Genomic DNA, 45,018 nt, shown 5'->3' on the forward strand with positions numbered 1-45,018 from the left:
AGACTGTTTCGCTGAAACTGCCAGCGATCGTCACCACCGACCTGCGTTTGAACGAGCCGCGCTACGCGTCTCTGCCAAACATCATGAAAGCCAAGAAGAAGCCTCTCGAAGTGCTGACTCCAGACGCTTTGGGCGTTTCCACCGCCTCCACCAACAAAACCCTGAAAGTCGAAGCGCCGGCTGCACGCAGCGCAGGTATCAAGGTCAAGTCGGTGGCTGAACTGGTTGAGAAACTGAAAAACGAAGCGAAGGTAATCTGATCATGACTATCTTGGTAATCGCTGAACACGACAACAAGGTGCTGGCTCCGGCCACACTGAACACCGTGGCTGCTGCTGCCAAAATCGGCGGCGACATCCACGTTCTGGTTGCAGGTCTTGGCGCTGGTGCCGTGGCTGAAGCTGCTGCGAAAATCGCTGGTGTGAGCAAAGTCCTGAACGCTGACAATGCCGCTTACGCGCATCAGTTGCCGGAAAACGTTGCTCCTCTGGTTGCTGAGTTGGGCAAGGGCTACAGCCACATCCTGGCTGCCGCGACCTCTAACGGCAAAAACATCCTGCCGCGCGTTGCCGCTGCGCTGGACGTTGACCAGATCTCGGAGATCATCTCGGTCGAAAGCGCTGACACCTTCAAGCGCCCGATCTACGCCGGTAACGCCATTGCTACCGTGCAATCGACCGCTGCGATCAAAGTGATCACCGTACGTGCCACCGGTTTCGACCCGGTTGCCGCTGAAGGTGGTTCGGCTGCTGTTGAAGCCGTTGGCGCTGCGCACGACGCTGGTATCTCCAGCTTCGTCGGCGAAGAACTGGCCAAGTCCGATCGTCCGGAACTGACCGCTGCCAAGATCGTCGTTTCCGGCGGCCGCGGCATGCAGAACGGCGACAACTTCAAACACCTGTACGCTCTGGCCGACAAGCTGGGCGCTGCCGTGGGTGCTTCGCGCGCCGCGGTCGACGCAGGTTTCGTACCGAACGACATGCAGGTCGGTCAGACCGGCAAGATCGTTGCGCCACAGCTGTACCGCGCCGTCCGGATCGCCGGCGCGATCCAGCACCGGGCCGGCATGAAAGACTCCACAGTGATCGTTGCGATCAACAAGGACGAAGAAGCGCCGATCTTCCAGGTGGCCGATTACGGTCTCGTGGCTGATCTGTTCGAAGCGGTACCTGAGCTGGAGAAGCTGGTCTAATCCAGCGGCTTCACTTATAAAGAGCCCGACCTTTTGGTCGGGCTTTTTTTTGACTCGGATTTGAGCGGGAGCGTTTTGCCATGGATCTGCGCCGCAGGTTGTTATTAGGATTGATCCTCTTGCCGGGGATGGCTGCGGCTGCCGGCAAGTGCGAGCGCCTCGTCGTCACCGGCAGCCCGGACGCGCCGCCGTACCTGTGGCAGGATCCGCAGAACCCCAAACAACTGATCGGTGCGAGCGCCGACCTGTTGCAACAAGTCGCCAAAGACCTCGGCATAAAGGTCGAGTTGCTTTACGCCGGCAAACGCTCGCAAGCCCTCGACGAAGTGCGCAGCGGGCGCATGGACATGCTGGCTGATGCGCCGCTGGCCTTCACCGAGCTGGAAAATCTCGACTACATCCATCCGCCACTGCTGGAAAACGACTATCTGGTATGGACCCGCAAGGGCTCGACGCTGGCTTACAGTGAAGCCCGCGACCTGCACGGTCATACGGGTGGCTTGTCGGAAAAGTCTCGTATGACCCAGGCATTCGGCACTTTCGCCGAGCAGAATCTGACCCTGACCCGGACAGCAAACCTCACTCAGGCCTTTCAGAAATTGCTGTTGGGTGAAGTGGAATATGTACTCGCTGGCCGCTACTCCGGCATGGCCGCCGCGCAGGCGCTGGGTATGGCCAATGACCTGCTGGCGTTTGAGCAACCCATCGATCGGCCGGGGCTGTTCCTCGCGGTTTCCCATAACTCGGCGTGCAACGATCCGTGGTTGCGCGGACAGTTGGCCAAAAAGATGACAGAATTGCCCGCGTCCGGACTGACGGAAGCCGCGCTGCAACGCAATATCGAGCGCTGGAAGGCGCAGCAGCAACAGCCGCAACAACCTGTCAGTGCCCCAAAACAGTAGGGATTCTTAGTGAGTATTCGACCTCTTTTCGCGGCTGTGGCCGTTCTGGCCCTGGCCGGTTGCGCGACCGATCCGGCACCCGTTGAACAAATGCGCCTGACCGAACAGACCATTGCCCAGGCCAAGGCCGTAGGCGCCACCGCTGATGACGTGCCGGAAATGAAACTGGCCGAAACCAAATACAACCGCGCCAAAGGCAACATGGCTGACGAGTCCTACCGCAATGCGCGCATGCGCGCGGAACAGGCCGAACTGGATGCGCGTCTGGCCGAAGCCAAAGTGCTGACCCAAAAGAGCGAAGAACAGGTGAATGTGCTCAACACTCGCATCGCCCGTTTGCGCAAACAGTTGGGAGACGCCCAATGAGCCTCAAGCCCAGAGTTCTCGGTGGTCTGATCCTCGCCGGTTGCGCCAGCCTTTACGGCTGCGCCGGGCAACACAGCGAATCCGCTTTGCAAGAAGCCGGCGCCGATTTCCAGAAGGTCAAGGAAGACTCCAACGTGCTGCGTATTGCGCCGAAAGACGTGATTCGCGCCGGTGAGTCCCTGGCCCGTGCCGATCGCCTGTCCACTTACTGGGGCAGTGGTTCGGACGTGGTGCATTACGCCTACCTGAGCCAGCGCTACAGCGAAATCGCCCGCGAGCATACCAATCAGGTGCTCAACGAGGAGCGCGCTGCCAAGCTCGAGCTGGAGCGTCAGCGCCTGCAGTTGGCCCTGCGTGAATCGAAACTGCTCAGCGTGCAGCAGCAGGGCAAATGGCTCGAAGAGCAAATCGTCGCGCTGGCCACCACGCAGACCGATCGTGGTCTGGTGATGACCCTCGGTGATGTGTTGTTCGACACGGGTGAGGCGGAGCTGAAAAACTCGGCCAATCGTGTCGTCCTGAAGATCGTGCAGTTCCTGCAGTTGAACCCGAAGCGTGTGGTACGCATCGAGGGCTATACCGACAGCACCGGCGGAAAACAGGAAAACCTCAAACTGTCCCGCGACCGCGCGCAATCGGTGGCCGATGTGCTGATGGATCTGGGCATCGACGACAAACGCATTCAGGTTGAGGGTTACGGCGACGAATACCCGGTGGACGCCAACGCTTCCGAGCGTGGACGCGCACAGAACCGTCGCGTTGAAATTGTTTTCTCCGACGAAAAAGGCCAGCTCGGCGCCGCCCGCTAAGGGTTGCGTCTCTGGAAAGCCCGGGCTGTCATGCAGTACCGGGCTTTTTTACGTCTGTCGAATAGCTCGCAAATCGATACAGTTGTGGCAGACACTGCACTGTATGGTCGACTAGAGTGACAACTGTCCCAGTACACTTCTAAACTGTTCCGGTATTGTTTCACACAAGAATAAAATGCCCGTGAAATCGAGTGCTGCGTCGTGACCAATCTCTTGCTCTACCAACGTATTGCTCAGCAACTGGCCGAAGACATTCGCCGTGGTGTCTATCAACCGGGGGAGCGCGTGCCTTCGGTGCGCAAGATGAGTTCGCAGCTCAACGTCAGCCATGCGACGGTGTTGCAGGCATACGCCAACCTCGAGGATCAGGGGCTTATTCGTGCGCGGCCGCAATCAGGTTATTACGTGCACCAGACGCCTGCGCTGACGGCACCGACGCCGGATATCGCCCGGGTCGAGCGCCCCGGGCTGGTTACGCGCAGCAGCATCATTCAACAGGTGCTGGTCGAGTCGCGCCGCGAAGGTGTATTCCCGTTGGGCGCCGCCGTACCGAGTGTTGATTACTTGCCGGTGCGGGCATTGCATCAGCAATTGGCCAAAGTCACGCGCTTCCACAGTCCGCGCGCGTTCAGCTACATGTTCAGCCCGGGTTTCGAACCGCTACGTCGACAAGTGGCGATCCGCATGCGCGACGCCGGAGTGGTGGTTGATCCCTCGGAGGTGGTGATCACCCACGGCTGTGTCGATGCCTTGCAGATGTCGTTGCGGGTGTTGACCCGTCCGGGCGATCTGATCGCCGCCGAATCACCGACCTATTACGGTCTGCTGCAACTGGCCGACCTGTTGGGCCTGAAAGTCATCGAAATCCCCAGCGATCCTGCCACCGGTATGAGCCTCGAAGCCCTGCAACTGGCGGCCAATCAATGGTCGATCAAAGCGCTGGTGCTCACCACGCGCCTGAGCAATCCGCTGGGCGGCACCATGCCCGAAGAGCGTCAGAAACAACTGCTGCGCCTGGCCTCGGATTTCGATATCCAGATCGTCGAGGACGACATCTATGGTGAGTTGATGTTCGAACAGGGGCGCACCAAAGCGCTCAAGGCCTACGACCGGCTGGACCGGGTGATCTACTGCTCGAGCTTCTCGAAAACCCTGTCGCCCGGTGTGCGCATCGGCTGGATGATTGCCGGCAAGTATCAGCAGGAAATTCAGCGTTTGCAGACCTTCAGCACGCATTCGGCGTGTAGCGTTACGCAGATGGCGATTGCCGCCTATCTGGAAAACGGTGGTTATGACCGGCATTTACGGTACATCCGCCAGGAATACCGGAAAAACCTCAGTGCCTTCCAGTTGGCGGTGCAGCAGTACTTCCCCGAAGGTACGCAAATGACCCGGCCCACGGGCGGTTTCATTCTTTGGGTGAGTCTGCCGGGGCGAGTCAATACGCAAGAATTGCATGTCCGCGCATTACAGCAGGGCATCAGCATCGCACCGGGACTGATTTTCAGTAACACCGAGCAATTCAACCACTGTATCCGCCTGAACTGCGGCATTCCGTGGAACCGTGAGGCGGAGCGGGCGTTGATGACGCTGGGCCTGCTGGCGACCCAACTGTGTCAGGAAACGGCCGGCGGATTCTGAACGAGCGGTCGGACATGCTTGTCTTGTGGCGTCCAACAAGCGAGCATATGGCCCTCTGCCGTTAGTGTCGTTGGGTCCATGAAAGCGATTTTTTCTGCCGCTGGGGTTTTGTTCTGTTTGCTGATGATCAGTCATGCGCCTGGTGTCATGGCGGCTGCGGCTCAGGAAAAACCGGCAGCGACGACCACAGCAAAAAAATCGGCGGCAGTTGAAAAGGCTGGGCCTGCGAAGAAGTCGCAGCAAAAAGCCGTTAAAAAACGCACCCCGATTGCCTCCAAGTCGAAACCTGCCAGCGAAGTGGTGAAAACCAAATTGCCGCCAGCCAAACTGGACTTGAGCCTGCCCAAGGACATGGTCCAGGAGCTGAAACCGCCTGGTACCGTCGTCCTGCCCAAACGCGAGCCGATCCTGCCGCAGTTTTTTGGCGAGAAAAACAGTGGGTTCCAGCTCAACGGCCGTTTGCTCAGCAACGAAATGCAGTTGCAACTGCGCAACGAAGAGCGCCGGGAAGTGGAAGGTGCGGCGCTGGATTTTGAATTCAAGCAGTAAATGCCATGCATCTGTGACCCGCGAACCAGACGCTTTGTCGGAGACTGGTCAGTCACATTCACTTATCCGTAAAAACCCCGGTTCAGGGAATTTTAAACAACCGTTTTAGCGGTTACTCTGTTCCGCGTGCCTTTTACACATCGCCCGTCGCGAGGAATTGTTCGTCATGAAATGCCGTGAAGGCTGTGGCGCTTGCTGCATTGCCCCTTCCATCAGCTCGCCGATTCCCGGCATGCCTGATGGCAAACCTGCCGGCGAACGTTGCGTGCAACTCTCGGTCGAAAACCTGTGCAGCATTTTCGGCCGCCCGGAGCGCCCGGCAGTCTGTTCCGGCTTCGCTGCTGATGTCGAAGTCTGTGGCAGCAGTTCGGAAGAAGCGATCAGATTGATCGGCTGGTGGGAGCAAATGACGGCGGCGTGATGTGTCAAACGAACGGAACTTCAACAATAAGGAATAAGACTATGGGTTCGCTGCATCGTATCGCTGTGTTGTGTGGTTTGACTGCTGTGCTGGCGACGTCCGTCGCTCAGGCTGAGGACTGGAAGGTCGCCAAGGAGCAGGATGGCATCAAGGTCTCGCTGGCCGAAGTGCCGGGTTCTGATTACAAGTCCTACCAGGGTGTAACCCTGATGAAGACCACCATTGCCAAACTGCGCGCCTTGCAGGAAGACGTCTCCGGCGCCTGCGCCTGGATCTACGAATGCAAGTCGCAGAAGCTGCTCAAGCACGAAGGCGATCAAAGCTGGACCTACACTCAGTTCAACACGCCGTGGCCAGTGACCTCGCGTGATTCGGTGCTGCACATCACCACGGTTGAAGGTGCTGATGGCAGTCTCACTCGTAACCTCGAAGGTCTGCCGAAGTACATTCCGGAAGAGAAAGGTTTTGTCCGTGTCACTCAGGTCAAAGGCTTCTGGAAGTTCGTACCGAAAGGCGATCAGGTCGAAGTGACCTATCAAGTGCACACCGAGCCAGGCGGCAGTGTCCCGGCGATGGTCGCCAACAAGTTTGTGGTTGATGCGCCGTTCAACACACTGAAAGCCCTGAAAGAACGCGCGGAAAAGTAATCGTCGCGCAGACAGCAAAACGCCCCGATCAAGTCGGGGCGTTTTGCTTTGTATCTATATTGTGTTTCCAGATATGCGTTGCACGAAATTTTCACAACCTGTTCAAGACAATTCGCCCGCGCTGTTTGCACGCTGTTCCGGTCTGCCGCCGCTTTAAATGAAAGTGTCGTATGGCGGGGCAGTAATCAATGGCAATGGTGCGAGTGATCGTGCAACATTTGCGCACCGCGCACGCCCCGGGGTCTGGAATGACCAACAGAGGGCATGGCGCCGCTGTATTTTTGCAACTTCAACTTCCAATGGGTCCTAAAACGACATGGCAAACCCGGACGCCCTGAATCAGCAGCGATCTTCTGCTCGCCTGCTGCAACCGACCGTCAAATCGCATCTGGCCTACACGCTGCTGTGTGCATTGGTCATGATGGTGATGTTTTCCGTGCTGCGCCTCGCGCTGCTGGTCTACAACCGCGAGATGATCCTCGACACCCCGGCCTCGACCTTCCTCGAAGCTTTCGCCAATGGCCTGCGTTTCGACCTGCGCCTGGTGGTCTACGTCTGCATTCCGCTGGTGTTGGCACTGTTCAGTGCCAGGGCGATGGCTGCACGTGGTTTCTTCCGTCTGTGGCTGACGATCGCCTCGAGCATCGCGCTGTTCCTCGGCCTGATGGAGATGGACTTCTATCGCGAGTTCCACCAGCGCCTCAACGGCTTGGTGTTCCAGTACGTGAAAGAAGACCCGAAAACCGTGATGAGCATGCTCTGGTACGGTTTTCCGGTGGTTCGCTATCTGCTGGCCTGGGTGATCGGCACTGTCATTCTGACCCTGGCATTCAAAGGCGCCGACCGTGCCACGCGTCCACGCGGGCCCTTCAGTGGCGGTAGCGTCGGCACCCGTCAGGTGGCGCCGTGGTACACACGCCTTGCGGTATTCGTGGTCTGCCTGCTGATCTGCGTGGTCGCGGCCCGTGGCACTCTGCGCCAAGGCCCGCCAATGCGCTGGGGCGACGTCTACACCACCGACTCGAACTTCGCCAACCAGCTCGGCCTCAACGGTACGCTGTCGCTGATCGCCGCCGCCAAGGACCGCATGGGCGAAGATCGCGACAACATCTGGAAAGCCACGCTGCCGCAAGAACAAGCGCAGAAAGTCGTGCGCGACATGCTACTGATGCCGGACGACAAACTGGTCGATGCCGACATCGCCGCCGTGCGCCGCGAGTACACGCCGCCGGCCGACAAGACCCTGCCGATCAAGAACGTCGTGGTGATCCTGATGGAAAGCATGGCCGGTCATTCGGTCGGCGCATTGGGGGCACCGGGCAACATCACGCCGTATCTGGACAAGTTGTCGAAGGAAGGCCTGCTGTTCGACCGCTTCTTCTCCAACGGTACGCACACCCACCAGGGTATGTTCGCGACCATGGCCTGCTTCCCCAACCTGCCAGGTTTCGAATACCTGATGCAGACCCCGGAAGGCAGCCACAAACTGTCCGGTCTGCCGCAGTTGCTCAGTGCCCGTGACTACGACGACGTGTACGTCTACAACGGTGACTTCGCCTGGGACAACCAGTCGGGTTTCTTCAGCAACCAGGGCATGACCAACTTCGTTGGCCGTAACGACTTCGTCAACCCGGTGTTCTCCGACCCGACGTGGGGCGTGTCCGACCAGGACATGTTCGACCGTGGTCTGGTCGAGCTCAAGGCGCGGGAAAACGGCAAGCCTTTCTACGCATTGCTGCAAACCCTGTCCAACCACACGCCATATGCGCTGCCGACGCCATTGCCGGTCGAGCGCGTGACTGATCGCGGTTCGCTCAACGAACACTTGACCGCCATGCGTTACGCCGACTGGGCACTGGGTCAGTTCTTCGAGAAGGCGCGCAAAGAGCCGTACTTCAAGGAAACCCTGTTCGTCATCGTCGGCGACCACGGTTTTGGCAACGAACGCCAGATCACCGAAATGGACCTGGGCCGCTTCAACGTGCCGATGCTGATGATTGCCCCGGGCATTCAGGAGAAGTTCGGTACGCGTGACCACACCGTTGGTACGCAGATCGACATCGTGCCGACCATCATGGGTCGTCTGGGTGGCGAAGTGCGTCATCAGTGCTGGGGCCGTGACCTGCTCAACCTGCCGGAAGGCGACACCGGTTTCGGTGTGATCAAGCCGTCGGGCAGTGAGCAGACCACCGCCATCGTCACCGCTGACCAGATCCTCGTGCTGCCGAAAGACAAGGAAATGGGGCCGAAGATGTGGCAGTACCAGATGGGTGCCAATCCACACGCCGAGATCGTGCCGAATGCACCGCGCACCGAAGAGTTGAAACTCAAGCTGGAGTCGTTCCTGCAAACGGCGACCAAGAGCCTGATGGACAACACCGCCGGTGTGATTAACGGCAAGCCGGACTGATTGCTCGTTAGCGCAAAATCCGCGCAATAAAAAAGAGGCCCTGAACAGGGCCTCTTTTTTTATGCCTGAATCTTTATATCCTGCCGAGTAACAACAGTACCAACAGCACGACCAACACCACGCCGATAATGCCCGAAGGACCGTAACCCCAACTTCTGGAGTGCGGGAAGACCGGCAGACCACCGATCAGCAACAGGATCAGGATAATGATAAGAATTGTGCCCATGTCGATTTCCTTGTTGATTGTGTTCGAGAAGTCTTGCTGTTCAAGGGGCGACTGGAGACTAAGTAATTCCAGACGGCTTATAAATTCCGACCGGTGCGGATGAAAGAAAATTCAATGTTTTTTTAAGGTATTTGGATTACTCGCTTATTTCCTTTACAGCGAATGATCAAAAGATCGCAGCCTGCGGCAGCTCCTGCAGGAATTGGTTTAGGAGCTGACGCAGGCTGCGATCTTTTGATCCTCCATTCAGCAACTTGATGGAGCGTGGGCCCACACAGTTCCTTCGCTACACTCGGCGCATCTTTCCCGGAACAACAAGGCTGTCCGCTATGCAAAATCGCATGATGATCACTGGTGCAGGCTCGGGCCTGGGTCGCGAAATCGCGCTGCGCTGGGCGCATGAAGGCTGGCGACTGGCCTTGTCCGACGTCAGCGAACCCGGTCTGCAGGAAACCCTGAAAATGGTCCGCGAGGCTGGCGGCGACGGTTTTATCCAGCGCTGCGATGTGCGTGATTACAGCCAGCTCACCGCGTTCGCTCAGGCCTGCGAAGAGAAACTCGGCGGCATCGACATCATCGTCAATAACGCCGGTGTCGCCTCGGGCGGGTTCTTCAGCGAGCTGTCGCTGGAAGACTGGGACTGGCAGATCGCGATCAACCTGATGGGCGTGGTCAAGGGCTGCAAAGCGTTCCTGCCGCTGCTTGAACAAAGCAAAGGCAAGATCATCAACATCGCCTCCATGGCCGCGCTGATGCAAGGCCCGGCGATGAGCAACTACAACGTGGCCAAGGCTGGCGTGGTGGCGTTGTCGGAAAGTCTGTTGATCGAACTGGCGCAACAGGAAGTCGGTGTGCATGTGGTTTGCCCGTCGTTCTTCCAGACCAATCTGCTCGATTCTTTCCGTGGCCCGACCCCGGCCATGAAAGCTCAGGTCGGCAAGTTGCTGGAAAGTTCGCCGATTACTGCTGCGGACATCGCCGACTACATCTATCAGCAAGTGGCGGCCGGCGAGTTCATGATTTTGCCTCACGAGCAGGGCCGCATGGCCTGGGCGATCAAACAGAAGAATCCGCAACTGCTCTACAACGAAATGACCGCCATGGCCGAAAAGATGCGTGCCAAGGCCAAGCAGAACAACGGCTAAACTTGCCCCTGGCTTGACGCGTCGATAGGGTGGCCGCAATGGTCACCCTGTCTGGACGTGCAAATGCTCAACTACCTGTGGTTCTTCCTCGCGGCGCTGTTTGAAATTGCCGGTTGTTTCGCCTTCTTCATGTGGCTGCGTCAGGGCAAAAGCGCCTTGTGGGTGATTCCTGCGCTGCTCAGTTTGACCCTGTTCGCGCTGTTGTTGACGCGCGTCGAGGCGGCCTATGCCGGTCGCGCCTACGCCGCTTATGGCGGGATCTACATCGTGGCTTCGATTGGCTGGCTGGCGGTGGTCGAGCGGGTTCGGCCGCTGGGCTCAGACTGGATCGGCGTGGCGTTGTGCGTGATCGGTGCCAGCGTGATTCTATTTGGTCCGCGCTTTTCCGCCGCGTGAGAAGACGCCTGTTTAACGATTTGCAGGAAATGTCTGAAGGGCGGCCGCGCTGCACGGCGTAGGGCATTACTGATTTGCTCGCCACGCATTGTAGAGCCGCCGCAAGCCGCGCATCTTCAGGGCTCGTTAACCCTGAAGGACGAATCTCATGCTTGTGCTCAGCCGTGTCGTTGGTGAGTTGATTTCAATCGGTGATGACATCACCTTGCGCGTTCTGTCCGTGAACGGTTCCAGTGTGCGCTTTGGCGTCGAAGCGCCACAGAAGGTCAATGTGCATCGCTCGGAGGTCTATGAGCGGATCCAGCGCAAACAAGCCACGGAAAAGCTTCGCTGAGGCTTTCAGTCGAACAGGTGCTTGGGCACGTCGTGTTTGAGCATCAGTTGGCACTGCTCGCTTTCCGGATCGAAGACGATCAGTGCCTGGCCTTTGGTCAGCGCCTGGCGCACGCGCAATACGCGGGTTTCCAACGGGGTGTCGTCGCCGTTGTCGGTGCCGTCGCGGGTGACGAAATCCTCGATCAGGCGGGTGAGGGTGTCGACTTCAAGGGCGTCGTAAGGAATGAGCATGGGCACCTCGGCTAAATCAATGGCGGGATGCTACGGCGATTGATGTTGGGCTGCCAGTTTTTGTGTTGCCTGTGCCGGCCTCATCGCTGGCAAGCCAGCTCCCACAGTATTTGTGAGGTACACAAATACTGTGTTCCAGCCTGAACCTGTGGGAGCCAGCTCCCACAGTATTTGAGGGGTACACAAATACTGTGTTCCACCCTGAACCTGTGGGAGCCAGCTCCCACAGTATTTGAGGGGTACACAAATACTGTGTTCCACCCTGAACCTGTTGGAGCCAGCTCCCACAGTATTTGTGGGGTACACACATACTGTGTTCCACCCTGAACCTGTGGGAGCTGGCTTGCCAGCGATGGGGCCGGTCCTGTCACCGCAGAAAATGGATTAACTCTCCGAACGCTGCCCCACCAGACTGTCCACCGACGGCACGCGCGTATCGCTTTCCATCTGCGTGTCATGCTCGATCTGATGACTGAAGCGGTCGAGTGACGCATTGGCTGGCGCCGCATCGCTGGCGAATACCGGCGGACTCAGAATGTAGGCCCCGAGCAAGCGACTGAGCGCCGCGAGGCTGTCGATGTGCGTGCGCTCGTAACCGTGAGTCGCGTCGCAACCGAAGGCGAGCAGGGCGGTGCGGATGTCGTGGCCGGCGGTCACCGCCGAGTGTGCATCGCTGAAGTAGTAGCGGAACAGGTCGCGGCGCACCGGTAGCTCGTTTTCACCGGCCAGACGCAGCAAGTGCCGCGACAGGTGATAGTCGTAGGGCCCGCCGGAATCCTGCATGGCCACGCTCACCGCGTGTTCGCTGGAGTGCTGCCCCGGCGCGACCGGTGCAATGTCGATGCCGACGAACTCGCTGACGTCCCACGGCAATGCCGCCGCCGCGCCGCTGCCGGTTTCCTCGGTGATGGTGAACAGCGGATGACAGTCGATCATCAGTTCCTGGCCGCTGTCGACGATGGCTTTGAGCGATGCCAGCAGCGCGGCAACGCCGGCCTTGTCGTCGAGATGGCGGGCGCTGATGTGGCCGCTTTCGGTGAACTCCGGCAGCGGATCGAACGCCACCACATCGCCGACGCTGATGCCCAGCGAATCGCAATCGGCCTTGGTCGCGCAGTACGCGTCCAGACGCAGTTCGACGTGATCCCAACTGATCGGCATCTCATCCACGGCGGTGTTGAAGGCATGCCCGGAGGCCATCAGCGGCAACACGCTGCCGCGAATCACGCCGTTGTCGGTAAACAGGCTGACGCGACTGCCCTCGGCAAAGCGGCTCGACCAGCAGCCGACCGGGGCTAGGGTCAGGCGACCGTTGTCTTTGACTGCGCGCACAGCGGCGCCGATGGTGTCCAGATGCGCGGAGACGGCGCGGTCGGGGCTGTTTTTCTTGCCCTTGAGCGTGGCGCGAATGGTCCCGCGGCGGGTCATTTCGAAGGGAATGCCGAGCTCTTCAAGACGTTCTGCGACATAGCGCACGATGGTGTCGGTGAACCCGGTGGGGCTGGGAATGGCGAGCATTTCCAGCAGGACTTTTTGCAGGTAGTTGAGATCTGGTTCAGGGATTTGTGTGGTCATGGAAACTCCTGATGGGTTGAGCACTGATCGTTCCCACGCTCTGCGTGGGAATGCAGCCCGGGACGCTCTGCGTCCCAAGAGTGGACGCAGCGCGTCCGGTGAGGCGTTCCCACGCCGAGCGTGGGAACGATCAGGAAATGTTCAGACAACCGGCTGACTGTGCGGAAACAACAGATCGACAAAGCGCTCCGCCGTCGGCTGCGGCTCATGGTTGGCCAGCCCTGCGCGTTCATTGGCCTCAATAAACACGTACTCCGGCTGATCCGCCACCGGCACCATCAGATCGAGGCCGACCATCGGAATATCCAGCGCCCGCGCCGCCCGCACGGCCGCATCGACCAGGGTCGGATGCAGAATCGCCGTGACATCTTCCAAGGTGCCGCCGGTGTGCAGATTCGCCGTGCGCCGTACGAACAGATGCTCACCGGCCGGCAGAATGCTGCTGTAGTCGTAACCGGCCGCATGCAAAGTGCGCTGGGTTTCATGATCCAGCGGGATTTTGCTTTCGCCGCCCGTAGCGGCTTGCCGACGGCGGCTCTGGGCTTCGATCAGCGCACCAATCGAATGCTGACCATCGCCAATCACTTCCGCCGGACGACGAATCGCTGCCGCCACCACTTCAAAGCCGATCACCAGAATTCGCAGATCGAGGCCTTCGTGAAAGCTCTCCAGCAGCACCCGACTGTCAAACTGCTTCGCCGTTTCGATGGCCTGCTGCACCTCTTCGATGCTTTGCAAATCCACCGCCACGCCTTGGCCCTGTTCACCGTCGAGCGGTTTCACCACCACGCGCTGATGCTCATCGAGAAACGCTAGATTGTCGTCAGCGTTGCCGGCCAATTGTTGCGAGGGCAATTTCAGCCCTGCGGCTTTCAGCGCTTTGTGGGTCAGGCTTTTGTCCTGACACAGGCTCATGCTGATCGCACTGGTCAAATCGCTCAGCGATTCACGGCAACGCACGCGGCGCCCGCCATGGCTGAGGGTGAACAATCCGGCCTCGGCATCATCGACTTGCACGTCGATCCCGCGCCGGTGAGCCTCCTCGACGATGATCCGTGCATAGGGATTGAAATTGGCTTCCGGGCCCGGACCGAGAAACAGCGTCTGATTGATACCGTTCTTGCGCTTGATCGCGAAGGTCGAGAGATTGCGGAAACCGAGCTTGGCGTAGAGGTTTTTCGCCTGACGGTTGTTGTGCAGCACGGACAGATCCAGATAGCTCAGACCGCGACTCATGAAGTGTTCGATCAGGTGGCGCACCAGCACTTCGCCGACACCGGGACGCGAGCACTGCGGATCAACCGCGAGGCACCACAGGCTGCTGCCGTTTTCCGGATCATTGAAGGCCTTGTGATGATTCAGGCCCATGACGCTGCCAATCACCGCGCCGCTGTCGTCATCCTCGGCGAGCCAGTACACCGGGCCGCCCTGATGATGCGGGGTGAGCAGCGTGGCATCGATCGGCAGCATGCCGCGCGCCTGATACAGCTGATTGATCGCCTGCCAGTCCGCCTCGCTTTGCGCACGTCGAATGCGGAAGCCGCGAAACACGCGGGTGGCCTGACGGTAATCGCTGAACCACAGGCGCAGCGTGTCGGACGGATCGAGGAACAATTGCGTCGGTTCAAGACCGAGAATCTGCTGGGGCGCGGCAACGTACAGGGCGATATCACGCTCGCCCGGCTGCTCGTTAAGCAGTTCCTGAGCGAGGGACGCCGGGTCGGGAAAGGTGTGGCCGATCAGCAACCGGCCCCAGCCGCAATGCACGGCAATCGGGGCGGTCGCAAGTTCGTTGCCGTCTTCGGCCAGACGCGCCTGCAAACGTTCATACGACGGCGTCTGGCCGCGAATCAGGCGTTGGTTGATGGCCGTGGCGTGGGGTTTCATCAATCAGATTCCTTGTTCACTGAGCCACAGGTTCAGGGCTGCCAGTTGCCACAGCTTCGAGCCGCGCAACGGCGTCAGTTGGCCTTGCGGATCAGTCAGCAGTTTGTCGAGCATGGCCGGGTTGAACAGGCCGCGATCCTGACTCGGATCGAGCAGCAGTTCGCGCACCCAGTTGAGGGTGTCGCCCTGCAAATGCTTGAGGCCGGGCACCGGGAAATAGCCTTTCTTGCGGTCGATCACTTCACTCGGAATGACCCGGCGTGCCGCCTCTTTCAGCACTTGCTTGCCGCCGTCCGGGAGTTTGAAATTGCCCGGCACTCGCGCCGACAGTTCAACCAAGCGATAGTCGAGAAACGGTGTGCGCGCTTCCAGGCCCCAGGCCATGGTCATGTTGTCGACGCGTTTGACCGGGTCGTCCACCAGCATCACCGTGCTGTCCAGACGCAAGGCTTTGTCGACTGCCGCCTCGGCGCCGGGTTGTGCGAAATGTTCCTTCACGAAGTCGCCGGCAGCGTCATTGGCGGTCAGCCATTTCGGTTGCACGGTGGCGGCATAGTCGTCGTAACTGCGGTCGAAAAACGCCTGGCGATATGCCGCGTAAGGATCGGCCGCGCCGTCCACTTGCGGGTACCAGTGATAGCCGGCGAACAACTCGTCGGCGCCCTGGCCGCTCTGCACCACTTTGCAGTGCTTGGCCACCTCGCGAGACAGCAGATAGAACGCGATGCAGTCATGACTGACCATCGGCTCGCTCATCGCGCGGAACGCGGCGGGCAGTTGCTCGATGATCTCTTTCTCGTCGATGCGCAGTTGGTGGTGCTGGGTGCCGTAGTGCTTGGCGATCAGGTCGGAATACTGAAACTCGTCGCCGCGCTCGCCGCCGGCATCCTGAAAACCGATGGAAAAAGTCGACAGGTCTTGCACGCCGACTTCACGCAACAGCCCTACCAGCATGCTCGAATCGACACCGCCGGACAGCAACACGCCGACATCCACGGCAGCCCGTTGGCGAATCGCCACGGCTTCGCGGGTGCTGTCGAGTACGCGGTCGACCCAGTCTTCGAGGGTCAGATTTTTCTCGTCGTCGTGTGGGCCGTAGGGCAGGGTCCACCAGGTTTTCTGCTCGGTGGTGCCATCGGCTTCAATGCGCATCCAGCTCGCGGGTGGCAGCTTTTCAATACCGGCCAGCAAGGTGCGCGGCGCAGGCACCACGGCGTGAAAGTTCAGGTAATGGTTGAGCGCCACCGGATCGAGGATCGGGTTGATATCGCCACCCTTGAGCAGCGCCGGCAAAGCCGAGGCAAAACGCAAACGCTGGCCGGTGCGCGACAGGTACAACGGCTTCACGCCGAGACGGTCGCGGGCGATGAATAGGCGCTGGGCGTCGCGTTCCCAAATGGCGAAGGCAAACATGCCGTTGAGTTTCGGCAGCAGCGCTTCACCCCAGGCGTGGTAGCCCTTGAGCAGCACTTCGGTGTCGCCACCGGAATAGAACGCGTAACCGAGCGCTTCGAGCTCGGCGCGCAGTTCCGGGAAGTTGTAGATCGCACCGTTGAAGGCCAGTGACAGGCCCAACTGACTGTCGATCATCGGCTGCGCCGAGCCGTCCGACAGGTCCATGATTTTCAGGCGACGATGGCCCAGGGCAATCGGTCCTTGGGCATGGAAGCCCCAGGCGTCCGGGCCGCGAGGGGCCAGGTGATGGGTAATTCGTTCAACGGCTGCAAGGTCTGCAGGTTGATGATCAAAACGTAACTCGCCAGCTAATCCGCACATAAAGTCCTTACCGGTTTTTCCGTTGGGGAGGGGTCAAACACTACCTCGCCACAAGGGCGGGTACTCAGAAACTGACCCGCCTCGGTAAGTGGAGTTTTAGAACGATAAGTTATAAGACCGCTGGCAGTGTCGCTGCAGGGAATGAGCTGACCGGTTCTGCTGCCACTTGGGTTTCAGCCTTTTTTGCTGCTCCGGTGACGGAGCGTTTGTGCTGCAAGTTCCAGCCGCTGCCAGGGGAATAGACCACCGGCGGGCGGTAGGCCGCTTCATTCAGTGGATGACGAATGCGCCAGGCCAAGGGGTTTGGCTCGACTTCATAGACACTGCCAGCAACCCGGATGAAGTGCCGTCCGCTGTAGTTGCGCACTCGCTGATCATCGTCATCGGGATACGCCTGATCCATGATCCGGTTGGCGGCGTGGGCTTTTTGTTCGTATCCGGACAGAGCCCGTTTCCACAGCAAAGCGTTTTTTTGCGGATTGGAATGGTCTTGCAGCTCAAACTTTTTGAAGAAAACAGCTGCCAACTCGCTGGACGAATCGGGGCTTTGGGCATGGGCGCTTTGACTATTGGCCTGCGCAGGGGAGAGTTTTTCCTTCAGGTCCAACAGGGCGTTGAGTCCCTGCAGCTTTTCGCTGAACGTCCAGTCTTCGACACCGATAAACACTTCGCTCAGCAGAGTATCTGGCGTACCGGCGCGGATACGTCTGCTGAAATCGTAGATCAAGGTTTCGGAGAGTGACGGGCGTTGCTGCAATGCGCGATTTTCACGTCGTTTGTCATGCATCGACTGGTTGACCTCGGCGACGGGTACAGCCAGTTGCTTGACGTCGGAGGCGAATTTATCCAGTTGCCGTTTAAACAGGTATTCGAATAGTCCATGACTCAACGGGACGAAATTTATGTCTTTTGAAAATGACACGACGGACAGTTTTTCATTGAGGAAATCCTCCTGATCGCTGCTGTTCAGTTGAGAGGCGAATACGTTCCGCAGCGGCGATTGGCCAAGCAGACTGGCGGCCAGACGGATCCGACAGTTGTCTTCATTGTCGTCCTGGTAAAAGCCGCTGCCTTTGTCGTCAGGCACATAAAGGATGTAACGATCCTGAGTGGATTCATGAGTCAGGCGACAGATAATCAGCACAGCATTTACCAGATACTTGCCAAAGAGTTGCACTGAACAAAGTTGGATCGGCGCGTTATTGAAGCACTCACCATTGAATATATCGTCATTGCCCTCGGTAAATTGAGTCAGCATGAATAACTGCGATAGGTGAATGTCTTTACTGAAGTACCGGTTGTAAGCGGCCAGCCTCATATTGAGTTTGCCAAGCCGCATGGCTTGCAACTGGACATCTGGCCCTGTAAATGTTCGCGCGATCAGTTTCTGGTATTGATCACCGAGATCGAGTTTACGACTCAACGCTGCGAACGCCTGCGCGGTAAGTCTTGAATCTGCGGCGCCTTCGGCGGGTGCATCCTGAGCATCGGATAGCGTTGCGCTATCGGCGGAAAAGTAATCAGCAGCGGCCTCGGTCTCGGTGAAATTGAGCATTGCTGCCCGCAGCAAGGTACAGGCGTGCCTGTCCTTTTCCGAACCTGCCTTGGGTACGAGCTTGATGAGGTCCTGGACCCTGAACCGGGGGCCGTAGGTGGTACGCAACTCGTCTCGAAGTATCCGTCCGCAAAACTTGTTGGGGCTATCCAGTGTGGGCAGCAACGTTTCAAAAAAGGTCTGGAGCGGCAGTGCCTTTTTCAGTTCGGATCGATAGTCGGCAATTCTCGTTTTGTCGGCGTTCGGCAGCTTGTCGGTGAGGAATTTTTCGACAATTTTTGCTTTGTCCCAGTCATTGATCTCATTGAAGACCTGAGTCAGTAAGTTGTCGTTTCTTGGTGGGGCAGGTTGTTGCTCCAATGGCAAAGTCATACAAACACTCTCATCGCGGAAGGAACCCTGATGTTAGGCGCAGTGGCTGCGAAAAAATAACGACATTAATGAATGGTTTGGTGCGTGAGTTCAGCGAGATTTTGAACGTTTGATATACGTATATACCGCACGCTTATTGGCCGAATATGTCTATTGCATCTGCATTGAAAACTATCGGTTTTTGTATTTCCTGTTTTTGTTTTAAATCGATAAGGTCAATGGCACATACCTGCAATAAAGGACTATTGCGATGACAACCATCCAGAACAAAACCGAGCTGCGGGCGCCGACGCAGACCGAGATACTCGGCACCTTGCTCGAAGCCACTGGCGATCTGGACAGTGCCGAAGCACTGCAAAAGAGCCTGCCCGAGATACTCCTGAAAAGCTCGATTGCCACACTGGCCGCGCTGGATCAGATCGCGCGTGACCTGCATGCCATTCAGCTCAAGGTTGAAAAGGATCTGCTCCCGCTCACACCCTTGAACACCTTCTGTATCACCGAATTGACCCTTGCGTTGAAGGGCAAGTGGTCAGCGGTGTTTGATGTTGAACAGGATCTTCTGAGTCTGCCGGGGCCCGATTGCGGTTGTGCGCCGACATCGACCGACGACAAGGGCATTGAAACCGTCCCGCATGCCACCCAGTCTCTGCTGCAAGCCGCCATGCAGAATTTCAGTGAAGACGAGGCGGCCGACGGTTTCCCCGAGGGCAGTCTGGTGCGGGTGAATAGTGCACCGTCTGGTGTTGAGGGATTGACCCCGGCCGCGTTCGCCAAATTCTGTCGTGAACTGGATCTGGGCAAGCGGTATCAGGAACACCTTCAAAAGGTGTTCAGCATCGTCGAAAGCGACGGCAGGATTACGGCCAGCAGCGGCATGACCCGCGACATCGCCACGATGAAAAAATACCTGCTGCAACTGGATATGCATCTGGCCGGGCTCAGGTCTCACATCACGCCGGAAGGCGTGCGCATGCTGCGACAATTGGCGGCCGCTGACGGCAAGCCCTCCGCACAAACCCTGCGATACGGGCAAAGCCCCATGATCATGCAAGGCATCGAAATCCTCGACAGTTGCATCTGGGGCGTCGTGGTGTTTTCCGCACGGTCGGTCGAGTCGTACCCGGACGAATGGTGCCTGGTGTACATGGCCGGCGAGCCCGAACGGCCGCTGTACGAATACCCCAGTTTTACCGCGTTCAAACAGTACCTCACGCAGAAGCTGAGCGTGAAAAGCTACAAGGACTACTTCACCAACAGTCTCGATGAAGATGACAAGGCAGACTTCTTCAAAACCTTCGCCAGCACCTCCGATATAGGGCACATCCGGCAATTACCGATCAGCGTGCCGTTGTTCGAATTCATGCTGCAGAGTCATGTCGGCAAGCTGCAGATCGACGCGCGCAAACTGGCCGTGCCGACCGCCGATATCGATGAAGAGGTGCGAGACAAACGCCTGCTCGATTTCCTTGAGCTGGGTGTGACGATTGCGACGGTGGCGGGTTTTTTCGTGCCGGTCGTCGGGCAGTTGATGATGGGCGTCGCGGCCGGGCAACTGCTCGCCGAAGTGTACGAAGGTGTCGAGGATTGGCGCCGGGGCGATCATCAGGAGGCACTCTCGCATCTGTTCAGTGTCGCGGAAAACATCGCCTTGATGGGGCTGTTGGCCGGTGGGCAGAAAGCGGTGGGGTTGCTGGGCAGCAAACTGCTCAGTGCTCATCCGGAGTTCTTTGGGCAGTTCACTGCTATTACCAATCCGGCCGGACATCCACGGCTGTGGAAGCCTGACTTCGCGATGTATGAGCATCGACTGCCGGAGGGTTTCACGGTGGCCGCCGATTCCGAAGAGATGTACGAGATCAGGGGCAAGATGGTCGGTCGCGTCGACCATCGGATCGTCTCCGGCTTCGTCGATGCGCAGACCCGGCGCTGGCGCCTCGACCATCCGCAGCGCCCGCAAGCCTATGCCCCTGAGCTGGAGCGCCATGTCGAGGGCGGCTGGCGATTGGCGAGCGAACATCCCGAGCTGGGGACCAGCACGCCCTATACCCTCAAGCGCATGGACCCGCATCTGAGCGAGTTCGTCGACAGCGATCTGGACATGATGCGCCGACTCAGCGGCGTTACCGAGGATGAGTTGCAGCGTGCCTTTATCGACAACCTCGCGTTGCCTGTTCGGTTGCGCGATACCGTGGAACGAGTGCGCATCGAGCGGCAGTTGCGCCAGCTCATCCGCGAGCTGGGCTTGGGTGAAATCCACTCGGATCAGCCAGTGCAGGAACAACTGCACGGTTTACCGAAGTTGTCAGGTTGGCCGACGGACCGTTACATCGAAGTCCAAGATAGCGAAGGAGCCGTCAGTGCCAGGTATCCCGCGCCCAGCTCCCCTGACGACACACTCAGTGTGGTGGTCAGCGAGGATGAGCTGGATTCCGGGCAATTGCTGCAAACGGTGATCGACGGCCTGTATCAGAAGGAGGTCGATACGTTGCTGGGCAGCAAGGTGAATGGCGAAGGCGAAAGTCAAGCACTGGCGAAGAAGCTGGGTGCGGCACTCAAGGCTGATCGTCGTGCGGTGTTCGAGCGCATGTATCAGCGCTATGACCAGAGTGAGGTCGACGAGGTGAAGAAGTTGCGCAGCGTGTTTGCCGACATTCCTGCGCGTTACGCTCAGCAGTTGATCGAACAGGCGTCGAGCGTCGAGCGTATGCATTTGCGCGCAACCGGGCGGGTGCCCCTGGGGCTGGCGCAGAAAGTCTGTGATGCCAGCGCCGCTGTGCGCCTGGATCGGGCGTTGAGCGGGTTTCACCTGCCGCGGATTGCCAATGCGGATAACGAAAAACTCGCCATCCAGTTGCTGCCCCGTTTGAGTGGTTGGGATCCGGCTCTGCGTCTAACCGTGCGGGAGAAGTCACTGACCGGGCCAGTACTGGAAGCCATCGGCGAGACGACGGCGACCCCCTCGAATACCTGCACGCTGGTCAAATCCAGTGACGGTTATGAGGTATTCGCCGGCGACGAAAAATCCCTCGGACGCGTGGCGGCGGGCCCGGACAGCCTCTACACCGCGATCCTCAAGGCTCTGTCGCCGCGCCAGCGTCTGGCCGCCGGTTTTCCCGATCCTGTTGACGCCGACAGTGCACGGCTGCGCAGCAAGCTATTCGATGTGGCACTGGATGAGCGTGAAGCCAGTGCGCGGATCCTGACCGATGGCAAGCTTGAACCACTGGTCGCTGAGCCTGCCTGCCTTCAGGCCGATCAAGCGCCGGCAGCGACGAGCCATCCCCGGACGTTACTGCGCAAGGTCAAAAAGCTCTATCCACGGTTTTCCGAGACGCAGGCCAGTGAGTTTATTGACGGCCTGGGAACTGACTCGCTGACCCGCGCAACCCAGGTCAGAACGTTGCGCCGCGACCTTGAGCACTTGCGCGAGGTGCTGGATAAATGGAGCGAGGACAAGGACGCCATCAAAGCGGTGGGCGGCGATTCGGCTGAAGTGCAGCACAGTCGCAAATGGGCCGCCGAGCAGATAGAGAACAGCTTTCGACGGATTCTGCTGACTACCGATGAGAGTGGAAAATCAGTCTGCACCTTGAATCTGGACGGCATGCGGGTCGGCAAACTGCCAACGTTACCCTCCGGATTGAATTTCGATCACATACAACAGTTGTCGCTGAAGAATATGGCGCAGGACGACGACCTCGTGTATTTCCTCAAGGCCTTCAAGCAGGTCGAATACCTTGAACTCGACAGCAATACTCTGACCCGGCTCCCTGAAGTGCTGTCGCACATGCCCAAGCTTGCCCGGTTGAGCCTGGCCGGCAACCAGATCAAGCTGACCGAACACACCCTGGCCAAACTGAGCCAATTGCGGACACTGCGCCGCCTGAACCTGAGCGGTAATCCGCTGGGCGCGACCCCGGACGTGAGCAATCTGTTTGACTTGCGTGCCTTGGCCCTGAACGACACCCGCGCCACCGAATTGCCCAAAGGCCTTGCACGCCTGCCGTATCTGGATTGGGTCGATTTGCGCGGTAACGAGATCAAGGACCTGCCGGCGTGGCTGTTCAAGGCTCCGAAACATTTCACTCAGGCACTCAATCTGCGTGGCAATCCGTTGTCGCTGAGCAGCCGCACCCACTTGGCCGACTATCGAAAAAACATCGGCATCGGCATGGGCTATCTGGAAGACGACATCGCCCGCCTCGATGAGCAGCAGGCGCGCTCGTTGTGGTTCAAGGATGGGGCTGGCGCGGATTGGGGGCGGCGTAACCGGATCTGGACGGCCTTCAAGGATGATCCGAGGGCCGAGGGCTTGTTTCATCTGCTCGCGGAACTGGGTAATACGGCCGACTCTGAAAAAGTGAGTGAAGACATGCATCGACGAGTCTGGTCGGTGCTTGAAACGGCCGCACCCGATGTGATCCTGAGTGAGCAGGTGCTGAACCTGGCCGCCAACCCGATCAACTGCACCGACAGTGCAGCCATGAACTTCAGTCATCTCGAAGTCGCGGTGGAAGTCAACAGAGTGACGCGAATTGCGAGCGGTCAAAGCAGCAGCGCGAAACCGCTGCTCATGCTTGGCCGAGGTCTGTTTCGGCTGGATCAGCTTGATCGGATTGCGCTTAAGCATGCCAGCCAAAATCCGGCGACCGATCCGCTGGAAGTCAACCTCGCTTATCGCATCGGCTTGGCCGATGCGCTCAATCTGCCGGGGCAGCCACGGCATATGAAGTTTGCCGTGTTGGGCGGAGTGAGCGCGGCGGATCTGGAAACGGCTACAAACACGGTCAAAGCGGCGGAGCTGTCTTCCGAATGGCTGACGTTCATGCAGCGTCAACCATTCTGGGGTGACTACCTCAAGCGTACGTTTGCACGAAAATTCACCGCCATTGATGAGAAATTCGCGCCGCAGATGAACACGGTTTTCGAACAGGCAACCCAGCTGACCACGGCGGATTATCTGAGCCAGATGGACGCCATCCAGTCAAAGCGAGAGAAGGCGGTACAAGCCGAACTCTCACGCCTGACCGACGATGCGATACGCCTCGTCGATCTGGGCATCTGTGCGGTGCCCGATGCGTGAAATCTACTTGCCGCGAATCAGCTGGCGCAGCGCGAAACGGTTCGGATGACAGGCCTCCGCCACGCTTCTTGGCAGCGGCAACGGCTCGTTGTCCAGCCAGGCGGCGAGCAGTTCGCCGGACAATGGCGCGGTAATCAGGCCGCGCGAGCCATGGCCACTGTTGACGTATAAACCGTCGAGCCATGGGCAGGCGATGTCCGGCACTTGCCGGGCATCCTTGCTCAGCGCGGCATAGGCTTGAATGAACGCTTCGCGGTCGGCAAGGGGGCCGACGATCGGCAGGTAGTCCGGGCTGGTGCAACGGAAGGCCGCTCGGCCCTGGAGGTCTTCAGGCGCCTGTTGATCGATTTGCAGACGCGCCACCAGATCGCTGGAAATCTCCTCGAGCATGGCCAGATTGCCCAAGTGTTCGGCGATGGTCGGAGTCAGGTCGTTGCTGTTGAAATCGAAGCTGGCGCCCAGGGTGTGTTCGCCCAAGCGTGCGGGTGCGACGTAACCTTCGGCGCACACCACCGTGGCCAGTGTCTGGCTGTGTGCAGTCTGCGCCAACCGGGTGATCTGTCCGCGAATGCGCTTGAGTGGCAGCTCGGCGCTTTGCGCAAAACGCTTGATCTCGGCAGCGCCGGCCAATACCACGACCGGCGCGCTGGCGAGCAGGTGGTCGCCGTCGAAGGCCTGCCACTGGTCATCGACCTTGCGCAGATCAAGCACTTCGCGATGGCTGAGCAGTTCGACATTCGCTTGCGCGGCTTGCGCCTGACACAACGCGGGTGGATGCACCCAACCGCCTTCGGGATAGTACAAACCGCCGTGGGCCACACCGACCCCGGCGCGGGCCTGTGCCTCGGGCTGGTCGAGCCACTGCAGCAGGTCTGGCGGGAACGCTTCTGCCAATTGCGCGTGGCGCTCGGCTTCCTTGGCGTTGAACGCCAGCTGCAGCACGCCGCAATCGTCCCAGTCGCTGCCGCGTTGCAGGGTTTCCAGCAGGCGTCGGGTGTAGCCGAAGCCGCTGACAATCAGTTGCGACAACGCCGTGCCATGGGCCGACAGTTTCAGGTACAGCACGCCTTGCGGGTTGCCGGACGCTTCTTGCGCAACGGCTGCGTGGCGCTCCAGCAAACTCACTTGCCAGCCGCGTGACGCGAGGCTGGCGGCCGTGGCGCAGCCAGCCAGACCGGCGCCGATCACCAGCGCCCGTCGGTCACCGTTGAGCGGGGCAGGGCGCGCGAACCAGGGTTTTTCCGCTGGCGGCGGGGCGACGTCCTCGGGCCAGCCGAGGAATTCGCCACGGAGAATTTCCCATTTGTGGCCGATGCCCGGCGTGCGTTTCATCTTGAACCCGGCGGCGTTGAGCAAACGCCGCACCCAGCCGGTGCTGGTAAAGGTGCTGATGGTCGAGCCGGGTGCCGCCAGACGGGCCAGTTCGACGAACAGTTCGGCGGTCCACATATCGGGGTTCTTCGCCGGGGCGAAACCGTCGAGGAACCACGCGTCGATTTGCGCGTCCAGTTGCGGCAACTGCTCCAGGGCATCACCGATCAACAGCGTCAGCGTCACTCGACCGTTGGCCAGGGTGATGCGCTGGAAGCCTTGATGGATGGCCACGTAATGCTTGAGCAATTGATCGGCGAGCGGTTTCAGCGCCGGCCATAACGCCAGTGCGCGTTGCAGGTCGGCAGGGCTCAACGGGTACTTTTCGACACTGACAAAATGCAGCCGCGCACTGGCCGAGGCGTGCTCTTCGAACAGTTGCCAGGCACAGAGAAAATTCAACCCGGTGCCGAATCCTGTTTCACCGATGACCAGTCGCCCGCCCGCCGGCAATGCCGCAAAGCGCTCGGCCAGACGGTTCTGTTCAAGGAACACATAACGGGTTTCCTCCAGCCCCGACTGGTCGGAAAAATACACGTCATCGAACACTCGCGAACGCGGGCGTCCCTGGTCATCCCAGTCGAGTTGGGCATGGGGCATTACAGGTTTCATGGCAGGCTCGGCAGCAACAAGGCCGCCATTCTAGCCGATCGCGCAGGGGCTGCTTGATCCATGGCAAGGCTTGGGTTGGCAAGCTCAAGGACAATGGGTGATTCAAGACCTGAACCGATAACCCTGTGGCGAGGGGATTTATCCCCGATGGGCAGCGAAGCGGCCCCAAAACCATTCAACCCTGCTGCCTCAGTCAAACCGCGTCTAATGGCTTTACGACTGCTGCGCAGCCGGTCGGGGATAAATCCCCTCGCCACAAGGGTTTCCATGCACGTCAGGTTTGCCACGCAATTCAAGGGTTGCCATTGCACACAGAATCAGGGGAATTTCTCCTCCTTGCCCGTGCCCAATCCGCTAGTCTTGCTGAACCCTGGAAGGAGCCGTCCCATGTTTGAATCCGCTGAAATCGGTCACGCCATCGACAAAGACACTTATGAGGCTGCCGTCCCGGCACTGCGTGAAGCACTGCTGGAAGCGCAGTTCGAGTTGCAGCAGCAGAAGCGCTTCCCGGTGATCATTTTGATCAACGGTATCGAGGGCGCGGGCAAGGGCGAGACGGTCAAATTGCTCAACGAGTGGATGGACCCGCGCCTGATCGAGGTGCGCACCTTCGATCAGCAGACCGACGAAGAACTGGCGCGGCCACCGGCCTGGCGCTACTGGCGGATGCTGCCGGCCAAGGGGCGGATGGGGATTTTCTTCGGCAACTGGTACAGCCAGATGCTCCAGGGCCGGGTGCACGGATTGTTCAAGGACCCGCGCCTGGATCAAGCGATCAATGCGGCCGAGCGCCTGGAAAAAATGCTCTGCGATGAAGGCGCGCTGATCTTCAAGTTCTGGTTCCACCTGTCCAAGAAACAGATGAAGGCGCGGCTCAAGGCCCTCGCTGACGACCCGTTGCACAGCTGGCGCATCAGCCCGCTGGACTGGCAGCAATCGGAGACTTACGACAAGTTCGTCAAATTCGGCGAGCGCGTGCTGCGCCGGACCAGTCGCGACTACGCGCCGTGGCACATTATCGAAGGCGTGGATGCGCATTACCGCAGTCTGGCGGTCGGCAAGATTCTGCTTGAGGGTTTGCAGAACGCCCTGAAGCGTCCGGACGTGCATCCCCACGATGTCAGTGCTGCGCCATTGGGCACGGCGGTTGATCAGTTGAACCTGCTCGACAGCCTTGATCTGACCCAGCGCCTGGACAAGAAAGACTACGAAGAGCAACTGATCACCGAGCAGGCGCGGCTGTCCGGGCTGATGCGTGACAAACGCATGCGCCGCCACGCCTTGGTCGCTGTCTTCGAAGGTAATGATGCGGCAGGCAAGGGTGGGGCGATTCGCCGGGTGGCGGCGGCGCTCGATCCGCGTCAGTACAGCATCGTGCCGATTGCCGCGCCGACCGAAGAGGAGCGCGCGCAACCGTACCTGTGGCGGTTCTGGCGGCATATTCCGGCGCGGGGCAAGTTCACCGTGTTCGACCGTTCCTGGTATGGCCGGGTGTTGGTGGAACGGGTCGAAGGCTTTTGCAGCACCGCCGACTGGATGCGCGCCTACGGCGAGATCAATGACTTCGAGGAGCAGGTCGCCGACGCTGGGGTGATCGTGGTCAAGTTCTGGCTGGCCATCGACAAGGACACGCAAATGGAGCGTTTCCAGGAGCGCGAGGAAATCCCGTTCAAGCGCTTCAAGATCACCGAAGACGACTGGCGTAACCGCGACAAGTGGGACGATTACCGCGCCGCCGTTGGCGACATGGTCGACCGCACCAGCACCGAGATCTCGCCATGGACGCTGATTGAGGCCAACGACAAGCGCTGGGCCCGGGTCAAGGTCTTGCGCACGATCAACGGGGCTCTGGAAGAGGCGTTCGAAAAGTCCGACAAGAAGGCCAAAAAGCACAAGGACTGAGCCGATGAACACGCATACGCGGGGTGAATGATTGTCGCGGTCGGTAATCGGGTGGACTTATGCTCAGGTCCACTCTCAACCGACAACAACAATGAGGTATGCCATGCGTGAAGTGGTGATCGTCGACAGCGTCCGGACGGGCCTGGCCAAGTCCTTTCGCGGCAAGTTCAACCAGACCCGCCCTGACGACATGGCGGCGCACTGCGTCAACGCGCTGCTGTCGCGCAATGACATCGACCCGGCGAGCGTCGAAGATTGCATCGTCGGCGCCGGCTCCAACGAAGGCGCTCAGGGCTACAACATCGGTCGTAACGTCGCGGTGCTCTCGCAACTGGGCACGGGCGTGGCCGGCATGACCCTCAATCGATTCTGTTCGTCGGGTTTGCAGGCGATCGCGATTGCTGCCAATCAGATCGCCTCGGGCTGCAGCGACATCATCGTCGCCGGCGGCGTCGAGTCGATCAGCCTGACCCTGAAAAGCGTCAACACCGATCACCTGATCAACCCGCTGCTCAAACAGCAGGCACCGGGCATCTATTACACGATGGGGCAGACCGCCGAAGTGGTGGCGCGGCGTTATGGCGTCAGCCGTGAGGCGCAGGATCGCTACTCCCTGCAAAGCCAGATGCGTACCGCACAGGCGCAGGCCGCCGGCTTGTTCAACGATGAAATCGTGCCGATGGCGGTGAAGTATCGCGTCGAGGACAAGAACAGCGGAGCCGTGCAGATTCTCGAAGGCATCGTTGATCGTGACGATTGCAACCGCCCGGACACCACTTACGAAAGCCTCGCCGGGTTGAAACCAGTGTTTGCCGAAGACGGTTCGGTGACGGCGGGCAACTCGTCGCAATTGTCCGATGGCGCTTCGATGACGCTGGTGATGAGCCTGGAGAAAGCGTTGCAACTGGGCCTCAAGCCGAAAGCGTTTTTCCGTGGTTTCACCGTCGCCGGTTGCGAGCCGGATGAAATGGGCATCGGTCCGGTGTTTTCTGTGCCGAAACTGCTCAAGGCCAAGGGCTTGCAGGTGGCGGATATCGATTTGTGGGAACTGAACGAGGCGTTCGCCTCGCAGTGCCTGTACAGCCGTGACCGGCTGGAGATCGACAACGAGAAGTACAACGTCAATGGCGGCTCGATCTCCATCGGACACCCGTTCGGCATGACCGGGTCGCGTCAGGTCGGCCATCTGGTGCGGGAGTTGCAGCGGCGCAATCTGCGTTACGGCATCGTCACCATGTGTGTTGGTGGGGGGATGGGCGCGACGGGGTTGTTTGAGGCGGTGCGTTAAATAGGCAGGATTTGTGTTGTCTGATCTGGCCTCTTCGCGGGCAAGCCCGCTCCCACAGGTTTTGTGGTGTTCGCCACTGATCCTGTGGGAGCTGGCTTGCCAGCGATTGAATCACCCTTGATTACCGGTTTGAATCCAGAAGCTGCATCCGCGCGATATAGGCTTTTATCTCCAGCTCAGCTTTCTCGGGACTGTCAAACGGCCCCTCAAGGGTATTTTCCCGCGTGCTGAAAAACAGTTCGCCATTGACCCGACACACCCGGTCGCTGCGAAAGTGCGTGGCGGGGGCGGGGTCCTGGCGGCGCATGCCTAACATGGTCGGTCTCCTTTTTATGATGCGCTGAAACGGATCCAATGAGCTTATGCCTGAAGCACTTACCCTGCTTGCTCTGCCGATCAACGGCGGCGCGTCAATTTAATGCTGCGACCTGCACAGTTTCATTCGCGGCGTGTCCTGAACTGTCCCTGTGTTGCGTCCGTTGCCAAGCCTAGAATGAGCGCACTTGTCGGCAGGCTTCGGGGTTCGCATGCACATTTCATCGGGTCGCTGGGTGTACGGCTTGTTCCTGGCGCTGCTGACGGCGTTTTTGTGGGGCATCCTGCCGATCAAGCTCAAACAGGTCTTGCTGGTGATGGACCCGATTACGGTGACCTGGTTTCGCCTGACGGTGTCCGGCGGCTGTCTGTTCATTTACCTGGCGGCGGTCAAACGCCTTCCGAGCCGCAAAGTGCTTGGCCCCAAGGGCGGCTGGCTGGTGTTGATGGCCGTGCTCGGGCTCGTCGGTAACTACGTTTTGTACCTGATGGGCCTGAACCTGCTGAGTCCCGGCACTGCGCAACTGGTGGTGCAGATGGGGCCGATCATGTTGCTGATCGCCAGTCTGTTTGTGTTCAAGGAGCGCTTCAGCATTGGCCAGGGCATTGGCCTGGCGGTGTTGCTGATCGGGTTTGTGCTGTTTTTCAATCAGCGTCTGGCGGAGTTGCTGACCTCGCTGTCGGATTACACCGCCGGGGTGTTGCTGGTGCTGCTGGCGTCGACGGTCTGGACCTTTTATGCGCTGGGTCAGAAGCAATTGCTGACGGTGTGGAATTCGCTGCAAGTGATGATGGTGATCTACCTGTTCTGCGCCTTGTTGCTGACGCCTTGGGTGCATCCGCTCGAAGCGCTTGAGTTGAGCCCGTTGCAGGGCTGGCTGCTGTTGGCGTGCTGCATGAACACGTTGATTGCCTATGGCGCGTTTGCCGAAGCGTTGGCGCATTGGGAGGCATCGCGGGTCAGTGCGACGTTGGCGATCACGCCGTTGGTGACGTTCGGGGCGGTGGCGATTGCGGCCGGGGTCTGGCCGGAATATGTGCATGCCGAGCAGATCAATGCGCTCGGTTATGGCGGCGCAGTGCTGGTGGTGCTGGGGTCGGCGTTGGTGGCGTTGGGGCCTTCGTTGATTGCCGGATTGAAGGCGCGGCGGCTGAAGGTGGCAGCGAGTTGAACCGCGTCATCGTTCATCGCGGGCAAGCCATGCTCCCACAGGTATGCACATAACCCTGTGGGAGCGGGCTTGCCCGCGATGGCGGACGTTCAGGTGCTGAAGGACTTAGCCCTTGGCGCCAGCCTCGATCATGTTTTCCGGCCGCACCCACGCATCAAACTGTTCATCGGTCAGATAACCCAGTTCCAGCGCGGCCTCACGCAAGGTCAGCCCTTCGCTGTACGCCTTCTTGGCGATTTCCGCCGACTTGTCGTAACCGATGTGCGGGTTCAACGCCGTCACCAGCATCAACCCACGTTCCAGATGTTTTGCCATGACTTCGGCGTCCGGCTCAAGACCGGCGATGCAGTGCTGCTGGAAGTTGCTGCAGCCATCGCCGAGCAGGCGGATCGATTGCAGCAGGTTGTGGATGATCACCGGTTTGAACACGTTCAACTGCAAGTGACCCTGGCTCGCGGCAATCCCGATCGCCACGTCATTGCCCAGCACCTGGCAGGCGAGCATCGACAGCGCTTCGCACTGGGTCGGGTTGACCTTGCCGGGCATGATCGAACTGCCCGGCTCGTTGGCCGGCAAGCGTACTTCGGCAAAACCTGCGCGTGGGCCGGAGCCGAGCAGGCGCAGGTCGTTGGCGATTTTCATCAGCGCCACGGCGAGGGTTTTCAGCGCGCCGGACAGGCTGGTCAGCGGTTCGTGGCCGGCCAGTGCGGCGAACTTGTTCGGTGCAGTAACAAACGGCAGACCAGACAGCGCGGCCAGTTCCGCCGCAATCGCCTCGCCGAAACCGTGCGGCGAGTTCAGCCCGGTACCGACCGCGGTGCCGCCCTGCGCCAGTTCACACACCGCCGGCAGCGCGGCGCGGATCGCCCGTTCGGCGTAATCCAGCTGCGCGATGAAACCGGACAATTCCTGACCGAAGGTGATCGGCGTCGCATCCATCATGTGCGTGCGACCGGTTTTCACCAGTTTCATGTGCCGGGCGGCCAATTCGGCGAGGCCACCGGACAGTTCGGCAATCGCCGGCAGCAGTTGCTCCTGCACGGCTTTGACGGTGGCGATGCTCATGGCGGTGGGGAAGCAGTCATTGGAGCTTTGCGAGCGGTTGACGTGATCGTTCGGGTGCACCGGCGTCTTGCCGCCGCGCGGGTTGCCGGCCAGTTCGTTGGCGCGACCGGCGATCACTTCGTTGACGTTCATGTTGCTCTGCGTGCCGCTGCCGGTCTGCCAGACCACCAGTGGAAACTGGTCGTCATGCTGGCCGTCGAGGACTTCGTCGGCGGCTTGTTCGATCAGGCGGGCGATGTCGGCGGGCAGGTCGCCGTTGCGGTCGTTGACCCGTGCGGCGGCTTTCTTGATCAGGGCCAGGGCATGCAATACCGGCAGCGGCATGCGTTCCTGACCAATGGCGAAGTTGATCAGCGAGCGTTGCGTCTGAGCACCCCAGTAGGCGTCGTCCGGGACATCGATCTGGCCCAGGCTGTCGGTTTCGATACGGCTCATCGTGCACACTCCTGTTGGTCTGTTTGCGCAGTTTAGGCCGGTGTCGGCCCAGGTGGTTCCCTCGATCCGATTGTTGACCGGCAAATCCCCGTCAATCAAGCGCGGCAAGGCCCGGGGGTTGAGCCGCAGCGATTTTTAGGCGCAGAATGGTCGCCCTTGGGGTTTTACCTCGCTTTGCTTAAAAGGAAACTCGATGACTCGTCTTCGTGCCATCTGTACCGCGGTTGCACTGGTTTGCGCCAGCGGCCAGGTGCTTGCCGATACCGCCAGCCACAACGCCAGTGCCGAAGCTTTCCTGACCCTGGCGCACGCTGACAAACTGGGTACCCCGGTGTACATGCAAGTGCAGCAAATGTTCGCCCAGCGTTTTGAACAGACCAAAGCCCCGGAATCCAAGAAAGCTACCCTGGAAACCTATCAGGCCAAGGCCAACGCCGCTCTGGACCAGGCCATTGGCTGGAACAAGCTGAAGCCGGACATGGTCAAGCTCTACACCAGCAACTTCAGCGAATCCGAGCTCAAGGACCTGGTTGCGTTCTACCAGTCGCCACTGGGCAAGAAAGTCCTGGAAAAAATGCCGCAGCTGACCCAGCAATCGGCCCAGATGACCCAGGCCAAGCTGGAAAGCGCAGTACCGGTGGTCAACAAGCTGCTGGAAGACATGACCAACGAGCTGGCCCCGAAAGGCGCTGCTCCGGCCAAGAAAAAGCCGTAAGCGGAGTTCGTGATGACCATGCAACAACGCATCGAATCGACGCTGGGTCTGCTTCAGCCCGAGCATCTGCAAGTGCTGGATGAAAGCCACATGCACAGTCGCGGGTTACAGACCCACTTCAAGGCTGTGGTGGTCAGCGCGCAGTTCGAGGGCCTGAACCGGGTCAAGCGCCACCAGAAGGTCTACGGCACGCTCGGCGAGCTGATGGGTGAGTTCCATGCGTTGGCGCTGCACACCTACACCCCGCAGGAATGGGCAGAGATCGGCGCCGCCCCGGCGTCGCCGACCTGTGCCGGCGGTAGCAAACACTGATATTGGACGGTTTTGTTCGTGGTGCTTTTGTGATGAGGGAATTTTTGTGGCGAGGGGATTTATCCCCGATGGGTTGCGCAGCAGCCCCAAAACCACAGAACTCGATATGCCTGAAATACGCATTATCAGGGTTTGGGGCCGCTTCGCGCCCCATCGGGGATAAATCCCCTCGCCACAGAAACATCAGCAGATCCTAAAACCACAGTGTTTTTGCTAGAATCCGCAACGCGCCGCTTAGTCGGCGCGTTTTTTTTGAATCCGGTTCACCCTTTACGAGGGTAGCCACCTGGAGAAATACCCATGACACAACCGATTGTCGTGGCGGCACTGTATAAGTTCGTCACCCTCGAAGATTACGTCAACCTGCGCGAGCCACTGCTGCAAGCGATGGTCGACAACGGCATCAAAGGCACCCTGCTGATCGCCGAAGAAGGCATCAACGGCACGGTTTCCGGCACGCGCGAAGGCATCGACGGCCTGCTCGCCTGGTTGAAGAACGACCCGCGCATGATCGACATCGATCACAAAGAGTCGTACTGCGACGAGCAGCCGTTCTACCGCACCAAGGTCAAGCTCAAGAAAGAGATCGTCACCCTCGGTGTCGAAGGCGTCGACCCGAACAAAAAGGTCGGCACCTACGTTGATCCGCAAGACTGGAACGCGTTGATCAGCGACCCGGAAGTGCTGTTGATCGACACGCGCAACGATTACGAAGTGTCGATCGGCACCTTCGAAGGCGCCATCGATCCGAAAACCACCAGTTTTCGTGAATTCCCCGACTACATCAAAGAACACTTCAACCCGGCCGTGCACAAGAAGGTCGCGATGTTCTGCACCGGTGGCATTCGTTGCGAGAAAGCGTCGAGCTACATGCTCGGTGAAGGCTACGAAGAGGTTTACCACCTCAAGGGCGGCATCCTGAAGTACCTTGAAGAGGTGCCGCAGGAAGAAACCAAGTGGCAGGGCGACTGCTTCGTGTTTGACAATCGCGTGACCGTGCGCCACGACCTCAGTGAAGGCGACTACGATCAATGTCATGCCTGCCGCACGCCGGTCAGCGTTGAAGATCGCGCCTCCGAACATTACGTCGCCGGTATCAGCTGCCCGCACTGCTGGAACAACCTGAGCGAGAAAACCCGTCGCAGCGCCACCGATCGGCAGAAGCAGATCGAACTGGCCAAGGCGCGCAACCAGCCGCACCCGATCGGCTACAACTATAAGCAAGCATCCACCGAGGCTTAACCATGTCTGCGCGCCTGCTCTATGTGATGGATCCGATGTGTTCGTGGTGCTGGGGGTTCGCTCCGGTGGCCAAGGCACTGGTCGAGCAGGCGCAGGCAGCCGGGGTGGAGTTGCATCTGGTGGTCGGTGGTCTGCGCACTGGCAGCGGTTCGGCGCTGGAACCGACCACGCGTCGTTACATCCTTGAGCACTGGCAAGCGGTCACCGAGGCCACCGGCCAGCCGTTCAAGTTCGACGGCGCGCTGCCCGATGGTTTTGTTTACGACACCGAACCTGCCTGCCGCGCGATCGTCACCGCGCGCAGCCTTGCGCCCGATTGTGCGTGGACGCTGGTTGGGCTGATTCAGCAGGCGTTTTACGCTGAAGGTCGCGATGTCACTCAGGCCAGCGTACTGGTGGAACTGGCCGAGCAGGCCGGTGTGCCGCGTATCGAATTCGCCGCGCTGTTCGATCATGCCGATCAACACAAAGCGACTCAGGCCGATTTCAGTTGGGTACAGGATCTCGGCATCGCCGGTTTCCCGACCTTGCTCGCCGAACGCAATGGCCAACTGGCGTTGCTCACCAACGGCTATCAACCGCTCAGCGAATTGTCGCCCTTGCTCGGCCGCTGGCTGGAGCGCGCCGCCTGTGCCTGACCACGCCGATGACACGCCAGCCGTAAAGCGTGTCGACCGGCTGAGCTGGGCAGAAGTCCGGCGCCTGGCACTCAATCACAACAAATCCCTGTGGATCGCCAACGGCGTGGCCGTGCTGGCGACGCTGTGCAGCGTGCCGATTCCGCTGCTGCTGCCATTGCTGGTCGACGAGGTGTTGCTCGGCCACGGCGACGCCGCGCTGAAAGTCATGAACCATGTGCTGCCGACGATGTGGCAGCAAGCGGCGGGTTATATCGGCCTCATGCTGGTGGTCACCCTGACACTGCGATGCAGCGCGCTGTGCTTTGGCGTGTTGCAGTCGCGGCTGTTCGCACGGCTGGCCAAGGACATCGTCTATCGCATCCGCGTGCGCCTGATTGATCGGCTCAAACGTATTTCCCTCGGCGAGTACGAAAGTCTCGGCAGCGGCACGGTGACCACGCATCTGGTCACGGACCTGGACACCCTCGACAAGTTTGTCGGTGAAACCCTCAGCCGTTTTCTGGTGGCGATGCTGACCTTGGTCGGCACCGCGAGCATTCTCATGTGGATGCACTGGAAACTGGCCTTGCTGATTCTGCTGTTCAACCCGCTGGTGATTTACGCCACGGTGCAGTTGGGCAAACGGGTCAAGCATCTGAAGAAACTCGAGAACGACAGCACGGCGCGTTTCACCCAGGCGCTGAGCGAAACCCTCGATTCGATTCAGGAAGTGCGTGCGGGCAACCGTCAGGGTTACTTCCTCGGCCGGCTCGGGTTACGGGCGCAGGAAGTGCGTAATTACGCAGTCAACTCGCAGTGGAAAACCGACGCATCCAATCGCGCCAGTGGACTGCTGTTCCAGTTCGGTATCGATATATTCCGTGCGGCGGCGATGCTCACCGTGCTGTTTTCCGACCTGTCGATCGGTCAGATGCTCGCGGTGTTCAGTTACCTGTGGTTCATGATCGGCCCGGTGGAACAGCTGCTGAATCTGCAATACGCCTACTACGCGGCCGGCGGTGCGCTGGCGCGGATCAACGAGTTGCTGGCACGCGCCGATGAGCCGCAGTACCCGGGCGGTGTCGATCCGTTCAAGGGCCGCGACACCGTGGGCATTCAGGTGCAAGGCCTGAGCTTCGGTTATGGCGACGAATTGGTGCTGAACAAGCTGGACCTGTCCATCGCGCCCGGTGAGAAGGTGGCCATCGTCGGCGCCAGCGGCGGCGGCAAAAGTACCCTGGTGCAGTTGCTGTTGGGACTGTACACGCCGCTGGCCGGGACCATCCGTTTCGGCGGTTCGACCCAACAGGAAATCGGCCTGGAGACGGTTCGCGAAAACGTCGCTGTGGTGTTGCAACACCCGGCGCTGTTCAACGATACCGTGCGCGCCAACCTGACCATGGGCCGCACCCGCAGCGACGAAGCCTGTTGGCAGGCGCTGGAAATCGCCCAGCTCGAACCCGCTATCCGCGCCTTGCCGGACGGCCTCGACAGCATCGTCGGGCGCTCCGGTGTGCGTCTGTCTGGCGGTCAGCGCCAGCGCCTGGCGATTGCGCGAATGATCCTCGCCGAGCCGAAAGTGGTGATCCTCGACGAAGCCACCTCGGCCCTCGACGCCGCCACCGAATACAACTTGCACCAAGCCATGGCGCGCTTTCTCAATGGCCGCACGACGCTGATCATTGCCCACCGCCTGTCGGCAGTGAAACAGGCTGATCGGGTGCTGGTCTTCGATGGCGGGCAGGTTGCCGAAGATGGTGATCATCAGCAGTTGATTGCCGACGGCGGGCTGTACGCCAAACTCTATGGCCACCTGCAACAAATCCATCGCCCTTGAGTTTTGTCGGCGTTTCTGTGCTTAGTGCTTGAATTGCTTTGACTAAAGACGCCCGGAATACCTCCGCGGACAGCAACGTTGCACGATCGACATAGAGGACGGCAGAGCTGTCCCTTTGACATGTCGAAAATTAGCCTAGGCTGAGCTGTCAGGAGCGGTATTTTCCGGTGTTCATCTGGCAGTGCTTGCGCAAGGGATCTCATGAAGCAAAAGCGGACTCTCGGAACGCCACGGTTGTTGGGCATCGTCTGGCCATTTATTGCCGTCGTGTTATTTCAGGCCCTGTTGGGGGGCGTGAGTCTTTACGTGCTGTCGGCCGTTCGCGGGTATGTGGCGGGGGAGAGTCTCTGGTCCAAGGGCCAGAAAGACGCCATCTACTACCTCAATCTGTACGCCGACAGTCGTGACGAGTCGATTTTCCTCAAATACCAGAATGCGATTGCCGTGCCTCAGGGCGGCCATCAGTTACGCCTCGCGCTGGATCGCCAGCCGCCGGATCTGGCTGCTGCGCGCGAAGGCATTCTCAAGGGCGGCAATCACCCCGATGACGTCTCCAGCCTGATCTGGCTGTACCTCAACTTCCGTCATTTCAGTTACCTGGAAACCGCCATCGACCGCTGGACCGTGGGTGACGCCTATCTGGTCGAGCTCAATGACGTGGCGCGCGAGATGCATCGGAGCATTGCGCAGAACAGCGCCAGCAGCGCCGACATCCAGGGCTGGAAGGCGCGGATCTTTGCCATCAATGACGGCGTGACCCCGGCGGCGAAAGCGTTCAGCGATGCCCTGGGCGAAGGCTCGCGGATGATCCTGCGGCTGCTGCTGTTCACCAACCTGGCCACGGCGCTGGGCTTGATCGTGCTGGCCTTGTTACGCACGCACAAACTGCTCAAGCAGCGTCATGCCTTCGCCGAAGCGCTGCAACTGGAGAAGGACCGCGCGCATGTCACGTTGCAATCGATTGGCGATGGCGTCATCACCACTGACGTGAGCGGCGCTATCGATTACATGAACCCCGCCGCCGAAGCCATGACCCACTGGAAGGCCGAACAGGCCGCAGGATTGCCGCTGGCGGCGTTGTTCAACTTGCTCGACGACAACGCCCAGACCGAAGGCCTGACCCTGATCGAGCACATTCTCAGCGGCCAGCTCAGTGGTGGCAGCGAGCACTCCAAGCTGATCCAGCGTCTGGATGGCAGCACGGTTTCGGTGACGCTGGTTGGCGCGCCGATCCGCAATAGCGGCAAGGTCATTGGCACGGTGCTGGTGCTGCACGACATGACCCAGGAGCGGCAATACATCGCCAATCTGTCGTGGCAGGCCACCCATGATGCGCTGACCGGGCTGGCCAACCGCCGCGAGTTCGAATATCGCCTGGAACAGGCATTGCACAACCTCACGCGCCAGTCCGGGCGGCATGCGCTGATGTTCCTCGATCTGGATCAGTTCAAACTGGTCAACGACACCTGCGGGCATGCCGCCGGCGATGAACTGTTGCGGCACATCTGCACGTTGTTGCAATCAGGCCTGCGCGAGGGCGACACGCTGGCGCGCCTGGGCGGTGACGAGTTCGGCATTCTGCTGGAGAACTGCGCGCCGGAAGCGGCTGAGAAGATCGCCGAGTCGCTGCGCCAGACCGTGCAGAATCTGCATTTTGTCTGGAAAGGGCGGCCCTTCCTGACCACCGTGAGTATCGGCCTGGTCCATGTCGCGCAAACGCCGACAACCCTCGAAGCCTCGCTGCGTGCTGCCGACATGGCCTGCTACATGGCCAAGGAGAAGGGGCGCAACCGCGTGCAGGTCTACCATGCCGACGATTCCGAGCTGTCGCTGCGCTTCGGCGAAATGGCCTGGGTGCAACGACTGCACATGGCGCTGGAAGAGAACCGCTTCTGCCTCTATGCCCAGGAAATCTCGCCGCTGAAACCGAGCGACGGCAAGGGTGGGCACATCGAGATTCTGCTGCGTCTGCACGATGAAGCCGGTCGGATGATTCTGCCGGACAGTTTCATTCCGGCCGCCGAACGTTATGGTTTGATGAGTCAGTTGGATCGCTGGGTAGTGCAAAACGTATTTAAGGTTATTGCTCAATGTATTGCACAAGAACATAAAGGCCCATTAGCAATGTGTGCGATTAATCTGTCAGGCATTACTATCGGAGATGACGCGTTTTTGCACTTCCTGCGGGAACAGTTTGTTATTTATTCGATTCCGCCTGAAATGATTTGTTTTGAAATTACTGAAACCAGTGCAATTTCAAACTTGGGTAGTGCAATCAGATTTATTAATGAACTCAAAGGCTTGGGCTGCTATTTCTCGCTTGATGACTTTTGTGCCGGAATGTCTTCATTCGCTTATCTGAAACATTTGCCTGTAGACTTCCTGAAGATCGATGGGAGTTTCGTAAAGGATATGCTGGACGACCCGATTAACCGCGCAATGGTCGAAGTGATCAATCACATCGGCCATGTCATGGGTAAGCAGACAATTGCCGAGTTTGTTGAAACAACCCAGATCGAGCAGGCATTGCTTGAGATTGGTGTGGATTACGCTCAGGGTTATGTTATTGAACGCCCGCAATTGTTTACCTGCGACAGTTTGCTAAGTCGCCCCGCCAGACCGCAGCCGCTGTTATTCAAAGCGCCTGGCACGTTCCGTTGAAATCTCTCGCCGATCCTTACAATCACAAATCAAAAGGAGCCGAACAGTGATCGACACATTCAACCGAACCGGACCACTCATGGAAGCTGCAAGTTATCCCGGCTGGGCACAACAGCTGATCGAGGATTGCAGCGAGAGCAAGCGCCGGGTTGTCGAACATGAGTTGTATCTGCGCATGCGCGATAACAAGCTCAGCGCCAAAACCATGCGCCAGTACCTGATCGGGGGCTGGCCGGTGGTTGAGCAATTTGCCTTGTACATGGCGCAGAATCTCACCAAAACCAAATTTGCCCGTCACCCGGGCGAAGACATGGCGCGGCGCTGGTTGATGCGCAACATCCGCGTTGAACTCAATCACGCCGATTACTGGGTGCACTGGAGTCGCGCGCACGGCGTCAGTCTGGAAGATCTCCAAGCCCAGCACGTGCCGCCCGAACTGCATGCGCTGAGTCATTGGTGCTGGCACACCAGTTCTGCCGATTCGCTGATCGTGGCCATCGCCGCGACCAATTACGCTATCGAAGGCGCGACCGGGGAGTGGTCGGCGCTGGTCTGTTCTACCGGGGTTTACGCCGCTGCGTTCCCCGAAGAAGACCGAAAGCGGGCGATGAAGTGGCTGAAGATGCACGCCCAATACGATGATGCTCATCCGTGGGAGGCGCTGGAAATCATCTGCACCCTGGCGGGCATGAACCCGAGCAAGGCTTTGCAGGCCGAGCTGCGTCAGGCGATCTGCAAGAGCTATGACTACATGTACCTGTTCCTGGAACGCTGCATGCAGCTCGAAACGTCGGAGCGTTTGCTGGTAAGTCGTGAGCGCAGGGCCGTGGTCGAGAGCTGATATTCGGCTAAACGCAAAACCAAATGTGGGAGCGAGCCTGCTCGCGAAAACGGTGTGTCAGTCAACTCATTGTTGAATGTCAGATCGCATTCGCGAGCAGGCTCGCTCCCACACTGTTTTGTGGTGTTTGGAGGGACTCAGCCCGCCATCGCCAAGCGATTACGTCCTTCGCGTTTGGCCACGTATAGCGCACTGTCCGCGCGGCGCAACAGGCTTTCTACCGATTCGCCCGGAAGCAGGGTCGAGCAACCGAGGCTGACCGTCAGCTCGATCAGTTGCCCATCCGCGTAATACTCCGCCGCCTGCGCCGCATAGCGCAGACGCTCGCCGACCATCGCCGCCGCTTCCCGGCTGGTGTTGGACAGCAGGATCAGAAACTCTTCCCCGCCATAGCGAAACACCATGTCGACGTTGCGCAACTGTCCCTTGATCGATGCGGCCACGGCTTTGAGCACGGTGTCGCCAGCGCTGTGTCCATGACTGTCATTGACGCGTTTGAAGTGGTCGATATCGAGCATCAGCACGGATAAAGGTTGCAGATGCCGACGCGACATTTCGATCTCGCGTTGCAGCGTTTGCTCCATGGCGATGCGGTTGCCGGCGCCGGTCAACGGATCACGCAATGCGCTTTGCGTCGCGGCGCGATAGAGCAGGGCATTGCGCATCGGAAACAGCAACGACGACAGCAGCGATTCGAGATTGCCCTGATCCTGTTCGTTGAAACGTTGATTGCGCCGGAACACCAGTTCGCCCATGTGCTCGCCTTCGTGGCTCAAGCTGTAGCTGACCGAATGATGGCCTCGGGCGCCGAATTCCAGGCGCAGGTCACTGCCCTGATGCGCGTAGCTCAAGGCATCCAGCGGCACAAGACGTTGTACTTCGCGGAAGAACAGACCGAGGATCCGTTGCGGTTCAAGACTGGTTTGCAGTTGCAGGCTCATTTGCTGGCGCAGTTGCGCCAGGCTGGTCGGTCGCTCCAGAAGGGGAGGCAGTTGACCAAAGCCCAGGCGTTGCAATTTGGCACTGTCAAAGTCAATTGCATTGGTCTGGGAGGGTGATTTCATATGGCGTGAGCCCCTAAGCAGTAAGTCTGTCTTACAGGCTGGGTGAGAGCGGCTATGGGCTGCGCGTCATACTGATCCATCAGTCCCGTAGGACATTTGGCGTAAGTTTAGTCTGCCTGATGACGATTAGTCAGCTATCGAATCAGGCCTTGCCCCATTGCCTTCACACGGCATGCTTTGAGGAAAATTAGAGCGAAAGTCGTGCCATTCGGTTCGGTTTTATTTAACCCGTTATAAATCAACGACTTGATATGAAAGGTAAGGAGGTTGTGCTGGATATTTGACTGTTATGTGACGGCAGGCAGCGGCAAATGCGTGCCGCGACGGTAATCCGCCACGGCAACAAATGCGACGTATGGCATTACTGTGCGTTGAATGCCTGGCCGTTGATGCCGGTACTGTCCGGGCCCATCAAGTACAGATAGACCGGCATGATTTCCTCCGGAGTCGGATTGTTCAGCGGGTTTTCTCCCGGATAAGCCTGCGCGCGCATGCTGGTGCGAGTGCCGCCCGGGTTGATGCTGTTGGCGCGTACTGGCGCCACGCCGTCGACTTCATCGGCGAGGGTTTGCATCAGGCCTTCGGTGGCGAACTTCGACACGCCGTAAGCGCCCCAGTAGGCCCGACCCTTGCGTCCGACGCTGCTGGAGGTGAACACCACCGAAGCATCCTGCGACAGCTTGAGCAGTGGCAGCAGAGTGCTGGTGAGCATGAACATGGCGTTGACGTTGACCTGCATGACGCGCATGAAGTTTTCGCCGGACAACTGCTCGATCGGCGTGCGTGGGCCAATGATCGAGGCGTTGTGCAGCAGACCGTCAAGATGACCGAATTCGCTTTCGATCATCGCTGCCAGCTCATCGTATTGATGGGGCAGGGCGGTTTCGAGGTTGAACGGAATCACCGCCGGTTGCGGATGGCCCGCCGCTTCGATCTCGTCGTAAACCTGGGTCAGATTCGCTTCAGTCTTGCCCAGCAGCAGCACGGTAGCGCCATGCGCGGCGTAGGTCTTGGCGGCAGCCGCGCCAATGCCGCGCCCGGCACCGGTGACCAGAATGACCCGATCCTTGAGCAATTCGGGACGAGCGGAGTAATCGAACATAAAAACCTCACAATCCATTCATGAAGACCTGCTTCACCCTTTGTGGTGAGGGGATTTGTCCCCGATGGGTTGCGCAGCAGCCCAGCATTCTTTCAGGTCGATTTGACGTGCAGGTTTAACGACGGCTTCGCCATCGATCGGGGATAAATCCCCTCGCCACAAACGGCTCCTGCAAACAGTCGGGTCAGCAGCTGCAAAGCGCGCTATCGAGCACCTTGCGCAACTCCGACGGATGATCCACCACAACATCCGCACCCCAGTGCCGTGGGTTGTCATCCGGATGAATGTAGCCAAACGTCACCGCTGCCGTTTTTGTACCGGCATCGCGGCCCGACTCGATATCGCGTAGATCATCGCCTACAAACAGAACCGTCGACGGATCCAGATCAAGCATCTTGCAGGCAAGAATCAACGGCTCCGGATCCGGCTTGCTGTTTTTCACGTGATCGGGGCAGATCAGCAGCGCCGAGCGCTCGGCCAGCCCCAGTTGTTGCATGATCGGCTCGGCGAAGCGCAGCGGCTTGTTGGTCACCACGCCCCAAACCAGATTGGCTTTCTCGATGTCGGCCAGCAGTTCACCCATACCGTCGAACAGCTTGCTGTGCACTGCGCAGCCAACCAGATAGCGTTCGAGGAATTCCAGACGCAATTGCTCGAAGCCCGGCGATTCCGGGTCCATCGAGAAAGTCACCGCGACCATGGCTTTGGCGCCGCCGGAGATTTCATCGCGGATGTGCTTGTCGTTCATCGGCGGCAAGCCGCGATCCGCGCGCATCGCCTGACAAATGGCGATGAAGTCCGGCGCGGTGTCGAGCAGGGTGCCGTCCATGTCGAAAAGGACTGCTCTGATGGCCATCGGCTTACTCCTCGCGCAGGGTCTGGATCATGTAGTTGACGTCAACGTCGTTGGCCAGTTTGTAGTGCTTGGTCAGCGGGTTGTAGGTCAGGCCGATGATGTCCTTGACGGTCAGGCCGGCCATGCGGCTCCAGGCGCCCAGCTCGGACGGGCGGATGAATTTCTTGAAGTCGTGGGTGCCGCGCGGCAGCAGCTTCATGATGTATTCGGCGCCGACGATGGCAAACAGGTACGCCTTCGGGTTGCGGTTGATGGTCGAGAAGAACACCTGGCCGCCCGGTTTGACCATGCGGAAGCAGGCGCGGATCACTGACGATGGGTCGGGCACGTGCTCAAGCATCTCAAGGCAAGTTACTACGTCGAACTGCTCGGGCATTTCTTCGGCCAAAGCTTCGGCGGTGATCTGCCGGTATTCGACACTGACGCCGGATTCCAGCTGATGCAGTTGCGCCACCGCCAATGGCGCTTCGCCCATGTCGATGCCCATCACGGTGGCGCCGCGCTGGGCCATGGCTTCGCTGAGAATGCCGCCGCCGCAACCGACGTCGAGGACCTTCTTGCCAGCCAGATTGACCCGCTCGTCAATCCAGTTGACCCGCAGCGGGTTGATGTCGTGTAGCGGTTTGAATTCGCTTTCACGATCCCACCAGCGATGGGCCAGGGCTTCGAATTTGGCGATTTCGGCGTGGTCGACGTTGCTCATGTTCAATTCCTCGAAAAACTTGAAAAAGGCTGTAGCCGCGGATTGTGTTCCGCGGTGTTTACGATTTGGTGTGGCCGCTGATGCGCTGGCCCCAGGTGCGGGCGGTGGCGCCCAGCTGTTGTTCGTCCATACGCGTCAGGCGCCGGTCGTCGAGCAATTGTTTGCCGGCGACCCACAGATGTTTCACGCAATCGCGACCGGTGGCATATATAAGCTGCGAAACCGGGTCATAGACCGGCTGCTGGGCCAGGCCGGAGAGGTCGAAGGCGACGATGTCGGCGGCTTTGCCGATTTCCAGCGAGCCGACCTGCGATTCTATGCCCAGCGCCCGCGCGCCGTTGAGAGTGGCCATGCGCAGGGCGCGGTGGGCATCGAGCGCGGTGGCCGAGCCGGCGACGGCTTTGGCCAGCAGTGCGGCGGTGCGCGTTTCACCCAGCAGGTCGAGGTCGTTATTGCTCGCTGCACCATCAGTGCCGACGGCGACATTCACCCCAGCCTGCCACAGACGCTCCACCGGGCAGAAACCGCTGGCCAGTTTGAGGTTCGATTCCGGGCAATGGATCACGCTGGTGTTGCTTTCTACCAGCAACGCCAGGTCGTCATCGCTGATCTGCGTCATGTGCACCGCCTGGAAGCGCGGGCCGAGCAAACCGAGTCGGCCGAGGCGGGCCAGCGGCCGTTCGCCACGCTGCTCGAGCGCTTGCTGGACTTCAAAGGCAGTTTCATGGACGTGCATGTGAATCGAGGCGTCGAGCTCCTCGGCGATCACGCGGATTTTCTCAAGGTTCTCGTCGCCGACGGTGTAGGGTGCATGAGGGCCGAAAGTGATCTTGATCCGCTCATGATGCTTGAGGTCGCCAAACAGCTCGACGCCCTGACGAATGGCTTCATCGGCGCTGCTGGCGCCGGGAATCGGGAAGTCGAGGATCGGAATGGCGATTTGTGCACGGATACCGCTGTTGTGTACACGCTCACTGGCAACCTTCGGGAAGAAATACATGTCCGAGAAGCAGGTGATGCCGCCCTTGATCTGCTCGGCGATGGCCAGATCGGTGCCGTCACGGACGAAGTCTTCATCGACCCATTTGGCCTCGGCCGGCCAGATGTGGTTTTCCAGCCAGGTCATCAGCGGCAGATCGTCGGCCATGCCACGGAACAGCGTCATCGCCGCGTGGCCGTGCGCATTGATCAGGCCGGGAGCGAGCAGCACATCCGGCAGCTCGCGGATTTCCGTGGCGTTACATTTCAACGCTTCGGCGCGCGGGCCGATAAACACGATGCGACCGTCGCGGATGCCCAGGCCGTGCTCCTTGAGCACAACGCCTGCAGGTTCGACGGGTACCAGCCAGGTCGGCAGCAATAATAAGTCGAGCGCAATGGCAG

The 45,018-nt window shown here is 59.4% G+C and carries 38 protein-coding genes; 24 read left to right on the top strand and 14 right to left on the bottom strand.

Going from position 1 to position 45,018, the window contains the following annotated elements:
• The 10 genes from ACIONG_RS15135 to ACIONG_RS15180 form a co-directional block, all read left to right on the top strand.
• Positions 1 to 260: electron transfer flavoprotein subunit beta/FixA family protein (locus ACIONG_RS15135; RefSeq protein ID WP_401300605.1), on the top strand; the 260-nt coding region annotated here is incomplete at its 5' end.
• Between the two features lie 2 nt (positions 261 to 262).
• On the top strand, positions 263 to 1,192 hold the full coding sequence (locus ACIONG_RS15140) for an electron transfer flavoprotein subunit alpha/FixB family protein (protein ID WP_401300608.1): 930 nt from the start codon (positions 263 to 265) through the stop codon (positions 1,190 to 1,192).
• An 80-nt stretch (positions 1,193 to 1,272) separates the two neighbouring features.
• On the top strand, positions 1,273 to 2,094 hold the full coding sequence (locus ACIONG_RS15145; protein WP_103305640.1) for an ABC transporter substrate-binding protein: 822 nt from the start codon (positions 1,273 to 1,275) through the stop codon (positions 2,092 to 2,094).
• A gap of 9 nt (positions 2,095 to 2,103) precedes the next feature.
• The gene (locus ACIONG_RS15150) at positions 2,104 to 2,460 is read left to right on the top strand and encodes a DUF4398 domain-containing protein (RefSeq protein WP_103305641.1); all 357 of its coding nucleotides are present in this window, start codon (positions 2,104 to 2,106) and stop codon (positions 2,458 to 2,460) included.
• Positions 2,457 to 3,269 (top strand): OmpA family protein, encoded by an 813-nt coding sequence (locus ACIONG_RS15155; protein WP_401300612.1) that lies wholly within the window; start codon positions 2,457 to 2,459, stop codon positions 3,267 to 3,269. The genes ACIONG_RS15150 and ACIONG_RS15155 overlap by 4 nt, the downstream gene beginning before the upstream one ends.
• A gap of 201 nt (positions 3,270 to 3,470) precedes the next feature.
• Entirely contained in the window at positions 3,471 to 4,910 is a 1,440-nt protein-coding gene (locus ACIONG_RS15160; protein WP_103305643.1) for a PLP-dependent aminotransferase family protein, read from the top strand.
• A 78-nt stretch (positions 4,911 to 4,988) separates the two neighbouring features.
• Positions 4,989 to 5,459 (top strand): translation initiation factor 2, encoded by a 471-nt coding sequence (locus ACIONG_RS15165; RefSeq protein ID WP_401300614.1) that lies wholly within the window; start codon positions 4,989 to 4,991, stop codon positions 5,457 to 5,459.
• A 166-nt stretch (positions 5,460 to 5,625) separates the two neighbouring features.
• Positions 5,626 to 5,880, top strand: coding sequence for a YkgJ family cysteine cluster protein (locus ACIONG_RS15170; protein ID WP_007908349.1), 255 nt, complete (start codon positions 5,626 to 5,628; stop codon positions 5,878 to 5,880).
• A 41-nt stretch (positions 5,881 to 5,921) separates the two neighbouring features.
• A complete protein-coding gene (locus ACIONG_RS15175; RefSeq protein WP_103305645.1) occupies positions 5,922 to 6,527 on the top strand; it encodes an START domain-containing protein in 606 nt (201 codons plus the stop codon).
• A 316-nt stretch (positions 6,528 to 6,843) separates the two neighbouring features.
• The gene (locus ACIONG_RS15180) at positions 6,844 to 8,937 is read left to right on the top strand and encodes an LTA synthase family protein (protein WP_401300617.1); all 2,094 of its coding nucleotides are present in this window, start codon (positions 6,844 to 6,846) and stop codon (positions 8,935 to 8,937) included.
• A 73-nt stretch (positions 8,938 to 9,010) separates the two neighbouring features.
• Here ACIONG_RS15180 and ACIONG_RS15185 read toward each other — a convergent pair whose 3' ends face one another.
• Entirely contained in the window at positions 9,011 to 9,169 is a 159-nt protein-coding gene (locus ACIONG_RS15185; protein WP_169432680.1) for a DUF3309 family protein, read from the bottom strand.
• Positions 9,170 to 9,492: 323 nt separating this feature from the next.
• Between ACIONG_RS15185 and ACIONG_RS15190 the strand changes: the two genes are divergently transcribed.
• The 3 genes from ACIONG_RS15190 to csrA all read left to right on the top strand — a co-directional run bounded on the left by ACIONG_RS15190 (position 9,493) and on the right by csrA (position 11,038).
• The gene (locus tag ACIONG_RS15190; protein ID WP_315447679.1) at positions 9,493 to 10,308 is read left to right on the top strand and encodes an SDR family oxidoreductase; all 816 of its coding nucleotides are present in this window, start codon (positions 9,493 to 9,495) and stop codon (positions 10,306 to 10,308) included.
• Positions 10,309 to 10,371: 63 nt separating this feature from the next.
• A complete protein-coding gene (locus tag ACIONG_RS15195) occupies positions 10,372 to 10,704 on the top strand; it encodes a YnfA family protein (RefSeq protein ID WP_003226957.1) in 333 nt (110 codons plus the stop codon).
• Positions 10,705 to 10,852: 148 nt separating this feature from the next.
• Entirely contained in the window at positions 10,853 to 11,038 is a 186-nt protein-coding gene (csrA, locus tag ACIONG_RS15200; RefSeq protein ID WP_103305648.1) for a carbon storage regulator CsrA, read from the top strand.
• 5 nt (positions 11,039 to 11,043) lie between these two features.
• Here the strand turns inward: csrA and ACIONG_RS15205 are convergent, their stop codons facing one another.
• The 5 genes from ACIONG_RS15205 to ACIONG_RS15225 form a co-directional block, all read right to left on the bottom strand.
• Positions 11,044 to 11,271 (bottom strand): YheU family protein, encoded by a 228-nt coding sequence (locus ACIONG_RS15205; RefSeq protein ID WP_003192759.1) that lies wholly within the window; start codon positions 11,269 to 11,271, stop codon positions 11,044 to 11,046.
• Between the two features lie 384 nt (positions 11,272 to 11,655).
• Positions 11,656 to 12,846, bottom strand: a complete 1,191-nt coding sequence (locus tag ACIONG_RS15210) for an osmoprotectant NAGGN system M42 family peptidase (protein WP_103305649.1) — start codon at positions 12,844 to 12,846, stop codon at positions 11,656 to 11,658.
• 141 nt (positions 12,847 to 12,987) lie between these two features.
• Positions 12,988 to 14,733, bottom strand: a complete 1,746-nt coding sequence (gene ngg, locus ACIONG_RS15215; RefSeq protein WP_401300622.1) for an N-acetylglutaminylglutamine synthetase — start codon at positions 14,731 to 14,733, stop codon at positions 12,988 to 12,990.
• A 3-nt stretch (positions 14,734 to 14,736) separates the two neighbouring features.
• Complete coding sequence (locus tag ACIONG_RS15220) at positions 14,737 to 16,509, bottom strand: N-acetylglutaminylglutamine amidotransferase (protein WP_401300625.1); 1,773 nt, start codon at positions 16,507 to 16,509, stop codon at positions 14,737 to 14,739.
• Between the two features lie 109 nt (positions 16,510 to 16,618).
• Positions 16,619 to 18,436, bottom strand: a complete 1,818-nt coding sequence (locus ACIONG_RS15225) for a dermonecrotic toxin domain-containing protein (protein ID WP_401300628.1) — start codon at positions 18,434 to 18,436, stop codon at positions 16,619 to 16,621.
• Between the two features lie 250 nt (positions 18,437 to 18,686).
• On the opposite strand from ACIONG_RS15225, the gene ACIONG_RS15230 reads away from it, so the two are divergent.
• Entirely contained in the window at positions 18,687 to 23,522 is a 4,836-nt protein-coding gene (locus tag ACIONG_RS15230; protein WP_401300631.1) for an NEL-type E3 ubiquitin ligase domain-containing protein, read from the top strand.
• 3 nt (positions 23,523 to 23,525) lie between these two features.
• On the opposite strand, the gene mnmC is transcribed toward ACIONG_RS15230, so the two are convergent.
• Complete coding sequence (mnmC, locus tag ACIONG_RS15235; protein WP_401300634.1) at positions 23,526 to 25,505, bottom strand: bifunctional tRNA (5-methylaminomethyl-2-thiouridine)(34)-methyltransferase MnmD/FAD-dependent 5-carboxymethylaminomethyl-2-thiouridine(34) oxidoreductase MnmC; 1,980 nt, start codon at positions 25,503 to 25,505, stop codon at positions 23,526 to 23,528.
• A gap of 387 nt (positions 25,506 to 25,892) precedes the next feature.
• On the opposite strand from mnmC, the gene pap reads away from it, so the two are divergent.
• Positions 25,893 to 27,407: a polyphosphate:AMP phosphotransferase gene (gene pap / locus ACIONG_RS15240; protein WP_401300637.1), complete on the top strand. Its 1,515-nt coding sequence runs from the start codon at positions 25,893 to 25,895 to the stop codon at positions 27,405 to 27,407.
• Positions 27,408 to 27,510: 103 nt separating this feature from the next.
• Positions 27,511 to 28,695, top strand: a complete 1,185-nt coding sequence (locus ACIONG_RS15245; RefSeq protein ID WP_401300640.1) for a thiolase family protein — start codon at positions 27,511 to 27,513, stop codon at positions 28,693 to 28,695.
• A gap of 121 nt (positions 28,696 to 28,816) precedes the next feature.
• Here ACIONG_RS15245 and ACIONG_RS15250 read toward each other — a convergent pair whose 3' ends face one another.
• Positions 28,817 to 29,011, bottom strand: a complete 195-nt coding sequence (locus ACIONG_RS15250) for a DUF6316 family protein (RefSeq protein WP_103305657.1) — start codon at positions 29,009 to 29,011, stop codon at positions 28,817 to 28,819.
• Positions 29,012 to 29,222: 211 nt separating this feature from the next.
• Between ACIONG_RS15250 and ACIONG_RS15255 the strand changes: the two genes are divergently transcribed.
• On the top strand, positions 29,223 to 30,182 hold the full coding sequence (locus ACIONG_RS15255; protein ID WP_213026241.1) for a DMT family transporter: 960 nt from the start codon (positions 29,223 to 29,225) through the stop codon (positions 30,180 to 30,182).
• A gap of 105 nt (positions 30,183 to 30,287) precedes the next feature.
• Here the strand turns inward: ACIONG_RS15255 and ACIONG_RS15260 are convergent, their stop codons facing one another.
• Positions 30,288 to 31,682, bottom strand: coding sequence for a class II fumarate hydratase (locus ACIONG_RS15260; protein WP_401300644.1), 1,395 nt, complete (start codon positions 31,680 to 31,682; stop codon positions 30,288 to 30,290).
• A gap of 193 nt (positions 31,683 to 31,875) precedes the next feature.
• On the opposite strand from ACIONG_RS15260, the gene ACIONG_RS15265 reads away from it, so the two are divergent.
• From ACIONG_RS15265 to ACIONG_RS15295, 7 genes are all read left to right on the top strand, one after another.
• Entirely contained in the window at positions 31,876 to 32,397 is a 522-nt protein-coding gene (locus ACIONG_RS15265; protein ID WP_103305660.1) for a DUF2059 domain-containing protein, read from the top strand.
• 12 nt (positions 32,398 to 32,409) lie between these two features.
• The gene (locus ACIONG_RS15270) at positions 32,410 to 32,709 is read left to right on the top strand and encodes a BolA family transcriptional regulator (RefSeq protein WP_064588634.1); all 300 of its coding nucleotides are present in this window, start codon (positions 32,410 to 32,412) and stop codon (positions 32,707 to 32,709) included.
• Between the two features lie 300 nt (positions 32,710 to 33,009).
• Complete coding sequence (locus ACIONG_RS15275; protein WP_401300648.1) at positions 33,010 to 33,951, top strand: rhodanese-related sulfurtransferase; 942 nt, start codon at positions 33,010 to 33,012, stop codon at positions 33,949 to 33,951.
• Positions 33,952 to 33,986: 35 nt separating this feature from the next.
• The gene (locus tag ACIONG_RS15280; RefSeq protein ID WP_172828209.1) at positions 33,987 to 34,589 is read left to right on the top strand and encodes a DsbA family protein; all 603 of its coding nucleotides are present in this window, start codon (positions 33,987 to 33,989) and stop codon (positions 34,587 to 34,589) included.
• Positions 34,582 to 36,408 carry an ABC transporter ATP-binding protein gene (locus tag ACIONG_RS15285; RefSeq protein ID WP_401300650.1) on the top strand — a complete coding sequence of 609 codons (1,827 nt, stop codon included), beginning with the start codon at positions 34,582 to 34,584 and terminating at the stop codon, positions 36,406 to 36,408. Before ACIONG_RS15280 ends, ACIONG_RS15285 begins: the two co-directional genes overlap by 8 nt.
• 201 nt (positions 36,409 to 36,609) lie before the next feature.
• Positions 36,610 to 39,069: an EAL domain-containing protein gene (locus tag ACIONG_RS15290; RefSeq protein ID WP_213026237.1), complete on the top strand. Its 2,460-nt coding sequence runs from the start codon at positions 36,610 to 36,612 to the stop codon at positions 39,067 to 39,069.
• Between the two features lie 79 nt (positions 39,070 to 39,148).
• Positions 39,149 to 39,910 (top strand): TenA family transcriptional regulator, encoded by a 762-nt coding sequence (locus ACIONG_RS15295; protein ID WP_371919323.1) that lies wholly within the window; start codon positions 39,149 to 39,151, stop codon positions 39,908 to 39,910.
• 137 nt (positions 39,911 to 40,047) lie between these two features.
• Here the strand turns inward: ACIONG_RS15295 and ACIONG_RS15300 are convergent, their stop codons facing one another.
• The 5 genes from ACIONG_RS15300 to ACIONG_RS15320 form a co-directional block, all read right to left on the bottom strand.
• A complete protein-coding gene (locus ACIONG_RS15300) occupies positions 40,048 to 40,974 on the bottom strand; it encodes a GGDEF domain-containing protein (protein ID WP_103305666.1) in 927 nt (308 codons plus the stop codon).
• A gap of 361 nt (positions 40,975 to 41,335) precedes the next feature.
• A complete protein-coding gene (locus ACIONG_RS15305; RefSeq protein ID WP_103305667.1) occupies positions 41,336 to 42,076 on the bottom strand; it encodes a YciK family oxidoreductase in 741 nt (246 codons plus the stop codon).
• A gap of 184 nt (positions 42,077 to 42,260) precedes the next feature.
• Positions 42,261 to 42,932, bottom strand: coding sequence for an N-acetylmuramic acid 6-phosphate phosphatase MupP (gene mupP, locus ACIONG_RS15310; protein WP_213026235.1), 672 nt, complete (start codon positions 42,930 to 42,932; stop codon positions 42,261 to 42,263).
• A gap of 4 nt (positions 42,933 to 42,936) precedes the next feature.
• A complete protein-coding gene (ubiG, locus tag ACIONG_RS15315) occupies positions 42,937 to 43,635 on the bottom strand; it encodes a bifunctional 2-polyprenyl-6-hydroxyphenol methylase/3-demethylubiquinol 3-O-methyltransferase UbiG (RefSeq protein WP_025113081.1) in 699 nt (232 codons plus the stop codon).
• A gap of 58 nt (positions 43,636 to 43,693) precedes the next feature.
• A complete protein-coding gene (locus ACIONG_RS15320) occupies positions 43,694 to 45,013 on the bottom strand; it encodes a TRZ/ATZ family hydrolase (RefSeq protein WP_401300659.1) in 1,320 nt (439 codons plus the stop codon).
• Positions 45,014 to 45,018 lie beyond the last annotated feature (5 nt).

Origin of the sequence: Pseudomonas sp. NPDC087817 (genome assembly GCF_044742875.1) — a bacterium.
Taxonomy (GTDB): domain Bacteria; phylum Pseudomonadota; class Gammaproteobacteria; order Pseudomonadales; family Pseudomonadaceae; genus Aquipseudomonas.

What these genes read in the sequence shown, in the direction of transcription:
- ACIONG_RS15225 (WP_401300628.1), bottom strand. Translation starts at nt 18,436, where the DNA reads ATGACTTTGCCATTGGAGCAACAACCTGCCCCACCAAGAAACGACAAC.
- ACIONG_RS15250 (WP_103305657.1), bottom strand. Translation starts at nt 29,011, where the DNA reads ATGTTAGGCATGCGCCGCCAGGACCCCGCCCCCGCCACGCACTTTCGC.
- ACIONG_RS15165 (WP_401300614.1), top strand. Translation starts at nt 4,989, where the DNA reads ATGAAAGCGATTTTTTCTGCCGCTGGGGTTTTGTTCTGTTTGCTGATG.
- ACIONG_RS15210 (WP_103305649.1), bottom strand. Translation starts at nt 12,846, where the DNA reads ATGACCACACAAATCCCTGAACCAGATCTCAACTACCTGCAAAAAGTC.
- ngg (WP_401300622.1), bottom strand. Translation starts at nt 14,733, where the DNA reads ATGAAACCCCACGCCACGGCCATCAACCAACGCCTGATTCGCGGCCAG.
- ACIONG_RS15280 (WP_172828209.1), top strand. Translation starts at nt 33,987, where the DNA reads ATGTGTTCGTGGTGCTGGGGGTTCGCTCCGGTGGCCAAGGCACTGGTC.
- ubiG (WP_025113081.1), bottom strand. Translation starts at nt 43,635, where the DNA reads ATGAGCAACGTCGACCACGCCGAAATCGCCAAATTCGAAGCCCTGGCC.
- csrA (WP_103305648.1), top strand. Translation starts at nt 10,853, where the DNA reads ATGCTTGTGCTCAGCCGTGTCGTTGGTGAGTTGATTTCAATCGGTGAT.
- ACIONG_RS15175 (WP_103305645.1), top strand. Translation starts at nt 5,922, where the DNA reads ATGGGTTCGCTGCATCGTATCGCTGTGTTGTGTGGTTTGACTGCTGTG.
- ACIONG_RS15205 (WP_003192759.1), bottom strand. Translation starts at nt 11,271, where the DNA reads ATGCTCATTCCTTACGACGCCCTTGAAGTCGACACCCTCACCCGCCTG.
- ACIONG_RS15155 (WP_401300612.1), top strand. Translation starts at nt 2,457, where the DNA reads ATGAGCCTCAAGCCCAGAGTTCTCGGTGGTCTGATCCTCGCCGGTTGC.
- ACIONG_RS15270 (WP_064588634.1), top strand. Translation starts at nt 32,410, where the DNA reads ATGACCATGCAACAACGCATCGAATCGACGCTGGGTCTGCTTCAGCCC.
- ACIONG_RS15300 (WP_103305666.1), bottom strand. Translation starts at nt 40,974, where the DNA reads ATGAAATCACCCTCCCAGACCAATGCAATTGACTTTGACAGTGCCAAA.
- ACIONG_RS15255 (WP_213026241.1), top strand. Translation starts at nt 29,223, where the DNA reads ATGCACATTTCATCGGGTCGCTGGGTGTACGGCTTGTTCCTGGCGCTG.
- ACIONG_RS15290 (WP_213026237.1), top strand. Translation starts at nt 36,610, where the DNA reads ATGAAGCAAAAGCGGACTCTCGGAACGCCACGGTTGTTGGGCATCGTC.
- ACIONG_RS15260 (WP_401300644.1), bottom strand. Translation starts at nt 31,682, where the DNA reads ATGAGCCGTATCGAAACCGACAGCCTGGGCCAGATCGATGTCCCGGAC.
- ACIONG_RS15170 (WP_007908349.1), top strand. Translation starts at nt 5,626, where the DNA reads ATGAAATGCCGTGAAGGCTGTGGCGCTTGCTGCATTGCCCCTTCCATC.
- ACIONG_RS15220 (WP_401300625.1), bottom strand. Translation starts at nt 16,509, where the DNA reads ATGTGCGGATTAGCTGGCGAGTTACGTTTTGATCATCAACCTGCAGAC.
- ACIONG_RS15140 (WP_401300608.1), top strand. Translation starts at nt 263, where the DNA reads ATGACTATCTTGGTAATCGCTGAACACGACAACAAGGTGCTGGCTCCG.
- ACIONG_RS15305 (WP_103305667.1), bottom strand. Translation starts at nt 42,076, where the DNA reads ATGTTCGATTACTCCGCTCGTCCCGAATTGCTCAAGGATCGGGTCATT.
- ACIONG_RS15230 (WP_401300631.1), top strand. Translation starts at nt 18,687, where the DNA reads ATGACAACCATCCAGAACAAAACCGAGCTGCGGGCGCCGACGCAGACC.
- ACIONG_RS15195 (WP_003226957.1), top strand. Translation starts at nt 10,372, where the DNA reads ATGCTCAACTACCTGTGGTTCTTCCTCGCGGCGCTGTTTGAAATTGCC.
- pap (WP_401300637.1), top strand. Translation starts at nt 25,893, where the DNA reads ATGTTTGAATCCGCTGAAATCGGTCACGCCATCGACAAAGACACTTAT.
- ACIONG_RS15295 (WP_371919323.1), top strand. Translation starts at nt 39,149, where the DNA reads ATGGAAGCTGCAAGTTATCCCGGCTGGGCACAACAGCTGATCGAGGAT.
- ACIONG_RS15245 (WP_401300640.1), top strand. Translation starts at nt 27,511, where the DNA reads ATGCGTGAAGTGGTGATCGTCGACAGCGTCCGGACGGGCCTGGCCAAG.
- ACIONG_RS15180 (WP_401300617.1), top strand. Translation starts at nt 6,844, where the DNA reads ATGGCAAACCCGGACGCCCTGAATCAGCAGCGATCTTCTGCTCGCCTG.
- ACIONG_RS15190 (WP_315447679.1), top strand. Translation starts at nt 9,493, where the DNA reads ATGCAAAATCGCATGATGATCACTGGTGCAGGCTCGGGCCTGGGTCGC.
- ACIONG_RS15265 (WP_103305660.1), top strand. Translation starts at nt 31,876, where the DNA reads ATGACTCGTCTTCGTGCCATCTGTACCGCGGTTGCACTGGTTTGCGCC.
- mnmC (WP_401300634.1), bottom strand. Translation starts at nt 25,505, where the DNA reads ATGAAACCTGTAATGCCCCATGCCCAACTCGACTGGGATGACCAGGGA.
- ACIONG_RS15275 (WP_401300648.1), top strand. Translation starts at nt 33,010, where the DNA reads ATGACACAACCGATTGTCGTGGCGGCACTGTATAAGTTCGTCACCCTC.
- mupP (WP_213026235.1), bottom strand. Translation starts at nt 42,932, where the DNA reads ATGGCCATCAGAGCAGTCCTTTTCGACATGGACGGCACCCTGCTCGAC.
- ACIONG_RS15145 (WP_103305640.1), top strand. Translation starts at nt 1,273, where the DNA reads ATGGATCTGCGCCGCAGGTTGTTATTAGGATTGATCCTCTTGCCGGGG.